General features: G+C 41.5%; 50 protein-coding genes and 3 pseudogenes (2 of these 53 cut by a window edge). 34 read left to right on the top strand and 19 right to left on the bottom strand.

Annotation, left to right across the window (positions count from 1 at the left end):
* Positions 1-121, bottom strand: the 5' portion of a protein-coding gene (locus LC608_RS08710; RefSeq protein ID WP_229553147.1) for a DUF937 domain-containing protein. Its footprint begins 404 nt before the window's first position; only the first 121 of its 525 coding nucleotides appear in the window; it begins with the start codon at positions 119-121; the stop codon falls past the left edge of the window.
* Positions 122-613: 492 nt separating this feature from the next.
* Between LC608_RS08710 and LC608_RS08705 the strand changes: the two genes are divergently transcribed.
* Entirely contained in the window at positions 614-2,167 is a 1,554-nt protein-coding gene (locus tag LC608_RS08705) for a YcjF family protein (protein ID WP_229553146.1), read from the top strand.
* A gap of 39 nt (positions 2,168-2,206) precedes the next feature.
* Here the strand turns inward: LC608_RS08705 and LC608_RS08700 are convergent.
* Positions 2,207-2,386 (bottom strand): annotated as a pseudogene (locus LC608_RS08700) (Uma2 family endonuclease); the annotation flags it as partial.
* A gap of 279 nt (positions 2,387-2,665) precedes the next feature.
* On the opposite strand from LC608_RS08700, the gene LC608_RS08695 reads away from it, so the two are divergent.
* The gene (locus tag LC608_RS08695; protein WP_229553145.1) at positions 2,666-4,423 is read left to right on the top strand and encodes a serine/threonine-protein kinase; all 1,758 of its coding nucleotides are present in this window, start codon (positions 2,666-2,668) and stop codon (positions 4,421-4,423) included.
* Positions 4,424-4,711: 288 nt separating this feature from the next.
* On the opposite strand, the gene LC608_RS08690 is transcribed toward LC608_RS08695, so the two are convergent.
* On the bottom strand, positions 4,712-6,847 hold the full coding sequence (locus LC608_RS08690) for a serine/threonine-protein kinase (protein ID WP_229553144.1): 2,136 nt from the start codon (positions 6,845-6,847) through the stop codon (positions 4,712-4,714).
* A 263-nt stretch (positions 6,848-7,110) separates the two neighbouring features.
* Here LC608_RS08690 and LC608_RS08685 point away from each other — a divergent pair, with 263 nt between their 5' ends.
* The 5 genes and pseudogenes from LC608_RS08685 to LC608_RS08665 all read left to right on the top strand — a co-directional run bounded on the left by LC608_RS08685 (position 7,111) and on the right by LC608_RS08665 (position 13,127).
* Positions 7,111-7,812, top strand: coding sequence for a rhomboid family intramembrane serine protease (locus LC608_RS08685; protein WP_229553143.1), 702 nt, complete (start codon positions 7,111-7,113; stop codon positions 7,810-7,812).
* A 289-nt stretch (positions 7,813-8,101) separates the two neighbouring features.
* Positions 8,102-10,750: a PAS domain S-box protein gene (locus LC608_RS08680; RefSeq protein ID WP_229553142.1), complete on the top strand. Its 2,649-nt coding sequence runs from the start codon at positions 8,102-8,104 to the stop codon at positions 10,748-10,750.
* Between the two features lie 90 nt (positions 10,751-10,840).
* A pseudogene (locus tag LC608_RS08675) lies at positions 10,841-11,050 on the top strand (addiction module protein).
* Between the two features lie 265 nt (positions 11,051-11,315).
* Positions 11,316-11,612 carry a hypothetical protein gene (locus LC608_RS08670; protein ID WP_229553141.1) on the top strand — a complete coding sequence of 99 codons (297 nt, stop codon included), beginning with the start codon at positions 11,316-11,318 and terminating at the stop codon, positions 11,610-11,612.
* A gap of 180 nt (positions 11,613-11,792) precedes the next feature.
* Positions 11,793-13,127: a GTPase family protein gene (locus tag LC608_RS08665; RefSeq protein WP_229553140.1), complete on the top strand. Its 1,335-nt coding sequence runs from the start codon at positions 11,793-11,795 to the stop codon at positions 13,125-13,127.
* Positions 13,128-13,499: 372 nt separating this feature from the next.
* On the opposite strand, the gene LC608_RS08660 is transcribed toward LC608_RS08665, so the two are convergent.
* Positions 13,500-14,732 (bottom strand): DUF4336 domain-containing protein, encoded by a 1,233-nt coding sequence (locus LC608_RS08660; RefSeq protein WP_229553139.1) that lies wholly within the window; start codon positions 14,730-14,732, stop codon positions 13,500-13,502.
* Between the two features lie 367 nt (positions 14,733-15,099).
* Between LC608_RS08660 and LC608_RS08655 the strand changes: the two genes are divergently transcribed.
* The 3 genes from LC608_RS08655 (at position 15,100) to LC608_RS08645 (ending at position 17,750) form a co-directional block, all read left to right on the top strand.
* Positions 15,100-16,317 carry a tetratricopeptide repeat protein gene (locus LC608_RS08655; protein ID WP_229553138.1) on the top strand — a complete coding sequence of 406 codons (1,218 nt, stop codon included), beginning with the start codon at positions 15,100-15,102 and terminating at the stop codon, positions 16,315-16,317.
* Positions 16,310-16,648 carry a type II toxin-antitoxin system PemK/MazF family toxin gene (locus LC608_RS08650; protein WP_229553137.1) on the top strand — a complete coding sequence of 113 codons (339 nt, stop codon included), beginning with the start codon at positions 16,310-16,312 and terminating at the stop codon, positions 16,646-16,648. Before LC608_RS08655 ends, LC608_RS08650 begins: the two co-directional genes overlap by 8 nt.
* Positions 16,649-16,784: 136 nt before the next feature.
* On the top strand, positions 16,785-17,750 hold the full coding sequence (locus LC608_RS08645) for an acetamidase/formamidase family protein (RefSeq protein ID WP_229553136.1): 966 nt from the start codon (positions 16,785-16,787) through the stop codon (positions 17,748-17,750).
* Positions 17,751-17,810: 60 nt separating this feature from the next.
* On the opposite strand, the gene LC608_RS08640 is transcribed toward LC608_RS08645, so the two are convergent.
* Together LC608_RS08640 and LC608_RS08630 are read right to left on the bottom strand one after the other, a co-directional pair.
* Complete coding sequence (locus LC608_RS08640) at positions 17,811-18,110, bottom strand: HigA family addiction module antitoxin (RefSeq protein WP_229553135.1); 300 nt, start codon at positions 18,108-18,110, stop codon at positions 17,811-17,813.
* A gap of 233 nt (positions 18,111-18,343) precedes the next feature.
* Positions 18,344-18,922 carry an NADPH-dependent FMN reductase gene (locus LC608_RS08630; protein ID WP_229553134.1) on the bottom strand — a complete coding sequence of 193 codons (579 nt, stop codon included), beginning with the start codon at positions 18,920-18,922 and terminating at the stop codon, positions 18,344-18,346.
* A gap of 108 nt (positions 18,923-19,030) precedes the next feature.
* On the opposite strand from LC608_RS08630, the gene LC608_RS08625 reads away from it, so the two are divergent.
* Entirely contained in the window at positions 19,031-19,519 is a 489-nt protein-coding gene (locus LC608_RS08625) for an NUDIX hydrolase (RefSeq protein WP_229553133.1), read from the top strand.
* Here LC608_RS08625 and LC608_RS08620 read toward each other — a convergent pair.
* The 4 genes from LC608_RS08620 to LC608_RS08605 all read right to left on the bottom strand — a co-directional run bounded on the left by LC608_RS08620 (position 19,516) and on the right by LC608_RS08605 (position 23,741).
* Complete coding sequence (locus LC608_RS08620) at positions 19,516-20,250, bottom strand: amino acid ABC transporter ATP-binding protein (protein ID WP_229553132.1); 735 nt, start codon at positions 20,248-20,250, stop codon at positions 19,516-19,518. The genes LC608_RS08625 and LC608_RS08620 overlap by 4 nt on opposite strands.
* Complete coding sequence (locus tag LC608_RS08615) at positions 20,243-21,727, bottom strand: ABC transporter permease subunit (RefSeq protein ID WP_229553131.1); 1,485 nt, start codon at positions 21,725-21,727, stop codon at positions 20,243-20,245. Before LC608_RS08615 ends, LC608_RS08620 begins: the two co-directional genes overlap by 8 nt.
* A gap of 134 nt (positions 21,728-21,861) precedes the next feature.
* Entirely contained in the window at positions 21,862-22,842 is a 981-nt protein-coding gene (locus tag LC608_RS08610) for a 2-dehydropantoate 2-reductase (RefSeq protein ID WP_229553130.1), read from the bottom strand.
* Between the two features lie 23 nt (positions 22,843-22,865).
* Complete coding sequence (locus tag LC608_RS08605) at positions 22,866-23,741, bottom strand: inositol monophosphatase family protein (protein WP_229553129.1); 876 nt, start codon at positions 23,739-23,741, stop codon at positions 22,866-22,868.
* A gap of 854 nt (positions 23,742-24,595) precedes the next feature.
* Between LC608_RS08605 and LC608_RS08595 the strand changes: the two genes are divergently transcribed.
* A complete protein-coding gene (locus LC608_RS08595; protein ID WP_308189845.1) occupies positions 24,596-27,571 on the top strand; it encodes a calcium-binding protein in 2,976 nt (991 codons plus the stop codon).
* 184 nt (positions 27,572-27,755) lie between these two features.
* Here LC608_RS08595 and LC608_RS08590 read toward each other — a convergent pair whose 3' ends face one another.
* On the bottom strand, positions 27,756-28,736 hold the full coding sequence (locus tag LC608_RS08590) for an aldo/keto reductase (RefSeq protein WP_229553128.1): 981 nt from the start codon (positions 28,734-28,736) through the stop codon (positions 27,756-27,758).
* A gap of 253 nt (positions 28,737-28,989) precedes the next feature.
* On the opposite strand from LC608_RS08590, the gene LC608_RS08585 reads away from it, so the two are divergent.
* From LC608_RS08585 to LC608_RS08575, 3 genes are all read left to right on the top strand, one after another.
* Positions 28,990-29,214: a hypothetical protein gene (locus tag LC608_RS08585; protein ID WP_229553127.1), complete on the top strand. Its 225-nt coding sequence runs from the start codon at positions 28,990-28,992 to the stop codon at positions 29,212-29,214.
* 387 nt (positions 29,215-29,601) lie between these two features.
* Positions 29,602-29,871 (top strand): DUF2171 domain-containing protein, encoded by a 270-nt coding sequence (locus LC608_RS08580; protein WP_229553126.1) that lies wholly within the window; start codon positions 29,602-29,604, stop codon positions 29,869-29,871.
* Positions 29,872-29,983: 112 nt separating this feature from the next.
* Complete coding sequence (locus LC608_RS08575) at positions 29,984-30,769, top strand: hypothetical protein (protein ID WP_229553125.1); 786 nt, start codon at positions 29,984-29,986, stop codon at positions 30,767-30,769.
* 199 nt (positions 30,770-30,968) lie between these two features.
* Here the strand turns inward: LC608_RS08575 and LC608_RS08570 are convergent, their stop codons facing one another.
* The 3 genes from LC608_RS08570 to LC608_RS08565 all read right to left on the bottom strand — a co-directional run bounded on the left by LC608_RS08570 (position 30,969) and on the right by LC608_RS08565 (position 32,565).
* Complete coding sequence (locus LC608_RS08570; RefSeq protein WP_229553124.1) at positions 30,969-31,373, bottom strand: response regulator; 405 nt, start codon at positions 31,371-31,373, stop codon at positions 30,969-30,971.
* Between the two features lie 426 nt (positions 31,374-31,799).
* Positions 31,800-31,934 carry a hypothetical protein gene (locus tag LC608_RS36820; RefSeq protein ID WP_267871014.1) on the bottom strand — a complete coding sequence of 45 codons (135 nt, stop codon included), beginning with the start codon at positions 31,932-31,934 and terminating at the stop codon, positions 31,800-31,802.
* Between the two features lie 478 nt (positions 31,935-32,412).
* Positions 32,413-32,565 carry a CopG family transcriptional regulator gene (locus LC608_RS08565; protein ID WP_229553123.1) on the bottom strand — a complete coding sequence of 51 codons (153 nt, stop codon included), beginning with the start codon at positions 32,563-32,565 and terminating at the stop codon, positions 32,413-32,415.
* Between the two features lie 778 nt (positions 32,566-33,343).
* On the opposite strand from LC608_RS08565, the gene LC608_RS08560 reads away from it, so the two are divergent.
* The 3 genes from LC608_RS08560 (at position 33,344) to LC608_RS08550 (ending at position 35,650) form a co-directional block, all read left to right on the top strand.
* Positions 33,344-33,631, top strand: a complete 288-nt coding sequence (locus tag LC608_RS08560; protein ID WP_229553247.1) for a hypothetical protein — start codon at positions 33,344-33,346, stop codon at positions 33,629-33,631.
* 698 nt (positions 33,632-34,329) lie between these two features.
* Positions 34,330-35,130: an RMD1 family protein gene (locus LC608_RS08555; protein ID WP_308189844.1), complete on the top strand. Its 801-nt coding sequence runs from the start codon at positions 34,330-34,332 to the stop codon at positions 35,128-35,130.
* 181 nt (positions 35,131-35,311) lie between these two features.
* A complete protein-coding gene (locus LC608_RS08550) occupies positions 35,312-35,650 on the top strand; it encodes a hypothetical protein (RefSeq protein ID WP_229553121.1) in 339 nt (112 codons plus the stop codon).
* Positions 35,651-36,343: 693 nt separating this feature from the next.
* Here the strand turns inward: LC608_RS08550 and LC608_RS08545 are convergent.
* Both LC608_RS08545 and thrS read right to left on the bottom strand, forming a co-directional pair.
* The gene (locus LC608_RS08545) at positions 36,344-36,823 is read right to left on the bottom strand and encodes a hypothetical protein (RefSeq protein WP_229553120.1); all 480 of its coding nucleotides are present in this window, start codon (positions 36,821-36,823) and stop codon (positions 36,344-36,346) included.
* Between the two features lie 459 nt (positions 36,824-37,282).
* Positions 37,283-39,133 carry a threonine--tRNA ligase gene (gene thrS, locus LC608_RS08540; RefSeq protein WP_229553246.1) on the bottom strand — a complete coding sequence of 617 codons (1,851 nt, stop codon included), beginning with the start codon at positions 39,131-39,133 and terminating at the stop codon, positions 37,283-37,285.
* Positions 39,134-39,547: 414 nt separating this feature from the next.
* Between thrS and LC608_RS08535 the strand changes: the two genes are divergently transcribed.
* The 6 genes and pseudogenes from LC608_RS08535 (at position 39,548) to LC608_RS08510 (ending at position 42,435) form a co-directional block, all read left to right on the top strand.
* On the top strand, positions 39,548-39,865 hold the full coding sequence (locus LC608_RS08535; protein ID WP_229553119.1) for a DUF2605 domain-containing protein: 318 nt from the start codon (positions 39,548-39,550) through the stop codon (positions 39,863-39,865).
* Positions 39,866-40,194: 329 nt separating this feature from the next.
* Entirely contained in the window at positions 40,195-40,524 is a 330-nt protein-coding gene (locus tag LC608_RS08530) for a DUF2973 domain-containing protein (protein WP_229469394.1), read from the top strand.
* A 373-nt stretch (positions 40,525-40,897) separates the two neighbouring features.
* Positions 40,898-41,083 (top strand): annotated as a pseudogene (locus LC608_RS08525) (BrnT family toxin); the annotation flags it as partial.
* Positions 41,073-41,369 (top strand): BrnA antitoxin family protein, encoded by a 297-nt coding sequence (locus tag LC608_RS08520; RefSeq protein WP_229553117.1) that lies wholly within the window; start codon positions 41,073-41,075, stop codon positions 41,367-41,369. The pseudogene LC608_RS08525 and the gene LC608_RS08520, both read left to right, overlap by 11 nt.
* A gap of 128 nt (positions 41,370-41,497) precedes the next feature.
* The gene (locus LC608_RS08515; protein WP_229553116.1) at positions 41,498-41,755 is read left to right on the top strand and encodes a RusA family crossover junction endodeoxyribonuclease; all 258 of its coding nucleotides are present in this window, start codon (positions 41,498-41,500) and stop codon (positions 41,753-41,755) included.
* Positions 41,755-42,435, top strand: a complete 681-nt coding sequence (locus tag LC608_RS08510) for a hypothetical protein (RefSeq protein WP_229553115.1) — start codon at positions 41,755-41,757, stop codon at positions 42,433-42,435. Before LC608_RS08515 ends, LC608_RS08510 begins: the two co-directional genes overlap by 1 nt.
* A gap of 109 nt (positions 42,436-42,544) precedes the next feature.
* Here LC608_RS08510 and LC608_RS08505 read toward each other — a convergent pair whose 3' ends face one another.
* On the bottom strand, positions 42,545-44,833 hold the full coding sequence (locus tag LC608_RS08505) for an amylo-alpha-1,6-glucosidase (protein ID WP_229553245.1): 2,289 nt from the start codon (positions 44,831-44,833) through the stop codon (positions 42,545-42,547).
* 794 nt (positions 44,834-45,627) lie between these two features.
* On the opposite strand from LC608_RS08505, the gene LC608_RS08500 reads away from it, so the two are divergent.
* From LC608_RS08500 to LC608_RS08480, 5 genes are all read left to right on the top strand, one after another.
* Positions 45,628-47,637 (top strand): DICT sensory domain-containing protein, encoded by a 2,010-nt coding sequence (locus tag LC608_RS08500; protein ID WP_229553114.1) that lies wholly within the window; start codon positions 45,628-45,630, stop codon positions 47,635-47,637.
* Between the two features lie 188 nt (positions 47,638-47,825).
* Positions 47,826-48,251: a photosystem I reaction center subunit II PsaD gene (locus tag LC608_RS08495; RefSeq protein WP_229553113.1), complete on the top strand. Its 426-nt coding sequence runs from the start codon at positions 47,826-47,828 to the stop codon at positions 48,249-48,251.
* A 94-nt stretch (positions 48,252-48,345) separates the two neighbouring features.
* On the top strand, positions 48,346-49,875 hold the full coding sequence (trpE, locus tag LC608_RS08490) for an anthranilate synthase component I (protein WP_229553112.1): 1,530 nt from the start codon (positions 48,346-48,348) through the stop codon (positions 49,873-49,875).
* Positions 49,876-50,159: 284 nt separating this feature from the next.
* Entirely contained in the window at positions 50,160-50,798 is a 639-nt protein-coding gene (locus LC608_RS08485) for a tRNA-(ms[2]io[6]A)-hydroxylase (protein ID WP_229553111.1), read from the top strand.
* An 18-nt stretch (positions 50,799-50,816) separates the two neighbouring features.
* Entirely contained in the window at positions 50,817-51,221 is a 405-nt protein-coding gene (locus tag LC608_RS08480; protein WP_229553110.1) for a VOC family protein, read from the top strand.
* Positions 51,222-51,486: 265 nt separating this feature from the next.
* Here LC608_RS08480 and LC608_RS08475 read toward each other — a convergent pair whose 3' ends face one another.
* Positions 51,487-52,191, bottom strand: coding sequence for a PEP-CTERM sorting domain-containing protein (locus LC608_RS08475; protein WP_229553109.1), 705 nt, complete (start codon positions 52,189-52,191; stop codon positions 51,487-51,489).
* A 571-nt stretch (positions 52,192-52,762) separates the two neighbouring features.
* Between LC608_RS08475 and LC608_RS08470 the strand changes: the two genes are divergently transcribed.
* From LC608_RS08470 to LC608_RS08455, 4 genes are all read left to right on the top strand, one after another.
* Positions 52,763-54,067, top strand: a complete 1,305-nt coding sequence (locus tag LC608_RS08470) for an alkaline phosphatase PhoX (protein WP_229553108.1) — start codon at positions 52,763-52,765, stop codon at positions 54,065-54,067.
* 440 nt (positions 54,068-54,507) lie between these two features.
* Entirely contained in the window at positions 54,508-54,996 is a 489-nt protein-coding gene (locus tag LC608_RS08465; protein ID WP_229553107.1) for a GNAT family N-acetyltransferase, read from the top strand.
* Positions 54,997-55,022: 26 nt separating this feature from the next.
* Positions 55,023-55,700: a ComF family protein gene (locus LC608_RS08460; RefSeq protein WP_229553106.1), complete on the top strand. Its 678-nt coding sequence runs from the start codon at positions 55,023-55,025 to the stop codon at positions 55,698-55,700.
* Between the two features lie 88 nt (positions 55,701-55,788).
* On the top strand, positions 55,789-56,244 hold the full coding sequence (locus LC608_RS08455; RefSeq protein WP_229553105.1) for a PPC domain-containing protein: 456 nt from the start codon (positions 55,789-55,791) through the stop codon (positions 56,242-56,244).
* Positions 56,245-56,307: 63 nt separating this feature from the next.
* Here the strand turns inward: LC608_RS08455 and cobS are convergent, their stop codons facing one another.
* A complete protein-coding gene (gene cobS / locus LC608_RS08450; protein WP_229553104.1) occupies positions 56,308-57,081 on the bottom strand; it encodes an adenosylcobinamide-GDP ribazoletransferase in 774 nt (257 codons plus the stop codon).
* 377 nt (positions 57,082-57,458) lie between these two features.
* Here cobS and LC608_RS08445 point away from each other — a divergent pair, with 377 nt between their 5' ends.
* Positions 57,459-57,671, top strand: partial view of a hypothetical protein gene (locus LC608_RS08445; RefSeq protein WP_229553103.1) — the 5' portion only. The gene runs 240 nt beyond the window's last position; the window shows 213 of its 453 coding nt (coding positions 1-213); it begins with the start codon at positions 57,459-57,461; its stop codon lies off the right edge, out of view.

Raw genomic sequence — 57,671 nt, 5'->3', positions numbered from 1 at the left:
GGTTTGTGCCAGTACGATCGCTCATTTGCTGTACACTGTTAACAATACTTCCCAATTGACCTAAGCTGCCTTGTTGATTGGGGTTAGCAACGGCACCAAGAATTTGATCGAAAAGTCCCATAAGTTTTCTCTCTTTGTTCTGAAAAAGCTTGCCAAAACTGGCGTAAGTCCACTAATAAATTAGAACACGCGAACTTTATAGTGAACGAATAAAATTTTAAAAGCTACTAGCTTAAGGATGATAAATCGATTAGGTTTATCAAAAAGGGCTTTTTCTACCCTGGTGAAAAATACTGAAACTATGAAGATTACAAGTATCTTTCTTCTGAACGACATTCCGCCCAGAACTGAAGTTCTGAGCTGATAGCGAAAGTCCACGCTTAGTGGACTAAACAAGCAATTCAGTCCACTAAGCGTGGACTTCAACTATGAGGCTCGGAATTCATTCCGAGGCGGGATAGAAACGCAGTGCGAGATTTAAAATTTTGTTAGTCAAGCAGATGAGCGTTCCTGGTTGAATCAAAAGCTGCTTCTGACTACTCTGGTAAAAAATACTGAAACTATTAAGATCAGAAGCATCTGTCTACTGAATATCCACTAATATTTCCCAGCCATGCCTCTGTCACGCATAGTAACGCTGATTGTTGGTCTGATCGTCATTTTGGGGCTAGCCCTATGGCTAATTGATTCCCTATCGCGCCTCTATTGGCAATTGTCCTATTCGCCGTTGCTAGGCAATTTGCTGCTGTTGCTGCTGATTGTCCTCATTGGAGCGTTGGTTGCCGCTTTTGTCTATTATGTATTGGTGATTCAATCTGGAGAAAAGCGATCGCGCCGCAACCCGAAGCGAGTAACTGCGGCGCAAATTCCTGCTGGCAAATCTGATGCTGCTTCTACAACTCTCCAAGCTGTACGCCAACAGGTAGGGCAAATTCAAGATGAAGTAGCACGCCAAGCTTTATTAAGTAAATCACGAGAGATTGAAGCAAACTTAGCACGGGGTGAGATTCAAGTAGTGGTATTTGGTACGGGGAGTGCTGGTAAAACTTCCCTAGTTAATGCGATTATGGGACGCATGGTGGGTCAAGTAGATGCACCGATGGGTACAACCCAGGTGGGAGAAACCTATTGTCTACGGTTGAAGGGATTAGAACGCAAGATTTTAATTACGGATACGCCAGGAATTTTAGAAGCAGGGGTGGCGGGAACGGAACGCGAACAAATGGCGCGAGAACTGGCTACAGAAGCCGATTTACTCTTGTTTGTGGTAGATAATGACTTACGACGCTCAGAATATGAACCACTGCGGGGATTAGCAGAAATTGGGAAGCGATCGCTCTTAGTTCTCAACAAAACTGATTTATATACAGATGAAGATAAAGAATCCATCCTTGCAAGGTTGCGTCAACGGGTACGGGGATTTATTGCTACTAATGATGTGGTGGCGATCGCTGCTAATCCGCAACCTGCACAATTAGAAACTGGCGAAACCTTCCAGCCGGAACCCGATATTGTTCCTTTGCTGCGGCGCACGGCTGCTGTTTTACGCGCCGAAGGTGAAGATTTGGTAGCAGATAACATTCTCTTGCAATCTCTGCGATTGGGAGACGAAGCCCGAAAGCTCATCGATGGCCAGCGTCGCCGTCAAGCTGACAAAATCGTAGAACGCTTTCAGTGGATTGGTGCTGGTGTGGTATCAGTCACGCCTATACCAGTCGTAGATTTACTGGCGACAGCTGCTGTTAATGCTCAAATGGTTGTGGAAATTGGCAGAGTTTACGGCTGTGAATTGAATATGGAACGGGGACGAGAGTTAGCCCTTTCTTTAGCGAAAACCATCGCTAGTTTAGGCATTGTTAAGGGAGCAATTCAATTATTATCTACAGCTTTGCAACTCAATGTTGCTACCTTTATTATTGGTAGAGCAATTCAAGGTGTGACAGCAGCTTATTTAACGCGAATTGCTGGTAAAAGTTTTATTGAATATTTTCGTCATGACCAAGATTGGGGTGATGGTGGAATGACAGAAGTTGTGCAGCGACAGTTTCAAATTAATCGCAGAGATGAGTTTATTAAGGCTTTTATTCAAGAAGCGATCGCGCGAGTGGTGAAGCCGTTACAAGATAAATCTGAAGTGATTGAACACGATGAAGAAATCAATAATTAAATAATTCAAAATTCAAATATTAGGCGGATAAAATTCAAAGTAATAAATTCCCATGTTGATGCCGAAAAACCAATCATCACGGTTTTGCCAGATTAAAGCTAAAGTAGCTAATAATAAATTAGGAACTAATATTTGCAGTTCGTTATCCGCAGGCGTATCATCAGAATCTGGTAATTCTACCGATGAAGGTAGACAGTCTAGCGGATTGTAGTTGAACATAAGCAGTCCTCAACCCCTAAAATCAAAATTTAAACTTATTTGCTCATAACTCAAAAGTAACTCAGGTTGCACATCAGACATTTTTGCTTGAATTTCATTGAAAATAGTCAATAAAAGATACGAACTTTAATAAAAAATTATATTTAATTACGCAAAAATACTTAAAAATTCAACTTGCATTCCAGTATCAAAACTTTAGTAATTTATTTCTAAAACATTCCGGAAACAGGAGGAAACGTCAGAAAAACTAATTAAAAAGACTTACTGAGTAACCAGGTCATGACCTACCACATAATCGGTAAATTACTACAAGAGCGTTACAAAATTATCCAAAGCCTGAGTGCAGGGGTGTTTGGACAAACATACATAGCTGTAGACGTAGATTATCCAGAGAATCCCAAATGCGTTGTTAAGCAGATTAAAGTTAGTAGTTCTGAATCCGGCTACTTGGAGATGCTGAGGTTACTGTTTCAGGCTGAAACCGAAACCCTCAAGCTTTTGGGAAGCCATCACCAAATTCCTGAATTTATCGACTGCTTTGAAGAAAACGAGCGATTTTATTTAGTCCAAGAGTGGATTGAAGGACATGCGTTGGCTGCGGAATTACCCATCGATCAACAATGGGGGTGTCTGTGGAGTGAAATGGAAGTTGTAGAATTCCTGATAGATGTTTTAGGTATTCTGGAATTTGTTCACTCTCAAGGCGTTATCCATTGCGATATCAAACCAGAAAACTTGATCAGACGTAATAGCGATGGCAAGTTAGTTTTGATTGACTTTGGCTCAATCCAGTCTATCGATTTTGGCATAGGTGCGGAATTGCCCATTTATAGAATTCCTGTCACTTCATTAGGGTATATACCACCAGAGCAATTTATTGGAGAAACACAGCCCAACAGTGATATTTATGCTTTGGGTATGATTGCCATCCAGGCTTTAACTGGCTTAGAACCACTAAAATTAAAAGCTGATCCTTATACTAATGAAATTGTTTGGCGTTCTGAAAACACGCCAGTTAACGATTATCTAGCTGCTATTCTCAGCCAAATGATCCGCTACAATTACCAAAACCGCTTTCAGTCTGCGAGTGAGGTGCTGCGGGTACTCAAACAAATAATATGGGAACAGCCACCAGAAATATTAGAAGCAGATGATGAATTTCCTATAGAAGCGGCGATTGAAAATGATAATCCTACATCTAGAAATTCATCTCCGTTATTAACAGGAATGAAAGTAGGACTGGCGGCTAATTCTTTAGTGATGGGATTTGGTGTATATTCTTTAATTAATGCTGCGCCTGCATACTCAGAAACAGAAACTTTATCTAAAGCCACACAAGAATATCAAGCAGGAGATTTAGAAGAAGCGATCGCACTTGCTAAATCAATTCCCTCTCACAGCAATGTTTATCCAGAAGCGCAAGCCACAATTGAAGAATGGCAAGAGCAATGGCAAGTAGCTGCACAGCAATACCAAATAGCTCAAACAGCTTTCCATGAGAGCAAATGGTCAGATGTTATACATGCGGTTGCGAAAATTCCAAATATTTCATATTGGCAATCTAAAACAGATAAATTAGTTCAGCAAGCATACGTCAACATTGAAGCACAGACGCAATATTTATTAACAAAAGCTTACGATAGTGCCGAGACAAAAGATTTTTCTGCTGCTTTACAATATCTGCGGCAAATTCCTAAAGAAAGTCGTGCAGGTGCTTTAGTTCAAGACAAGTTAGCTGAGTACAATCGAAAGCGCCAGATTAGAGCAGCTTACTTTTTACAGAAAGCTTATAAACAAGCACTTGTTGGTGATTTTAATCGAGCTATAAAATTTCTCCGAAATATTCCCAACGATACTCTAGTTTATGCTCAAGCTCAAGTCAAATTGAATGAGTATACTCAAAAGCAACGCTTGCGAACTGATTACCAAAAGGTCGCTTCTGGAAAAAGAAAAAGTTTATTTTTCTCTAAAAACTCAAACACTAATATTGAATATGTTCAAGGAGTAAATTACCTGCAAGAGGTTAATATTCGCTAGTTACAGCAATTATTTGATTCACAGACTGGTTACAATACGGTTCGGTTAAGGTGCATAGGTCTTAAAGATCCCCCTTAGTTCCCCTTAAAAAGGGGGAAATAGAGCCATTTTTAGCTCCCCTTAAAAAAGGGGGTTGGGGGGATCGAGTCTTATGCGAACCGTATTGAGACTGGTTACATATAATTGTTAATCTACTAGTACCGCAAGGCGGAAGTCAAAAGTCAAAAAGCTTTAATTTTGGGCTTTCTGGCTGTAATGAAATCGTAGCTTTATTGACGCCGTGCTGTACTAGGGTGTTGTCTGCGGTGACTTAGTAGCATTAGGAAATGGCAGAACTGGCACAATTACAGGTTTAGGCTTTGATATTTCGCCTTGTAGTTGAATTTGGGCTTGATTGCGCCCGTCTATTGCTTGTTGATAATTAGGCTTGTATTTTATTGCTTGATCGTAAGACGCGATCGCATCTTTAAACTGTTTCAAATTTAATAGCGCATTGCCTCTGCTATACCAGCTTTCTGAATGGTCTGGTTTATAACGAACTGCCTTATTATAAGATGCGATCGCATCTTTGTATTTTTGTAAAATGTATTGTGAATTCCCCAAATTGTACCATAGTTGATAGTCTCTTTGCTTAAGTGTTGCTGCTTTTTTATAAGATTTTATTGCTTCTTCATAGCGTTGGGTTTGATGCAGCGACCAACCCAGATTATACCATGCTTGATAATTACTGGGATTATATTTTATTACTTGATTAAAAGATTCAATTGCTTCTGGATAACGTTGTAAATTCAGCAGTACATTACCTCTCGATAACCAGGCTTGATAATAATTTGGCTTGTATTGTACAGCTTTATCATAAGCTGTAAATGCGTCTCGGTAGCGTCGCAAATTGACTAAGGAATTTCCCCAATTATACCAGGCTTGCTCGTAGTCTGGTTTTAAATCCACGACTTTTTCATAAGCTGCGATCGCTTCTTCGTATCGGTTAGAATTTTGTAAGGCTAATCCTTTTTTATACCAAGCTTCGTAATTATCTGGTTTAAATGCAATCGCTTTTTCATAAGCTTTAATTGCTTGGTCATATTGATTTAAATTACTAAAAGCTTCACCCTTAGCATTCCAGACTTCCGAGCTTTCATTATTTAATTGTAAGGCTTTATCAAAAGAGGCGATCGCTTCTTGATATCGCTGTAAATTTCCTAATACAAAGCCTCGTCCATTCCAAGCTTCAAAATTATCTGGCTGAATTTGAATTGCTTTATCATACGCCGCTAGCGCATCTTTGTATTTTTTTAATTTAGACAGCGTTTTACCTTGGCCATTCCAGGCTTGAGCATAATCTGGTCTAATATTAACGGCTTTTTCATATACTTCTAATGCGTCTTGATAGCGTTGCAAATCAAAAAGAGTATTTCCTTGTTTGGATAATTCTATGGCGTTATTTGAATTAATGTTATTTAAAATTAATATTGATGCTATTGTGCTAACCCCAATTAAAAATATTGCTAGTAAAATTTTACCCAAAATACCTTTTTTAGGTTGAGGTTTGTTTATATTTTTTGGTTGAGAAATAGGAGTTAATGCAATTGTCTGGGCGGGTGGTTGTGTTAACTCTTTTAGTGCTTGTAATGCCACCGTTGCCGAAGCATAGCGTTGTCGAAAGTCGTAGCACACCATCTTATCTAAGAATTGAGCAAATTCTGGCGTTACCGTGGCTTGATTCTGCCAGATAATTTCATTAGTATCGGGATCTTTTACTATTTCCTCTGGTGATAATCCAGTGAGACCTTGAATAGCAATTATTCCCGTAGCGTAGATATCACTGCTTAATTTTGGCGTACCATGAGCTTGTTCTCCAGGGATATATCCAGGCGTACCTATAGCAACAGTACCTTTAATTGAGCTTTCGGGAAGAATCACCTGGGTAGTAATTTGTTTAACTGCACCAAAATCAATTAAGATTAATTTGCCATCTGGGTGGCGTCTGAGGATATTTCGCGGATTGACATCACGGTGAATTACATTTTGTTGATGGACAAATTCTAAGATTGTCAAAAGTTCTTGTAAAAGTGAAATTACTTGCTCTTGACTCCAGGTTTTACCTGGGATTAATTCTAGACTCAAGTTATGTCCTTCGATCAATTCCTGTACGAGATAAAATTCGGCGTTCTCCTCAAAGTAAGCTAAAAGTTGGGGTATGCGATCGTGAGTTCCTAATTTATACAGAACTTGTGCTTCTGTATCAAATAAACGCCTAGCTGTCTCCAAGGTTACGGGATCGCTTGCTTGGGGTTTAAGTTTCTTAACGACACATGGAGGTGAACCGGGTAATTGGGTATCGCTTGCCACAAAAGTTTCACCAAAACCCCCACCTCCCAAGTTACTAATAATCTGGTATCTTCCTACAAGTGTGTTTCCCAGCATCTCGTTTGCCTAGTTAAGTGCGATGCGATCTGATTTCAATCTTGCCACACGTTAAGGGAGAGTAGGGGAGGCAGGGGGAGCAGGGGAGGCAGGGGAGGCAGAGGAGGCAGAGGAGGCAGGGGGAGAATAAGTAATAATACCAATTCTGTATGAAGATGCACATAATCAGTCCCCCCAACACATCGGGGGGACGGCGTAGCCGGGGGGTAAATATATGCAGCTTCACAAAGAAACGTATAACTAATAACTAATGACTAATTTATATGATTCCTATTGGTGATAATATTCGTTGTCGGAATAAACCGATTATTAATTACTGGCTGATTGGCATTAATGTTGCCGTATTTTTATGGGAGCTTCAACTAGAATTTAGTGGTGGATTAGGTTATTTTATCAATATTTGGGGTGTAGTTCCAGCCCAGATTAGTGGGGCAATTACAAATGCATTCGTTTACAATATCTCTCCTGCTTGGATAATTGTAATTTGGCGAACATTTTCACTATTTGTTGCAATATTCCTACATGGCAGTTTTAGTCAAATATTGGGAAATCTATTATTCTTATGGGTTTTTGGTAAGACTGTCGAAAATATTCTGGGGCATAGACGCTATCTCGGATTGTATCTGGCTGCTGGCGCGATCGCTTCTTGTGTGCAAATTCTGGCTGAACCAAGTTTGACAGTACCACTGATTGGGAGCAATGGCGCGATCGCATCTGTTTTAGGAGCATATATTATCAAGTTTCCTAAAGCTAAAATTGACACAATTTTGCCGCTAATAATCTTGTATATTCCAATTCAACTTCCAGCTTTTTTCTATCTATTTTGGTGGTTTATGCAACAATTATTTTATGGCATCGGCAGTTTAAATATTCCCCCTGTTGGCGTAAACCAATCGGGTGGTGTCTTTTGGGGACAGGTTGTGGCAATATTGATTGGTGCGGGTTTTATGCGTTTGAAGAGATAATTCATTATTGGATGCAAAGTGTCTTGTCGTTAGAGAAAGCTCTTAACTTCAGAAGGTGTATTTCGGTTAAAATCTTATGCGTCTTTTGACGGATTACATTTTTTAGCTTAAAAATCGATACTGTTAAAGCTAGTACAGTAAGGCGTAAATAAACCACCCATTCCAAATCGCCAAAAAGTCTGCCCTATATAGCTTTTTGACTTTTGACTTTTGACTTTTGACTTGCGCCATGCGGTACTAGGGGATGCCTACTCTTCAAATCGGTATTTAGTTATAAACGGTGTGCAAGATGCCAAATGTTGATAAAATTAACTTTAAAGTCACTGATGAATTAGTAGCTCTGCGGCAGCGTGTAGCTGAGTTAGAGCAATCAGAAATATTTTATCAGCAAAGGCAAGCAGCCCTTGAGGAGCAAGTAATAGAGCTAGAAAAAAAACTGGCGCTTGCACTAGAATATCCCCATATTCAAGCTGTTGAATATGAGATCAAGCAGCATTTTGAACAAAAGACATCCACAGCCTTGAATGTGCCAATAGATGTGGCAGTAACTTTAGAACAACTCCAACAAGAAATTGCAGGACGACAGCAGGTAGAAGCGTTGCTGAGGGAGAGTGAAGAACGGCTCAGGCTAGCTCTAGAGGTTTCCCAGATGGGCTTGTGGGATTGGAATGTTGTTACCAATAAAGTAATTTGGTCTGAAAATTATGAATTGCTTTTTGGTGTGCTTCCAGGTAGTTTTGATGGTCCTTACGAAACGTTTCAGAAGTGCGTTTATCCTGAAGATAGGCAATCTGTAATGCAAGGGATCGCCCACGCTTTAGAACAAAAGTCTGACTACAACGATGAATTTCGCATAGTGCGATCAGACCAAAGTGTACATTGGATTTCTGCTAAGGGAAAATTTATCTACGACGATCGCGGACAAGCGGTGCGAATGATCGGCGTTTGTATGGAAACTACTGTCTGCAAGCAAGCAGTAGAAAGTAGTCGTGAACTCACAACCCAAGTGCAAGAACAGGCAAATATTTTAAATGCTATTCTCACCGCCTCAGTCGATCACATTTACATCTTTGATGGCAAAGGTTGCTATCAGTATGTCAGTCATGATGCAGCTACGGTATTAGGCTTTAAGCCCCAGGATCTTGTCGGAAAAACTTTGCAAGACCTGGATGTACCCGCAAACCTTATAGAACAGGTAGATAATCAACGACAAGCTGTAATGAAAACTGGGCAGCCAATCAAGGATGAGTCTAAATATGTTACTGCTGATGGTGTGCATTATTATGAATACATCCTCACACCATTACGGAATTCCCACCAAAATATTGAAGGCGTAATTACAGTTTCTCGTGATATTACCGAACACAAACGGGCAGAAAAATCATTACGCGAAAGTGAAGCCAGATTTCGGCGTTTGTTTGAATCCAACCTAATCGGGGTTGCTTTTTGGAATGTGGATGGCTTTATTATTGATGCCAATGATGCCTTTCTCCAGTCAGTTGGCTACACTCGTGATGAGTTTGCCAGTTTGGGTAAAATTAATTGGAGAGAACTTACTCCTATTGAATATAAAGATTTAGACGATCGCGCCCTTTTGGAAGTGCAAACCACTGGAGTTTCCAGAATTTATGAGAAAGAATATCTCCAGCGGGACGGGAAACGAGTCCCAATTGTTTTGGGGGTAGCTTTGCTAAATGACTCCAAGGATAATGGTGTTGCTTTTGTACTGGATATTACCGATCGCAAATCAGTTGAGAAAGAATGCGATCACCTCCTCGAACGAGAAATGAAAGCACGCAAAGAAGCAGAAATTGCCAACACACTCAAAGATGAATTTCTGGCGGTTCTCTCCCATGAACTGCGAACCCCACTCAACTCTGTTCTGGGGTGGTCGAAAATGTTGCGAACTCGTAATTTCGATGAAAAAACCACTAAGCATGCCTTGGAAACCATTGAACGCAACGCCAAGTTACAAACCCAGCTAATTGAAGATTTGTTGGATGTGTCTACCATTCTCCAAGGAAAATTAAACTTGAATGTCTGTCCAGTGAACTTGGTAATGGTAGTTGAAACCGCACTAGAGACAGTACAACTCGCAGCACAAGCTAAGTCGATTCAAATTCAGACGATATTTGATCCCACTTTGGGACAAGTCATGGGCGACCCAAATCGGCTTGTGCAAGTTGTGTGGAATCTACTTTCCAATGCGGTAAAATTTACACCAGCAGGGGGAAGGGTAGAAATTCGGCTCATGGAAGTTGGCAACCAAGCTCAAATTCAGGTCAGCGATACAGGTAAGGGAATTAGCCCAGAGTTTTTGCCTTATGTGTTCGATTACTTTCGCCAAGCTGATAGCACAACTACGCGGGCCTTTGGTGGATTAGGTTTAGGATTAGCGATCGTGCGTAAGGTTGTAGAGATGCATGGGGGAAAAGTTCAAGCCGAAAGTCCTGGAGAAGGATTGGGTACTACTTTCACTGTTGAACTACCGCTTTTAGTTAGAAGTGAACAGATGACGCGTCAAGAGAATGAGTCTTTAGATTGTGAACCTGAATCCCCGCTCCTTTCCAATACTCAAGTTTTGGTTGTGGACGATGAACCAGATATCCGCGACTTAATTACCTTTATTTTGCAAGACTACGGTGTACAAGTAACCGCCGTATCTTCAGCACAGGAAGCATTAGAAGCGCTGTTTGAGTCAGTACCAGATATTTTAATTAGCGATATTGGAATGCCAAAGACAGACGGTTATATGCTGATGCGTGAAGTGCGATCGCGATCGCCCCAACAAGGGGGAAACGTACCAGCGATCGCTCTGACGGCTTATGCAGGCGAAATGAATCAGCAGCAAGCATTAGCAGCAGGATTCCAAATGCATATTTCTAAACCAGTAGATCCAGATGTATTGCTGAAGGCGATCGTTGATTTGATAGATTAGTCATTGGTCATTGGTCATTTGTCATTTGTCATTGTTTTTTGGTACATACGGTGTGTTTCGTTGGAGAAAAAAACTTCTGTTGAGCAAGTCATGAAAGAAGCCTTAGCTTTGCCCAGTGCAGTGAGAGCATTGTTGGCAGAAAAGCTGGTTGAAAGTCTTGAATTTGATGTAGACGAAACACTTTAAACACTGTGGACAAATGAAGCCAAGAAGCGTAGAAATGAAGTTCGCAGTGGTGCAATTGAACCCATTCCTGGAGAGGAAGCCTTAGCTAGGGTGAGACAAATTTTGGAGCAATGAAATACGTCTTTCATCCAGCAGCATTAATTGAATACGGTGAAGCAGTCAAGTTTTACGCAGAGCGTCGAGTTGAATTAGCACAGGGTTTTACCCCACCCTAACCCTCCCCTTGTAAAGGGGAGGGAACTGGATTTCTGTTTCCCCCTTTTCTAAGGGGGAGGGAACTAGATTTCTTTTTCCCCCCTTAGAAAGGGGGGATTAAGGGGGGTAATTTGATTTGTGTATACACCGTAGGCTTGCGGGGAGGGGCTGGGGGTGGCGTGCAATGACTGTGGAAATCATAACTAATTATTCGGACATGGTATCAGCCAAAACAATGGCATTGTCAGCCGTCACAATCGCATTGTCAGCCGAAACAATGGCATTGTCGGTCGAAACAATCGCATTGTCAGCCGTCACAATCGCATTGTCAGCCAAAACAATGGCATTGTCAGCCGATACAATCGCATTGTCAGCCGAAACAATAAATTTGCCTTGGGGACATCCAAGAATTAAATTACTTAATTCCTACATCCAACGTCACTATCCAATTTTTTCTCCCCCTCCCTTCCAAAACGATTGATTATTTTTTTAGTTGGAAGTCCCTTGCTACGTTTTTCTATGGCGACGGTTCCTTTAGGATTGTGAGACACCGCTACCTCCAAAACGCGCTCGCCCAAGTTGATACACTACTAACGATACTGGTTATCCCTTTGAGAATCGCTATAAGATGAGTAAAAGGGTCTTCTACGTTTAGATGGAAATGACTGAGCAACGTGATGCTGACTCACCGTCAACTGATTCTCAGCAATTGACTGAACCGACTGATGGAGCAACTACCAAGCCGGTCGATAATTCGTGGACAAACCGTATTGGTGGTGTCTGGAACAAAGCAACAACACATCTAACGCAACTCTTACCCGTAGAACAAGTGGCACAGACGCTTGTTGGATGGTTTAGTGTGAGCGAAACTCAGGTTGCAGAGATTTTAGAGAAAGTTCGAGCCGAACTGCCAACCACAGAAGCCCTCCTAATTGGTAAACCCCAAGCTGGAAAAAGTTCAATTGTCCGGGGATTGACGGGAGTTTCTGCCGAAATTGTCGGTCAAGGATTTCGTCCTCACACCCAACATACAGAGCGCTATGCTTATCCTTCCAATGACCTGCCGTTACTAATTTTTACTGATACGGTGGGACTTGGTGATGTTAAACAAGATACTCAATTAATCATTCAGGAGTTAGTTGGCGATTTAAAAAAAGAAACTCGTTCTGCTAGAATCCTCCTTCTCACCGTCAAAATTAATGATTTTGCAACTGACACGCTACGACAAATTGCTAAACAGTTGCGCCAGCAGTATCCAAATATTCCCTGTTTGCTAGTAGTTACTTGCTTGCATGAGGTTTATCCTCTCGATACCGTCGATCATCCTGTTTATCCACCAGATTATCAGGAAGTTAACCGCGCATTTACCGCAATCCAGCAAGCCTTTGCAGGAATAAGCGATCGCTCTGTACTCATTGACTTTACCCTAGAAGAAGATGGCTATAATCCGGTATTTTATGGCTTAGAAGCACTGCGAGATTCCTTAGCAGAACTACTCCCAGAAGCAGAAGCGCAGGCGATTTATCAACTATTAGATCAAGAAGAAGCTGGGAAGCAACTTGGTAATCTTTACCGAGATGCTGCACGCCGTTATATTTTGCCATTTTCGATTATGTCTGCCACTCTTGCGGCTGTACCTTTGCCATTTGCTACAATGCCAGTACTCACTGCCTTGCAAGTATCAATGGTGGGATTGTTGGGTAAATTATATGGGCAGACAGTTACTCCATCTCAGGCGGGAGGTGTTGTGAGTGCGATCGCAGGTGGTTTTTTAGCACAGGCAATTGCACGGGAATTAATTAAATTTATACCAGGTTTTGGTAGTGCGATCGCAGCCTCTTGGGCAGCCGCCTACACCTGGGCACTAGGGGAAGCAGCCTGCGTTTACTTTGGTGATTTAATGGGAGGTAAGAAACCCGATCCCCAGAAAATTCAATTGGTGATGCAAGAAGCGTTTCAGGCGGCGCAAGAACGTTTTAAGGGAATTAAACGTTAAGACTCAAGAATCCGTTTCAGCAAACACTCAGTGGATTTTCCACATAGCGCCCATAGGCTGCTATGGGTTGATACTCGCAGATTTATATAACCGAATCGCAGGTGGTTTCAATAGACATCTCCAGAAATTAATTATGCGTTACCTGAAACCCTTGTAGAGACGTTGTAATGCAACGTCTCTACATTGATTTTCGGAGATGTTTAATATGAGATTATCTGTGTTTGCAGTTGAGTCTAATACAGACCTAACCCGCAACCCCTTCCCTTCTAGCGTTGGGGAGTAAGACTCAAAGCCTCTCTCCTAAAAGGAGAGAGGAATGGAAGTGAGGTCAAAACTATACTGCATCCAAAAAAGAACGCGATATTGCTTCTCCTACACTTTCTCCTTTGCTGCTGGCACAATGCCAAACTTATTTAAACCTGTATCGATTTCTTTAAGTAGTTTAAAATCCTCCTCTGGCAAGGGATAGCTACTACTGCTAAACAAACCCGCACTGACAGCAGGCTGCTTTTCTAAAAAAGAGAAAGCTTGGCGAAACTGATGCGGCTCGGCTTTAATCGGTGAATCAAAGTGGCAAGGAATAATCCACTCGAAGTCCCAACTAGCAACTTTATCAGCCCAGTCAATGGTTTCTTTCGGTGCGCGGTTGAGAATCAGCGTCTGTAAAATTGGGGCGACAAACAAACGCCCATCACCTCGCAAAGCATCAAACGATCGCTGCCAATCTGGATGCCATTTAAAGGGATATAATCCAAAATAAGCTTTCTTTGAGCGTTCTGTTGCTTTCAAGGCATCTTGCAACACCTGACTCCATTGACGTATACCTAGTGCCTTCGGTTGAAAGTACAAAGCAAACAACGAGATACGCCCCCATCCCTTACGCCGATTTACCTGAATATCTGCAACAATATCAGTAGCATCATCCTTAGCATGGAATAGTAAGGGATATGGATCTAAAAGTGCGATCGCAGGTGGATCTTCTGAGATAGAAAGTACAGAATCTGTTACTAAAAGAGTATGCGATCGCTTGTGGAAAAAAGCAACTTCTGCAAACCTACCAGGGCCAAGCTCAATGGGGCCCAGCATTGCATAATCAAACTCGTCAGCAAAGGGTGTTTTGCTACTATCTTCTGGAAGTACTTGAGTTCGTTTCGGTGGTAAACCAAGCCAGCTAAGGGGGAGATTTAGCGGGAAACTCCACTGATGGGGAGCCACAAACACCTGTGCAGTCGGAAAGTATCTGGCGAAAGGCCCGACGAATACCTTATGTTCTATGCCGGAGATAGTCGGCAGAATAATGTACTTAACATTACCGTGTTCCGCCACCAACTCATTTACAAGCCGGATGCACTCTGGGGTTGGTGCAACAGGCGCATAGATGAGAAGACCCCCGGCTTCGAGCTTAACAACAGTCATGCGAATCGGTACAACAACGTAGAAAATGCCCTGAATCTGGTCAAAATTCCAAACTGTGTCCTTTACTACTTCTTTGCGGATTGTCTGCCGCCTGCCATAAGGGTAGAGTGGCACAACAGGCCATAATCTCCACGAGAAGTCTTTTGGATTTATCTGTTGTGCATTGACTATGCGTTCATCATCAGCCACTCTGCAACCCCTCCAAATTCCCTGCTCAAATTGTTTTTATTTGCTATTCCTAAAGTTGGAGTTTAGCAAATTATTGAGATAATAACCTAGCTTTTAACAAAACTGTTGATACACGCATTTCGGGCGCACAGATGTCCACCCCTACTAACGATCTTCATTGGTTCATTTACAAGTCACACTTATACCAATTCGCTAAATTTTTGATGGTATTTTAACTTGAAACCTATTTTAGCTATTAATTGAGGACGAAAATAATTAATTATTAAGAGAAGGTAGAACAGGAGAAGCTAAAATCTGAGTAAGAGTGCGATCGTATTAACACCCACAAGACTAATTTTGTCAAACTTGAATGGAATAGATATGCATAATGGATAGCCTCCTTTTAGAACGCCCAAGCCCAGCGAACACTGGTTACGAAAAACCCTTAGAGATCAATCTTGACTTTTTAGCAGGCTCCTACAAAAGCACAACAGTGCTAGCGAACTTAGAAGTTATTGATGAAGATATAGTTGCTAACTTAGACAAATTACTGGAAATTAAACCAGATTTGTACGAAGCCTGGTACAACCGGAGTATTGCGCTAGTAAATTTAGGTAGCTTAGAAGAGGCGATCGCTAACTTAGACAAAGCTCTGGCAATTAAACCAGATTTGTATGAAGCCTGGTTCAATCGGGGCATTATAGTAGGATGTTTGGAACAGTCAGAAGAGGCACTTGCCAGTTATGATAAAGCCTTGGAGATTAGACCCAACAAATACGAAGCATGGTTTAACCGAGGGATTACGCTGTATGACTTAGGACGTCTAGAAGATGCTGTTGCTAGTTTTAACAAAGCCATTCAACTCAAATTTAACGATTATTGGAGTTGGTACAATTTAGGTATTGTGCTCTATGACTTGGGACAATTTGAAGAAGCAAACAATAGTTTTGATAAAAGTATAAAATTGAACCCCAATATCTCCAAGGGCTGGTATTGTCGAGGTATTACACTTGGGGAATTAAAACGTTTGCAAGAAGCAATTATTAGCTTTGATAAAGCCTTAGAATTGAAACCGGATTGGTACGAAGCTTGGAAGTATCGAGGTATCACACTGAGAAAGTTAGAACGCTTTCCAGAAGCAATTGCTAGTTTTAACAAGGCTATTACAATTAAGTCTGATGACTACGGAGACTGGAATAACCAAGGCTATATGTTGTTGAAGGTGAGACACTTTGAAGAGGCTATTGCTAGCTTTGACAAAGCTTTGGAATTAAAACCTGATTATGCAGATGCTTTTTACAATAAGGCATCTTGTTATGCGTTGCAGGGAGATATTGAACCAGCAATTGAGAATTTGCAAAAAGCTATCAATCTGAGTCATGTCCAATATTTAAATATGGCAATAAATGACTCAGCTTTTAATGTGGTTCGGGAAAATGAGCGGTTTCAGGCTTTGATTCAGACAAAAAATGATTGGGAAGATGAAGAAGAAATAGATGAACAAGAATGGCTTAAAGCAGCAGCGAGTAATCCAGTCTTTGATTTTTTAAAAGATCGTGAAGAAGATATTTACACCTTAGCTGATGGGAAGCCATTCAATGACTAAGGGTAAAATTGTTCTCGTACCTTTCCCATTCGATGATTTATCAGCTACTAAATTGCGTCCAGCCATTTGCTTGACTAATCCAGTGGGATCTTACAAACATGTTATCCTTGCTTTCATCACCAGTAAGATTCCATCTGATTTGATGGAAACTGACATTGTATTAGATACCAATCATCCTGATTTTGCTGCCAGTAGATTAAATAAACCATCGACTATTAGGCTGGATCATTTGATGACAGTTCGTAAATCGCTGATTAAGCGTGAACTGGGTACATTGTCATCGGATATGCAAGATTTGATTGCTAAAATACTGTGCAAGTTATTAACATAGCGGTTCTCTCTTTGATGCAACACGCATTAGGGAATATTGCTGTACCTCTACCAATAGTACGCCAGTTTGCTCAAGTCTTTTAACCCGCTCATGCGACTTGCTCCTACTATTGCACGCAACTAAAAATACAACAGCGATGACTCATTACATTTTAAAAGCTACTAAAGAAACTGTGCATCTGGGTGGTTTCTCCCATCTGCTAGAACCAGCGCTCATTATTAATTCAGGTGATACGGTTGATGTGGAAACTTATACTGGTTACTACGTTTATGACAAAGCACCACCTGAGTTTCTCACACCAGAATTTCTCGACATCTGCCAAAATCTTCTACCAGAACGCAAAATTGCTGGGGGACCGCATTTACTCACAGGGCCGATTTATGTACGCGATGCCAAACCAGGGGATGTTTTAGAAGTACAATTAGATGCGATCGCACCTCTTTTACCCATCGGCTTCAATGCCATTCGTACAGGTTGGGGAGCTTTACCACATCAGTTTCCTCAACCTGCGTTGAGATTCATTCCTCTAGATTTAGCAAACAACATCGCTGAATTTCCGGCGGGTGCTGGCATAAAAATTCCCCTCAAACCGTTTTTTGGGATTCTTGGTGTCGCTACTCCAGAAACTTCTCGAACTTCTGTCCCGCCAGGTTCTTACGGTGGTAATATCGACAATCGAGAATTACAAGCTGGTTCTCGTTTATTTTTGCCAATTTTCGTACCAGGTGCATTATTTTCTATTGGTGATGGGCATTCCGCACAGGGAGATGGTGAAGTTAATGTCACCGCCATTGAAACTTCCATGAACGGCAGAATTACCCTCAAGCTTCGCAAGGATTTACAACTGACAACACCAATTGCTGAAACTCCAACTCATATCATTACAATGGGGTTTGCCCAAACCTTAGATGAAGCCTTAGAACTGGCTTTAAAAAACATGATTGATTTTCTGGAACGCTTTGCGAATTTGTCGCCAGAAGATGCTTATGTATTGTGTAGTTTAGCTGTGAATTTTCATATCACTCAAGTTGTGAACAGTCCCCACAAAGGTGTGCATGGAATGCTACCTAAATCAATTTTGTCTAAAAATATTAAGTTATAATTTGTGAAAATTGACATGCTCAGATTACCGATTGATTTAAGAAGTCGGAAATCTTGTTGATCAGGAAGCTTGTAAATTTATAGGTGCTATATCTTTCCAAGACTCTGATTCATTAGCAGCGCACCAAAGATCATATTTTTGTTGGAGATTTAACCAAACTTCAGGAGTAGTTTGCAAGGCGGTAGCCAAACGAAGCGCCATATTCGGCGTAACGCTTCCTTGCTCGTTAACTATCTCAGATACAGTTTTACGAGATACATTAAGAATATCACCAAAGTCAGTAATTGTGATATTTAGCCGTTCCAGATACTGACGCTTGATTAATCCGCCAGGATGTCTAGGCTTTCTTTTTGCGATCATCCTTAACTCCTAATGATAGTCTTTGTAATTTACGTCGTAAGCATCTCCGTCTTGAAAAGTAAAAGTTATCCGCCAATTTTTTGTAACAGCAACAGACGTAAGATCCTGACATAGAAACTGGTACTACCACCAGGTCGAGGTTGAAGGTAACAGGAGGTAGTAGCCACGCTTTCATACCCCAAAATCTGTATTTTAATGATAAGTGTTCGCTATTTACTGAACACCTGAACAATTTAGTTGAGCTTCAGTAATATCTTTGTTAAGCCAGCGCCTAACTGCTCAATAGATTCTTGCTGTTTAGCATCTTTTAGTGTGCCATCACCATTAAAGGCTTCATAAGCTTTGGGTACTGCTATTTGATCGGGAAGTACTAAAACTTTGATGTTTCCCAAAATAGAGCGCAAGTGAACCAATCCCCGCAAACCACCAAGAGCGCCTGGGGAAGCGCTCATAATAGTAGCAACCTTACCTGCAAAAGCAGCTAATGGTGCTTCATTTGGGGCTGGACGGGATGCCCAGTCAATGGCATTCTTCAAAACTGCTGTAAGTGAACTGTTATATTCCGGCGAAGCAATCAGCAATCCTTGATGAGAAATCAGCAAATCCTTGAAAGTGCGGGCGTTGGCAGGTAGTCCTTCTTGAGCTTCCAAATCTTCATCATACAGAGGTAGAGGCAAATCGCGGAGGTCTATATAAGTCACTTCTGCGCCTGCTGCCTGAGCGCCAGCCGCCGCGATTTTTACCAATTTTTTGTTGTAAGACTCAATCCGGGTGCTGCCTGCAAAGGCAAGGATTTTAGGTGTAGATGCCATAATTCTAGGTTGAATAGGAATAATTAACCTGTTCAACTGCATTATCCTGTTTTCAGGCGATCGCTATTTGCTACCTTTAGATTTTCTTTATAAATTTTCTCTAAAATTATGGCGAATTGGTCAGATTCTTATCTCGGCAAGTTACGACAAGTTGTAGGCGATCGCCTACTTCTATTATTTGGCGCACGCGTGATTATCGAGGATAATTTGGGACGGGTTTTGTTGCAAAAGCGAAGTGATTTCAAACTTTGGGGGCTACCTGGTGGCTGTCCAGAAGTAGGTGACTCTGCCGAAGAGTGTTCAGCACGAGAGGTTTTTGAAGAAACTGGTTTAACGGTTAAGCGTTTTGAAGCTGTAGGGTTTTCTTCCAACCCAGCCTTTGAAACTGTAACTTATCCCAATGGCGATCGCGTGCAAAACTTCATTTTAATTTTGCGAGCTGTTGAATGGGAGGGCAGTCTCGCTTGCATAGATGGAGAATCGCTGGCGCTGGAATTTTTTGATTTGGCAAACTTACCTACGTTAATGCCAAACGATCGCCCTGTTTTAGAAAAGTTTCAAGAATACAAAAAAAGCGGCAAATTCCTGATGTTCTAAAGCATTTTTTCCAAAAACTGTTTAGCGCGATCGCACTGAGGATTTTGGAAAAACTCGCCAGGAGTAGCATCTTCTGCTAAAATACCCTGGTCGAGGAACATAATCCGATTGGCAACTTCTCTTGCAAACCCCATTTCATGGGTAACGATCGCCATTGTCATTCCAGATAGCGCTAAAGCTTTCATCACTTCCAGCACATCCTTAACCATTTCTGGATCTAATGCAGAGGTGGGTTCATCAAACAAAATCATCTCTGGTTCCATTGCTAATGCCCGAGCGATCGCTACTCGCTGTTTTTGTCCCCCAGATAGTTTAGATGGGTACACAGACACTTTTGACTCTAAACCTACCTTAGCAAGCAATTCTAAGCCATGTTCTTGTGCTTTTTGCTTGTTAATCCCTTTCACCTTGATGGGTGCATAGGTGACATTTTGCAGCACATTCATGTGAGGAAACAAATTAAAATGCTGAAATACCATCACCAACTGCTGGCGCACCTTAGCGATGTTTGCCTTGGGCTTGGTAATTTCTTGATTGTGAAAATAGATTCTTCCTTTGGTGGGTTGTTCTAGCAAGTTTATGCATCGCAGAAAGGTAGACTTACCTGAACCAGAAGGGCCTAGTATAGCAACCACTTCCCCCTGATAAAATTCAGTGGAAATATCTTTGAGTACGTCGAGTTTACCAAAGGATTTACATAAGAATTCCGTGCGAATTACTACATTATTCACTTTCCCGTAATCTCCTTTCTAAAGCAGATGCACCCAAGGTCATACCCATTACTAAAACATAGTAGATTAACCCTGCAAATAGCAGTGGTTCAAAATAAATATACTTATTTGCACCAACAATTTGGGCGCTGCGTAATATTTCCACCACCCCAATGGTTGACACCAGCGCGGAATCTTTGAGCAATCCGATAGTTTCATTTACCAATGCTGGGAGAATATTCTTCAATGCTTGCGGTAAAATCACATCCCACATCATCAACCAATAGGGAACACCCATAGACATCGCCGCTTCACTTTGCCCTTTATCCACCGCTTGAATCCCACCTCTGATGGTTTCCGACATATAAGCGCCAGAATTCAGGGTAAAAGTTAGCACCCCAGCCTGCAATGCTGAAATATCATAGCCTGTAAGCTGGGGTGTTGCGTAGTAAACCAACGCCAACTGTAATAACAAAGGTGTACCTCGAAAAACAGAAGTGTAGGCGTTAGCAACCCAGGTAAGCGGTTTGATGCCGAGAATTTTTAATAGAGACAGTATTGTTCCCCAGATTAACCCCAAAGATACGGATAATAGCGTAAACAACAGAGTTAAAGGGATTCCCCGAAGGATAAAAGGAATATCTGGAAGAATTCTGGTGAAGTCGAGATTCAATCCGCCTTTGGCAAGAGTTGAAGATGCAGAATTAGCGGTAATATTCTGTGAAAACCATTTGGCTACAAGTTTATTCAATGTGCCATTGTCCTTCATTTGTTGAAGAACTGTGTTAAACGGTTCTACAAAAGAAGAACCTTTGGGAAAAGCGATCGCTGATCCACTTTGCTCCTCTGAGGGAATAGTATTAAATTCTAAATCTGGGTTAGCTTGGGCAAATCCTTTAGCGACAGTATCCTCAACAATTGCTGCATCAATTCGCCCAGATTTGATTTCCTGAACTACTTCCGGCACTCTGTTGAGTTGCTTTAGCTGAATACCCGCAAATTTTTTAGCAATTTTCTGGGCATTTTGTTCTTGGATGGTTCCTAGTTGTACCCCAACTTTTTTTCCTAATAAGTCTTGAGGCTGCTTTAGGTTGCTATCTTTAGGAGCGACAATGGTATCTTTGGCTTCGTAATAAATAATTGAAAAGTCAATATTTTTCTGACGTTCTGGAGTCGGAGTCATCCCAGCCATTACAAAGTCAGCCCGATTTGCTTGGAGTGCAGGGATTAATCCATTAAAATCGGATTCCATTATTTGAAGCTTAAACCCTAGTTTTTCAGCAAGGGTTTTGGCAATATCTATATCAAAGCCAACAATTTGGCGATCGCCTCCTTTCGTATCATAAAACTCATAAGGAGGATAATCTGGGGAAGTAATCATCGTCAGCGTGTCTTTACCTAAAGATGAGACAGCTTTTAGAGAATTACTATGTCCGATAATGCTGATTACTAATGCTACTACTAGTATGGTTGATAGCCATATTTTCTTTTTCTTCATGAACTTGATAATTATATAATTTCAATTCTGCACCTGAAACGCGTAAAATCGTGGGGAATTGAGGGTTAAAATTTAAACGCAGAGGTACGCAGAGAATTTGTTATGAATTAATGAAATCTTGTAATTAATGATTGTCAAATTCTTATTTTGGTCGTCTCCAACAATTTGACGCTGGCATAAATAGCATCAATATGAGGTGTGGGAATTTGAGTAAGTTTTCCCAATTCTGCGACTGCACCAACAATAGCATCTATCTCGGTGGGGCGTCCGGCTTCAATATCTTGTAGCATTGAGGTTTTATGGGCACCGACATTTTCTGCGCCATTAATTCGCTGTTCTAAAGTGATGCCAAACTTTATACCTAAATTTTCTGCGATCGCTTGAGTTTCTGTCATCATTTGCCGCGCTAGTTCACGCGTGAGGGGATAACGACAAATATCTTCTAGAGTAGCACCAGTTAAAGCACTGATGGGATTAAACGCCACATTTCCCCACAACTTGATCCAAATTTCCGTGCGAATTTGATTGCGGATTGGTGCTTTGAATCCTGCCTGTTTTAAAGTCTGCGCTAATAATTGAATGCGTTCTGTTTTAGTGCCGTCGATTTCACCGAGAGTAAAGCGATCGCCTTCAATATGCTTAATTACACCTGGTTCAATTATCTCAGTTGCCGGGTAAACAACACAACCAATAGCACGTTCAGCACCGATACTAGCTTCAATAATCCCATCTGGATCGACAGATTGAATCCGCGTACCTTCATACTCACCGCCATACTTGCAAAAGTACCACCAAGGAACGCCATTTTGGGCTGTCACCACCATTGTGTGAGGATTGTATAGTGCAGGGAGAAAAGGTGCGATCGCAGGTACACTGTGAGCCTTCACAGTTAAAATTACTATATCTTGTGGCCCCGCTTCTTGAATATCGCTAGTTGCCAAAGCCGGAGTAGCAATTTGGCCAGAACCGTCTGCCATAAGTAACTTCAGCCCATTTTTTTTAATTGCCTCCAAATGAGAACCACGAGCGATTAGCGTTACCTCTTCACCTGCTAGTGCTAGCTTTGCCCCTAAATATCCACCAATCGCACCCGCGCCAACAATACAGATTTTCATTTTGTCAAATTACTCATTATTTCTTACTCAGCACTTTTGAAGCTTTGCATCGCTTTCAGTAAGTCTTGATGAACAGATTTTGAGGCAGCTATTATCAATCCAGGCATACTATAGTTTTCACAAGTATGCAGTGGTGGTAAAGTTGAACCATCCAGAGTAGTTACAATCCAGCCAGCCTCTTTCGCAATAAAAGCGAGTCCAGCACTATCAAGAAATTTACCCGATTTGATGACTGCTCCACTTAAATCGCCACTAAGAATACCATTGAGACTGGGAATTTCAATATCACTAGAGTAATCAGTCGCTATATCGATGACTTTATATCGATCTTTTAGTAAATCTGCGATCGCATTCATTCCCCATCCCAACAAAATAGCAGGTTTGGCGGATGTTATGTGTAACGGGGCACAAGCTTCTAAGCTCATCTCCAGCGTCCCTTTAAAAGCACCTTCACCTCGGAGAGCGTAAAAATAAATGTTTTGGGCAGGGGAAATAGCAATTACTCCTTCAAAGTCATCCGAATTTAGAATACTGAGAATAATTTGGTAATTAGAATGTCCATCCATGTAAAATTTCGTACCATCAATGGGGTCGAGCGTGACTAAATAATCACCTTCTGAACCGAGATCGGTAGCACGAAAATACTTAGTATTGTTAGAACTTTCATACTCTTCACCATAAAAGCGAATATCTGGGAAAGTGCCCAGTAGTACTACTTCTACCAGATTTTGAATAGCCACATCTGCATCAGTAAGTGCAGCACTAAAAAAGTTGTTTCCTTGTTCTTTGGCAGGAAGTGCAGCAATTTTTGGTTGAAGGAAATTGGCATAGGCTGCTGCTACTTTCAGATGGGGAAGTAAAGTCTCTAAAATCAGTCGAGTAGTAGGCGTTGTGGACATTGCAGCAAACTCCTTTCAGAAATAATCTACCGTTGGCAGGGCGATAGAATTCTATATCTAGACAAAATTACGGGATCATTTTGATGCAATGATACCACCGTTGCTATATTACTCTAATATGTATGTCTGGTTAAGCTGCACAATTTTTAAAAGTTTAGTTTCCACATTGAAAGACTTTGGCTGTTGTTGATTTCAGGTTAGCGATCGCCTAAAAAAGCGTAACCCAGCAATACATAAACAAAAGTACTTATACTTACATAGAACAGTGAATAATATGAAGAATATGCAAAGATGTGTCTTTAAGTAAAGATATTTCAATAAATTCGGTAGTATGTAGGTAGTATATAGTTAATACAAAGTGATTTCGATGTTCTCTATTTTCAGGCTAGACACTCACGGGCAATAGCCCACAACGAGGGTATAAAAATATTTTTACCTATCAAGAGTGAACTCTTCCCTATTTTCACAGTAGTAGGAATTACCGATTGAGAAAAAAACAAATTATGAAGTGTGAATTTTAGACATTCAATCTTCATTTTTCGAGCTTTTTTCAGCTTTCATGGTTGATTAAAGATGAGTGAAAAAAGCCTGAAACTATTTGTTTGACAAAATGCACGCGCTCATGAATTTGTATAGCGGTTAAAACTGTTGTTCTGCTTTGATAGTTAGATAAGTGCGATCAAAAAACCTTTTCATAAGGTGAGTTTTTGATGAATATTACTGTTCTTCACTCTTGAGGTATAAAGTATGCCGAAAACATCAAATTTCGCCGAGTCTTTTGTACACGAAAATAGCAAAAACAGCAGATTGAGAACTTAAGTTACTGAAAAAATTGATTTAGGTAGTTAAAGATTATGACAAATATCATTGGAACCAAGGGTAATGATACGCTAGTAGGCAGCGACTTAGCCGACACGATTAAGGGTCTTGCAGGCAACGATATCATTACAGGTAAGGGGGGCGACGATACCCTGACTGGTGGCGGTGGTAAGGATCAGTTTGTTTACACCCAAAACGTGTTGCGCCCTGTCAGCGAGGGCGGCACTGATACTATCACTGATTTCGGTGGCGTCGGTAAAGGAATAAACCCGGCAGCAGCAGTAATTGCCGAAGTCGACACCCTAAAATTCGACTCCAATGACTTGTTCAGCGCCCGAAATCTGCTGCTTACCCAAAACGGCAGCAATCTGGAAATCACCTTTGAAGCATTTGAAGGCTTTGAAAATTCTGATCGATTTCTTGCTCTAGATGCACGTGGTGCCAAAGTCATCCTGCAAAACTTCAAATTAGAAAACTTGCAGAACCTGAAAGCAACTGGTGCAAGACCAGCTATCGGCAATATTTTGTTTAGCGGGCAAACTAGCATTACTGATAGCTTTAATGTCCTAGATGCCAACTTCACAGATACTAGCCTCGGCATCAAGAATACAGTCACCTTCCTTAATGACCTTGATAACAACATTAGGGGTTTAGATGATTCAGATGATGTGGTTAATGGTCAGGGCGGTAATGACTACCTCGATGGCAAAACTGGCAACGACTTACTCAGAGGTGGTGTGGGCAAAGACACGCTCATTGGTGGTGTAGGGAATGACACGCTCATTGGTGCTGTGGGGAATGACTCCCTCGTTGACGGTACTGGGGATGATAATTTGAATGTTAACTATTCACAAAGCAATAATTTACTGTGTGGTGGCGATGGAAATGATTATCTCTTTGCCTATGGTGACTACACCGAGTCCCCTGAAGGCTTAATTGATTTTCGCAATCCGATTTCTGGCAGTAACACCCTCAACGGTGGCATTGGTGATGATCGCTTAAATGCTAGTTTTTCAACAGGCAATAATCTGCTCTCTGGTGGCACTGGTGAGGATATTTTGATTGCTTATTATTCAACAGGCAATAATCTGCTCTCTGGTGGCACTGGTAATGATTCTCTCTCCGTTTCTGGCTTCTACAGCTTTTTCAGGGATGCTGGAATACTTTATGCCTCTGGTAGTAACACCCTCAACGGTAACGCTGGTGATGATCGCTTAGATGCTAGTTTTTCAACAGGCAATAACACTCTCAACGGTGGTACTGGTAACGATACCTTAAATGCTGAGACTTCATTCGGCAATAACCTACTCAATGGTGGCGATGGCAATGACTCTTTCTATGTAAGAACCCCAAATAATTCCCCCTTGGTAAGCGGCCGATATCCAGCCCTCTCTTCTTTAGTGACTCAAACAGTAGATGGAGGTATTGGTGATGATTTGTTGTCCGCTTATTACACGTATGATCCCAAAAGAATTACCTCAACTTTCAATGCGACTACTAACAGTGGCTCAATTACCGGGGACATGTATCGAGTTAGTTACAAGAATATCGAACGATTAAATATCAGTGGTACACAATACAATGACTTGATTGTGGGGAGCAATGGCAACGATACGCTCTCTGGGGGCTTTGGTGGCAATGATACCATAGATGGGGGTAAGGGTCACGATTTGTTGTCCGTCAATTACTTGTCCGACGATTACAATTACAGTTATGCTACTGGAGGAATTACAACTACATTCAATCCCACTACTAACAGTGGCTCAATTACGGCGGGCACGAAGAATCGAATTAGTTACAAGAATATCGAACAATTAAATATCATTGGTACACAGTACGATGACTTGATTGTGGGGAACAATGGCAACGATACGCTCTCTGTGGGCTATGGTGGCAATGATACCATAGATGGGGGTAAGGGTAACGATGTGTTGTCCGTCGATTACAGAGATTCTGCTGCTGGAGGAATCACAACTACATTCAATGCCACTACTAATATTGGCTCAATTACGGCGGGCACGAATGGAGTTAGTTACAAGAATATTGAACAATTAAATATCATTGGTACAGAATACGATGACTTAATTTTAGGGAGCAATGGCAACGATACGCTCTCTGGGGGCTTTGGTGGCAATGATACCATAGATGGGGGTAAGGGTAACGATACGCTCTTTGCGGGCTATGGTGGCAATGATAGGATAGATGGGGGTAAGGGTGACGATGTGTTGTCCGTTTCTTACAGTTCTGATGAAGGAATCACAACTACATTCAATCCTACTACTAACATTGGCTCAATTACGGCGGGCACGAATCGAGTTAGTTACAAGAATATCGAACGATTAGATATCTCAGGTACACAACAAAATGACTTGATTGTAGGGAACAATGGCAACGATACCTTGTCGGGCTATGGTGGCAATGATACGATAGATGGCGGTAAGGGTGACGATGTGTTGTCCGTCTCTTACAGTAATGCTGAAGAAAAGATCACTTCGACATTCAATGCTATTACTAACATTGGCTTAATTACGGCTGGTACTGCTCGAATTAGCTATAAGAATATCGAACAATTAGATATCACAGGTACACAGTACGATGACTTGATTGTGGGGAGCAATGGCAATGATACCCTCAAGGGTTATTCTGGCAATGATACCCTCACAGGTGGCAAAGGTAATGATAGCCTAATTGGAGAAGTTGGTATTGACACCTTTGCTTTCAATAGTTTCAATGAAGGCATTGATAGTATTGATGAGTTCTACGCGACAAATGAACTGATTCAGGTATCGGCTGCTGGTTTTGGTGGCGGATTATCATCAGGTACACTTGAGACAAATAAGTTTACTATCGGAACATCTGCAACCACTAACACTCAGCGATTTATCTATAATCTCGCTACAGGTGGATTGTTCTTTGACCAAGATGGCAGTGCATCTAGCTTTACTCAGGTACAATTTGCACAATTATCTGCCGGAATGACACTAACCGAAAAGAATTTTGTGGTTGTTTAATCGGAATTAGCACTTTTTTATCACTAAGTGGTACGGTTTGCGAGGTGCTATTTTTAGCATCTCGCATTTGATTTCTACAAGCCGCATACTCGTGGCTTATAGTCATGAGTATGCCTCAAGGGCGAAAGCGCCAAAATATCGGGGTACTTGAAACGGAAGAAAGCTTTGATTTTTTGGATCTTTCTCAGCGATTAACAGTACTCATATCAGGATAGCGATCGCCTGCGGTAATTCCTTTTGGTGCTATTGCTTCAATCCGACTAAGGTCATCTGTAGTTAGAACAATCTCAGTTGCTGCGATGTTTTCTTCTAAATAAGTGCGCCGCTTTGTACCAGGAATCGGCACAATATCTTCACCTTGAGCCAGTAGCCATGCCAAAGCAAGTTGGCCAGGTGTGACTTGCTTTTCATCAGCGATTTCCTTGACTTTTTCAACTAATTGCAGGTTTTTATAGAAATTATCGCCCTGAAACCGGGGATTATTTCTCCGGTAATCATCTGCTGCCAGGTCTTCAGGACGGGTGATGGCTCCCGATAAAAACCCACGACCAAGAGGACTGTAAGGAACAAAACCAATTCCTAGTTCTCGTATAGTAGGTAAAATTTCATCTTCTGGGTCACGGCTCCACAAAGAATACTCTGTTTGTAGCGCGGTAATTGGGTGAACTGCCGCGGCCCGTCGAATTGTCGCCGGGGCAGCTTCCGACAGCCCTAAATAGCGCACTTTACCAGCCTGTACTAATTGAGCCATTGCTCCTACAGTATCTTCGATTGGCACGTTTGGATCAACTCGATGTTGATAGTATAGGTCAATCACTTCTACTCCCAAGCGTTTAAGTGAAGCATCACAAGCTGTTTGGACATATTCGGGGCTGCCATTAACTCCTTTCCAACCACCTTCTTCGGTACGAACATTGCCAAACTTGGTTGCTAATACTACTTGCTCTCGACGATCCTTAATTGCTCTACCTACTAATTGTTCATTAATGAAAGGTCCATACATATCAGCAGTATCGAGAAAATTCACTCCAAGATCCAAAGCCCGATGGATAGTGGCGATCGCTTCAGATTCATCACGACCACTGTAAAACTCAGACATTCCCATGCAACCAAGTCCCAGTTCTGAAACTTCCAGTCCCTGTTTGCCTAACTTTCTAGTTTTCATTGAAAATTTCCCAGCTATTAAGTCTTATATGAACATCAGTATTAAAACAAATAACGACATGTTACCTAAAATTACAGGAATCTGTCTTAGCTCTTTAGTAGTATTTTGAGCATTTTAGCTACTGTTGGTTTTCTTTATAATTTCATTTGTATCTAAAAATGCAGTAATTGTTCACAGAAGTTCAAACCATTGGATAGAAACAATTGCATAAAGATTACTTCTTTTTTAGTAGGCAGAAACCAGGCTTTTAAGATTGAATCGAATAAAGGAAATTGAGGAAAATAAAATAGCTTTAATTGGTTGGGAACTCTTTAGAGAAGTAGAAATTATGCAACTGCAAATAAATAGACTATTCGATCAAATGCTGTCACCTCAAGAGAGCGATCGCCTACGAGGGGATGTAGTCCATCATGGCATCTGGCATTTACACCCCCTGCCGAAATCCACGAGACTACCGATGCCTTTAAGCTACGTATAGATAGAATTTCCTGGCTTAAAACCAGATGATTTAGATGTGAAAGTGTCCCCAGAGGCAGTTTAGATCAGAGGGGAACGCAGATTTGAAACCACTACTGAAGAAAAAGGCATTCGTCGCTCTGAGTTTCGCTATGGTAGCTTTGGCCAGATAATCCAATAGCTTTGCAAAGCGGTTTGATTTTCACTTAAAGCATTAGCCCTTAAAAGCTTTTTACCCAAATTAAATTACTGATTTCGGTACAATACCATCTGTCTGTAGAATGAAGCACATCATCAAGAATAGAGCGTATCCTCTAGTGTAATTGAATAAAAACCTATCTGCTTACAAACAAAACTACTCAGTAGGATTTAGGTTTAACTTTTTACCAATTCAATCAAGAGGTACAAAATGGACGTATCACAAATTAAAGAAAATTTGCCAGTTTATGCAGAAGGCCCTGGCGGTTTATCAGGGGCATCTGACACACATATTGGGAATATCGACTCTGTGGAGGGAGGCAAGTACATCAAATTGATAAAGAATAATGCTCCCGATGGACAACACCACTGGTTTCCTATTGACTGGGTAAGGGCAGTAGATGAACGAGCCGTTTATCTGAAAAAGACGGTGGATGAAGTGATACAAGAATTGCTCAATGAGCAGCCCGCTAGTGTTTAAAATTGTTAGTTGTTGAGTGGATAGCGCTGCACATCTTCTACAAAGGCAGCGCTTGCCTATCCACCATCCAGAATCAGTATCTTCTGTCCCCTATTCCACCAGCGAAACCCAAATGGCTAATAAAGAGCTAGAAACGCTCAAAAAACTAGCTTTTAACCAATCTGAGCGCAGTTCAGAACAGCCCTTGTCACTACCAGACTCCAACGCTAGCTTACCTAAAGAAAAGCCTAAGCGAAATATGAACTGGTGGTTTCTAAAGATAGCATCTATTACAGGATTATTGTATTTACTCTTTATCGTACTTACTCCTACCCCAACTCCTCAAGAAAACCGTAGAATTGGAAATACGGAAGTTATTATATTTAGTTTGATTTTGCTGTTTAACTCAGGTTTGCTAGATAACATAGATGATATCTCAATTTCAGGTACGGGAATTGCGCTAAAGAGGTTCAAGCAAGAAGTTAGAGATGATATCAATAAGTTGCAAGATGAGCAAATCGCCGAACTCAATACACAACAAAAGGGGATTGACTTGCTTCAGGAGCAACAATCAGCAACATTGCAATTTTTAGTTAGATATCTGATTGATGGCAATGAACTTAAGCATCTAATTAAGCTTAATTCTCAAGAAGAATTTAACTTTAAATTTGACGATGATTTAGCAATAGAACTGAAGCATCTTCGAGCTATGGGGTTTATTAATAATTTTCTGGGCAAAGGAATTGAAAAAGTTCAACAAGATGGAGAAGGCGATTTAAAAAACTATTTTCACATTACGGAAGAAGGTAAATCGTATTTAGCTTTGAGAAAAACTTTAGGCATCAATGAAATTCCTGGGCTGGGTGAAGATGGACGATGGCATCGAGACATTAGGGATTCAGCAAAAATATTGAACTAGAGAACTTTTAAAAAATAGCAAATTAAATATAGCCCTTCTCGTTTATGTGAGGTATATCGGTAAGGATATGGCAGTGCTGTGCCTCTACACCTGGCAATATAATGTTGTATGCGAACCGCTATATTTGCCTTAAAATGGCGTTCTTGCATGAATCGCGAAAAATGTTAATAGAAAGTAATTGAACAGTAGCGCTTCATGATTACCAATTACAAGAACCAACTAAGCTAGCCACTATCTCAACTAGTTCTTCAGGATCAATGGGTTTAGATAGATGAGTGTTAAAGCCACCTTCTAAGGCACGGATACGATGCTCACTATCAGCAAAGGCTGTTAAAGCAATAGCCGGGACTCGTCCACCATTCATTGGTTTGAGCGCACGAATTTTGCGGATGAGAGTGTAGCCATCCTCCCCAGGTAAACCAATATCAGAAATTAAAACATCGGGTTGCAATTCAGATAAAACTTTGCGTGCCGCATCTGCTGATATCACTGCTATAACTTTTGCTCCATCCATTTGCAACACAGTAGTGATGAAGAAGCGAGTATCATCATCATCCTCAACTACCAGAATATTTAAACCAGCAAGAGTTTCAGAAGGTTCCATAAATGTCATTTTATTATAACTTTCTGTGACTTTTACCTGCTAATGATAAAATCAGCGCTTGAGAAACCCTCAAAATGACCTTTTTCATATGTGGTGAAAAGTCAGAGGTATATAATCAACGGTAAAAAGGGGCAGGGGAGCAGGGGCCGGGGGGCAGGGGGAAAAACTGAATATGGTTGAATTACGTAAAAGATTTATTAAGTATATAAATTAAAGCTTTTCCTTGTAAAGCAGTCTCTATCTATGGATTACTTGCCAAAGAAAAAATTGGGATAAAATTCGTTTTATACTTGCTAATCAAACTATTAGTGATGATTTGAATATAGTAGTTCCCATTCAGATGCTATACAACATTATATCATGAGGTGTAGGGTGTACCTCACGTAAACGAGAAGCGCTATAAATGCGATCGCAGTACTTTGTGATCTACAAGTTCATAAACACACGGCTCTCGATATTCTTGAGAGGTTCGATGGTTGAGCGATTGACTACGATATTGGGCCAGAGGGCGCGATCGCATTGCGATCGCTCTCTAACTCCAAAACGCAAATAATGCTTCATTATCGAAGAAATCTGCAAGTCCTATGTAGTTTTTATGTCATTTCTAGCCAGTTGTAGAGCGGTAACTGAACTCTTTTGAGTACTGTATCACTAATGTAGAGGCGTTCAACAGCACTCACACAACAACTGGCATAGAGCGGGAGAAGTGATGCAGGGTTAAAGCTGTGTTTCAAACTACAACTTCTTCACTGTCTAACGCTGTTGATATCTCTATTAAAGCTCCAACAGCACAACATCAGTTGCCAATTTGCCGAAATCTGTGGCCTTTATAGATAGGGGAGCCGGGAGTAATAAGCAGGGAGAAAAGGGGAAACTTTCTCCCCAGCAAAGCGCAACCTGCCCTAATTCCTCTTTTACTTTCCCCTGGAAGAACTGTCTCTTGCTGACAAGTCTTGTCTAGCATCAAGTTCATTGAAACTTTTATTCCCTCTCTTGGTTAAGTTTTTATCCAGTGTGTTTTCCTTTTCTTTTAGGTTTTTTACTCTTCATTTTGAATTGGAAGAGAGCGAATTAATTCCCGAATTACATCGGTTGCTGGTCTGCCAGTGTTTGAGCAATATTTTTCCAATTTCTCAGCCTCACCTGATGTGAGATTGATTGTAAGTCGTTTAACAACCCATTTCTTATTCATAATATTAGACAAGTTCAATTTTTCAACTACTTCTCTAATATCAATCACTTAATCTGTTACTACCTGGGTATTATCAAGGAATTATAATTCAAGAAATGATGAAGCAAACTAATATGTTTTTCTAAAAAATAGTCAAGATGTAAAGTCTATTTTAGAATATAAAGTTTAACTCCCTTAAAAGTAGTAACTATAAAGCAAGTACCAAGAGAGTAGAAAATATTTTATAAAGACTAAGTAATTTGCTCAAATATACACTAGCCCACATCAGAAGCCCAACCTACAGGACCACATTGGAGATACTAGGGCAATTGAGGAAGCGATGCCTACGGCGCACTGCGCCTACGCAATTAAACTAGACAACTCCATTTTGGCTCATTTACTCACCCTTTTGCCTTTGAGTAAAGAACAGTAGCATTGTCATAACAGGCTATTTGCTGTGGCGTGACCCTCTTTTAGATAAAGGATAAAACTACGGATTTTGAGGCAGTTCTTGCTGGTGGTCGCCGAGCGCAGTCGAGGTGAGCCAGAAGATAAAAGCTGTCACAATCGCTGCAAAATGCAAAAAACTCCCGACAGATATTTTGGCAGATATAGCGTGAGTATGCCTCTTAATATAGTCATATAGGAATATGCTTTACCGCTCTCATCTCAGCAATTAGATAGTTTAAAAGACCGTTTTTAATGATTTAATATCATTACTGGATTTGTATTTAATTGCAAATCTATTCTCACGAGAGTACCTAGTCCTTTTTGTAAGTCTAACTAGCAATTAAAAATGATGCAAAATACATTGGTTGATAAAACCTTCCGCGACAACGAAGGTAACATTGTTATAGCTCAGATGCCAAATTTACCGCTTATTGTTGGGATAGTAACTAGTTTACTAACTGTAGTTTTTACAAGCGGCAAAATCAATACATTGTTAGACCTAGTAGCTTATGGCTCTTTGTTTACCTGGGCGTGGCTGGAATTATTTCAAGGCGTTAATTATTTTCGGAGAGCGCTAGGTCTTGTTGTACTTGTTGGCCTTATCGTTTTCAAACTTCAGTATTTCAGTATTAATTAAGACTAAATAATTAAGCCAAATTATTTAGATATTTTTGACGAGAACTCCCATGCTTGATTCCCATTGAGCGGAAGCGGTAGATAACATCGAAACGCAGCTAAAGTCTGTCAATTTTTCTGGTGTATAAGTTTGCTAGGTAGCTACCCTGAAAGCTCCTAGCCAGCAGAATCAATTTTATCTCAAATAAGCTTGACGTAGAGATTTAGACAAGATACAGCTATGTCAACATGATTTAGAATTCCTAATTTAAAGAGCGTCTGAGATGCTGAACTCTCCACGCTCTTTAAAAATGAGCTTATGAACTGCTGTATCATTGTAACATTTATAAATTATGAATTATTTGTCAAACACCTTACCAGGCGGTGGTTTGCGGTCTTATAGCCAGAAAGCGATCGCTTGATAAATAATAGATTGTAGCAACTGGCAAAAAAATTTTGATTAGAAGCGACATCATTAGATCCTCTTAGCATGAAAAGGCAGCTAAGAATTGGGGAATAAAATTATTTAAATGATAGGCATAGCTAAAAAACCGGATCTTCAAGAGTACTGTAACCCTTACCAAGGTCATGCTGGATAGATTTATTGGTAAGCTGAGATGGTAGCGATCTCCAATAACAGGCATGAATTGCGTAGGCGTAGCCCGTCGTAGACATCGCTACTTGAGCAGTTCAGCAAGCAGAATCTAGCATAGGGCGACAATGCAAAAACTCCTTTTTAATGACAGAGATAGATTTAGAGCGCAGGCCCTATTCCTTGGTAAAAATATTAACTTACAGAACTTGGAAAATTACGTTTGCTTGGCGACTATGCCAGTAATAGTTTCAGTCGGTGAACACGGCTGTGCGGTACTGCTGAACTATGGTGCAGTTGTCTTGTTTAACCTTGAGCCTGTGGAAAAGGTAGCCTTCTTGACCAAACTATCCTCTCAAGTTAGTGGCTCTTTTGCCAACCCAGAAACAGAAGAGGTAGAAATTCATCTCAACGTAGCAGAGAGTGAGCGAGTTAAGGAAGGAAAAATTTTCCTGCATGAATTTAGTGTAGAACGCTTGCAGATAGTGGCTGATATTCTTGCCAAGAGTGTTGTGCTGTCTCACTATGAAACCAGCCTAGCGGCTGTATTTGATCAAATTGAACCTTTTGCAGCTAGTCTCCAGCGTGAAAACAGGAGTAGACGCCAGAGCCGGGAATTACTGCGTCAACTTGGGACTACCCTATTAGTTCAACATAAGATTGTCGGTCAAGTAGAGATTATCGATAAGCCGGAGTTACTCTGGGAATCCCCACAGTTAGAAAACTTATATCTGCGCTTGGAGGATGAATACGAAATCCGTGAGCGTCACCATGCCCTAGAACGCAAACTAGATTTAATTGCCCAAACTGCACAAACGGTGCTGGAGTTCATGCAGCATAGCAGTAGCCAGCGAGTAGAGTGGTATGTGGTGATTTTGATTGTAGTAGAGATTCTTCTGTCACTATACGACATCATTTTCAAAAGCTAACGCTAAATTTGGAGAGCGTAAACCTATTGGACTAACTGAAAACTGCTATATTCTATCAGACGATTTATAATCATCTGGGCTAGGTGCAAAATGTTAATTAAAAACATTCTTCCCTACGAACGTGATAGAAAATACTTGTATGATTTATGATTTTTGACTCATAGTGTAAGGATTACAGATAATGCACGTTCTCAAAAGATCCATCAAACCAGCCACTTATATATCGTTCCTCCACATTTACCAAACTACTTGGGGAACTGCTGGTGATATTTGTTTAATCCGTGAATCTGTAGCTAATGAAAGTACAGCAAAGTTTATCGGTCACAAAATCCAACTAGCAATTCCAAGAGGATTGGAGCGCGATCGCATCGCTAACTGTCCGATAATCAAAGTTGCAGGTAATGTCGGTGAGGGACATCCTAAAGAGCATCCGTTGGAATGGGAGACTTATGAAGGTGTAGATCCAGAAATAGCTCTAGCGGCTCTCAAACCTTGGGGCTTCAAGTTAATTGAACTTTAGGGAGTTGACAAGCTCAACTCCCTTTCATTATTCTGCTAAAGTTACTTTTTCCAAAATCGCCCAATTTTCTTTTCTCCCCCAGTGTTATCAGACATTGGCTCAAATGGGAAAATTTATCTCAGGCAAACTTTCCCATTTTTGCCGTAATATCAAGCCAATTGTTTTACTCTAACCGGATATTCTTAAATTATTGTAGTATTTATACCGTTTCTTTGTGAAGCTGCATATATTTACCCCCCGGCTACGCCGTCCCCCCTTGTGAAGGGGGGACTGATTATGTGCATCTTCATAGAGAATTGGTATTAGGACTTACGCACTGTATAAATACATCGTGATGTGAATTAACGATCTTGAGCTTGTTTCAGGCTTTTCTTAATTATCTTGTGATGCCTACGGCGGTAAACTACGTAAATAGGTAATGCTATGCCCCTACAAAAAATGTGGTTCTTAACTTCCGCATATTTGCAATTTATATATCGATGCAAAAGTCCTAAGCCCAATCAAACCTCACCTTGTTTTTGCTATGCAAAACCTTTCCTTCTCTTTATCAAGCAGAGGGATGTCCGTCAGGACAGGGTGAGGTTTTAAAGGACTATGACTTAAGGCGAAAGGCTCTGAAGTACGATATACAAAGATGTCGCACCTGTCACTCAAGGGTTTTCAGCTAGCCACTCGTATAAATAGGCAAAGGGATTAACCACGGTCCCAGTCGCGATCGCGCTCATAGCGAAGGTTATTATTACGAATGTTGCGAAGGTTATTATCGCGCTCATAGCGGTGATTACGATCGCGTTCATAGCGGTGATTATTATCGCGCTCATAGCGATAGTTATTGTCGCGTTCATCACGACGGTTATTGTCACGCTCATAACGGTGATTACGATCGCGCTCATAGCGGTGATTATTATCTCGCTCATAACGGTGATTACGATCGCGCTTATAGCGATCGTTATTGTCACGAATGTTGCGAAGATCATTCTGGCGGTCATAATCACCATTTCTGTGGTGACGACTATGACGTTCGTAGTTCCGATCATCGTTGCGTTGATAGCCGTAGCTATCTAACTCAGCAAGATAAGACGCTGGTGTATTAGCATCAGCTTTTGGAGAAATCGCCAAAGCTGATGCAGATGCTATCAAGCCAGCCAGCAAAATAGAGGTAAAGCGGTTCATAATGTTAGTCAAAAATTATTGACATTAATTTATGCAAGTCCAGTCTGTTTAGGAAGAGCAGATTCCACAAGTCTTTAAATCTATGCTATCAGTCTTGAATAAATCAGAAAGTTTTCTTGGGTGCGGTGATTGAAAAAACTTTTGTTGTCTGTGATACTTTCTGACCTTTCAAATCCCATAAAAAGTTAAAATTAAAATGAGTGTTTGAACTGGATTGAATCCACCTCTGAACTCCGTCAACGAGTCTTTGATACTCGTAAATGAGGCTTTGAACTCCATTAATGAGTCTTTAATATTAAATACGTTACGTAAGCGTACCCTTCGGGAAGCAAGCTACGCGTCAGCGTCCCGCAGGGAATGTAGAGAAGCTCGTCGTAGACATCTACCAGCTAGCCAATAATCTAATCTACTAGACAAAACGCACACCAATTATAATTAGTGTGCGTCTGCGGTTAGATTTTAGAAATTCTCGAACTTAGCGATCGCATCTTTCATTTTATCCACCACCTCATCTACAGGGATAACTCCCAATTCTCCAGAAGCGCGGGTACGGATACTTAAGGTGTTGGTTTCCACTTCCTTAGCTCCCACCACAGCCATCACGGGTATTTTTTCTTTCTCTGCATTGCGAATCTGTTTACCTAAGCGATCGCCACTAGTATCAACTTCTGCACGGATGCCCAATGCACGCATCTTCGCCACCACATCTTTAGCAAAGTCTAGCTGTGTATCACCTACTGGCAGTAATCTAGCTTGCACTGGCGCTAACCACAAAGGAAAATCGCCCGCATATTCTTCAATTAAGATCCCAATTAGTCGTTCCAGTGAACCAAAAGGCGCACGGTGAATCATCACTGGACGTTTGCGAACACCATCTTCGGCAACGTATTCCAAATCAAAGCGTTCTGGCAAGTTGTAATCTACCTGCACAGTTCCTAATTGCCACTCCCGTTCTAGGGCATCACTAAAGATAAAATCGAGTTTGGGGCCATAAAATGCCGCTTCTCCAATACCTTCAAAGTGATCCATCCCCAAAGTTTCAACTGCACGGCGAATTGCACCTTCGGCTTTGTCCCAAACTTCATCTGAACCGATGTACTTATCACTAGCTGGATCGCGGAAACTGAGTCTAGCTTTAAAGTTCTTCAGTTGCAGACTATTGAACACCGACAAAATCAAATCCACCACACTGAGGAATTCACTATCTAGCTGTTCTGGGGTGACGAACAGGTGAGAATCATCCACAGTAAAACCGCGCACCCGTGTTAAACCGCCCAATTCCCCTGATTGTTCGTAGCGGTAAACAGTGCCAAATTCCGCCAACCGCATGGGTAGTTCTCGATAAGAGCGTAACTCACTCTTATATATTTGGATGTGGAAGGGGCAGTTCATCGGCTTCATGACGAAGCCCTGTTCCTGTGTAGCAGCTTCTTCATTATCTGCCATCAAAGGGAACATATCTTCTTTATATTTCTGCCAATGTCCAGAGGTTTTAAATAAGTCTACTCTGGCAATGTGAGGCGTTACTACGGATAAATAACCCCGTTTTAACTGTTCTTGCTTGAGGAAATCTTCTAAAGTACTCCGCAACAGAGTACCTTTGGGTGTCCACAAAGGTAAACCCGGCCCCACTAAATCAGAAAATATAAATAATCCCAGTTCCTTACCCAGTTTCCGGTGATCTCGCCGCAGGGCTTCTTCTTTACGTCGCTTATATTCAGCGAGTTGTTCTGAACTTTCCCAAGCGGTGGCGTAGATACGTTGTAATTGGGCTTTAGTTTCATCCCCACGCCAATAAGCACCAGCAACGCTTTCTAGTTCAATTGCCTTGGGGTTTAATTCACTGGTATTTTCCAGATGAGGCCCCGCACACAAATCCCACCATTCATTCCCCAGGTGGTAAATCGTGATTGGTTCCTCTTTGATATCTGCCAGGATTTCTAGCTTGTAAGGTTCGTTAATTCCCTGAATCCGGCGTTCGGCTTCTTCGCGGCTGACTTCTTCTCGAGTAACCGCCAACTTGCGATTAATAATCTTCGCCATCTCTTTCTTGATGGCTTTGAGATCATTTTCGCTAAATGGTTCTGGATTGTCGAAGTCGTAGTAAAAACCGTTTTCAATCCAAGGGCCGATTGTAACTTGCGCCTTGGGAAACAGCTTTTGTACTGCCATTGCCATAACATGGGAAGCAGTGTGGCGAATCTTCTTTAAGTTCTCCGATTCGCTGGTACGCGGTAAATAAATTTTTTCAACTTGTTCTGACTGTTCGGACTGATTTGATGAATTTGGCGACATTGGCTGCTGAACCATTGGCGAAGTGATTACAAAAGGTGATTTGTCTGAATCTGTAGGCTTATTCAACTATAACGACTTTGATTTTTGCTTTTTTCACCTTTATCTTCTAACTACTGGCTTAATTTGTGATAGGGGATAAAGATAAATTTTTCATCGGTTCGCTGAGTATCAAATTCAGGATTCCCCGCGTAGGCGTAGCCCGTCGTAGACATCGCTAAATTATCTTATCAATTGCAACTTGCTGTCAGCTATACCTCTAGATGCCTCTCCAAAGGAACTGTACAAACCCATTAGCAAGACTATATAATGATTTATGTGTTCTTTGTTACAAAGTTTTACATGCTTGAATTATGAGAGAATGGAAAAAAATGTTAAGAAACGTAAATAACGTTAATATTAGTAAGAAAGTTTGAAATATCCTTCTCATTTATGTCAGACTCAAATTTACCAGGGACTGATTTGCTAGAAACGGTTTTAGAACCCCTGCTGGAAGATTTTCAGCATTGGTTTACGCGATCGCGTCATTTACTCGAAACCGAGCAACTATCATTTATGAGTCACCAAGAGCAATCTGACTTGCTTTTGCGGGTTAAGCAAGCGCAGGATGAACTAAATACGGCGAAGATGCTGTTTACAGCTACTGATAAACAAGTCGGAATTGATATGGCAACATTAATGCCTTGGCATCAATTAGTAACAGAATGTTGGAATGTTGCAATGCGCTTTCGCCAAGGGCGTGAAGTCTAAGCAACAGATGGGAGGATTTGCTAAATTTTGGCAGACTACTTAACGATGTCTCAAGGCTTGCCTCTTTGCGTCTACACAAGACGGTAAATCAGCCGTCAAATAAATAGTAAATCTCTCTTAACACTTTCTTAACATTTCTTGGATAAACAAAGTAATGTATCCTATGCTACCGTAAGTGAAATAACGGTTGACAAATAGCTCCATATAAATGTAACTGCACAAAAAGTGCGTCAAATATTCGTCTTAACTGTGAGTCACAGTGTTGGCGAAACAAAGCGTTACAAAATCAAAATAAAGTTTTAAAAATTGCTGTCCTGGAGGAAAATTCAATGTTACACCTGCTTTACATTCTTGCTTTTACAATCCTTGCATTTATAGCTGTTGGCAACTTAATTCGTAACTTGATCATGTTCAGTTTTGATCGGGAGCGAACTTACCCGACGAATTCCTCGCCAATGAATAATCAAGGCAATTATGGTTATTATTCATCAAAAAAACAATTTGTACCCCATCCAGAGTTATTAGATAGCGCTGGCAAATTAATTAAAGAGCCACTTTTGGTAATGCGTTCGATTAATGTTGAAGATGCGCGTCAACATCTCGATGCACTTTACGAAGCATCCCCAGGACATAAAAGAGATAATTCTGAGGAAGCATAAGAATTAGGAAGTAGGAGTTAGGAATTTGGGTGTAAATTATTGTTGTTTTTACATCCTTAACCCTTCCCGTACCAGAAATTTATTACCATCCTTGAACTTGAGGCGATCGCTTCGTAGGCTGGTAAGTTAATATTGTGTGGGAATTCCAGTTGAGCAGATAATCGATGCCTGGACTAGCAAGTAATTATCTCACCAAAAGCACTTAGAAATTTACAAAAAAGCGTATTGACAACGTAAATACATCTTGCCTAGACTATGAGGTATGGATGTGTTTTTCGTGCTTAATGGTGTCACCTTCCTTTGGAACGAGGAGAAACCTCGGATTAATCCCAGCAATCATAACGGCATAACATTTCAGTAAGCCGTAGAAGCTTTCTTCGATCCGTTTCTAGTGGTGGTTGATGCAAGCCGCAATGATGAGCAGCGGGATGCTGTGATTGGCTTGGACAGACGATGGAATCTTCTGTACGTCGTCTACATTGAGCGTGAAAACGACATGATTAGGATCATTTCGGCTCGGAAAGCGACGCGCAAGGAACGTGAATACTATGAAAGCTGAAGTTTTAAAAAAGCGACTCGATAAAAATCGTCCAATGACAACAATTACAATTCGCATTCCCGAAGATGTGATTGAGGATTTGAAGCGGGTAGCACCATTGTTAGGGTTTTCTGGTTATCAGCCATTAGTTCGTGCTTACATGGGACAAGGACTTAGAGCAGATATTGAGCAACTTGAGGGTGATACTGTTTCTACATTGATTGCCAGCTTGAAACGGCATGGTGTGAGTGATGAGATAATTGGTGAAGCACTCAGCGAAGCTACTGAGCGAGGCAGAAACAGTTAGTAACGGCAGTATTCCTCTTTCATGAGTAGCGGGAATTATCCGCTTGTGTTCGAGGTTACTAGCATAAAATAACCTGTGATCTATTATTTAAAAGTGCATTGACCAGATTTGAGTTCATAGTATTGGTTATGCTCCAGATAACCTATTTCTATGATTCCGATCAAATGGATGTAGACAATATAGTGAAGCCTATTCAAGATGCACTTAAAGAATTAGCATACTACGACGATCGTCAAGTAAGCGATCTCGTAGTTAGAAAGAGGAATTTGTCAGGTAACTTTAGAATAGAAAATATGACCTCGACATTGGCGGAAGGCTTTGCGCGTGGCAATGAGTTCTTACATATTGTCGTAATTGATGCTCCTAACCAGGAGGTAATTATTTGATGGAAACTCCAACTGCAAACTTAGAAAGAGAGCGATTGCTGAAACTAGCAGAGGAGTATCGTGAAAAGGGGTACGAAGTTTTTTTTCATCCAAATCCAGAAGACTTGCCAGACTTCCTTAATCATTATCGCCCTGACATGATAGTACGTCGGGGAGAAGAAAATGTAGTTATTGAAGTGAAGTCACGCTCCTCACTGAACTCTTCTTCTAATCAAGACTTACGTAATTTAGCTCAAGCGGTAGAAAAACATCCTGCTTGGAGATTTGAATTAGTAATGACCAACCCAGAGGATATAATGTATTCTCTGAAAGCAGAGGGTTCTCTTCAAGAACATGAAATAGAATCGCAGTTGCAAGTAGCAAGGCAACTGATAACGCAACATCCAGAATCAGCTATCTTATATTCTTGGTCTTTGGTAGAAGCAACTTTGAGACTTATAGCCCAAAAGGAGGAGCTAAGTTTACAAAAATTTGATCCACTCTATTTGGTGAAGCAATTAGCAATTGAAGGTGTAATTTCAAAATCTGAGTATCAGTTACTAATGAATTCACTCTTATTACGTAATTCTATTGCTCATGGCTTCAAAACTACACAAATTACGCAAAATTCTGTATATGAATTGATTGAGCTTACAGAGCAGCTTTTAAGAAGTCTACACACTGGCGATAAAGCAGACTAACACTGCGTTGGTTGGAGTACATAGTAGGACTGTCGGTGCTGAATTCCAGGTTATATTACCAAGCATAAAATAGGGAGTAGTGATTCCCTATTCCCTACCGCTTCTTTTCTTATGCTTCAATAACTACCCGCAAATTACCGCGTTTTTTCGCAACGCGACAAGCAGTCGTAGTCCCAGAACGCTCGAATTCTAAATCGAGGATAGTGGGGCCGACTCGCAAATTATGAAATGACAGACGATTAATCGATTCTGGCAAAGCGGGGTCGATTATTCGCAAGCAGTTGTTTTGAGCATCAGGCACCAAGTTAACCATCATTTGCAGTAGTTGGAAGACACTCCCAGTAGCCCAAGCTTGGGGAGTGCAGGCAACTGGATACTGTACAGGGGCATTATCACCGTTCCGTTCGTAGCCGCAGAAGAGTTCTGGAGGACGTTGATAAGGCTGCTGACTAGTCATGTCGAATAAACCTTGGAAAATTTCCAGGGCTTGATCGATAAGACCGAGCGATCGCAATCCCATTGCAATCAAAGCGTTATCATGGGGCCAAACCGAACCAATGTGATAGCCCATTGGATTGTAAGCGGGTGACAAACTACTCAGAGTCCGAATGCCCCAACCATTAAACATATCTGGTGCTCGCAACCGTTCTGCGACACTATAGGCTCTTTCGTGGGTGAAAAGGCCCAATTGCAGACAATGACCAGGATTTGAGGTAATACTGTCTACTGGCTTGCCATCTCCATCCAAAGCTAAAGCGCAAAAATCCTGGTTTTCTACCCAAAAATCTCGATTAAAACGAACCTTAAGATTTCTAGCCTCTTCTTGCCAACGATCTGCCAAATCAAGCCGCTTTTTCATCCTAGCTATCTCTGCTAGGCGTATTTTTGCAGCATAGACATAAGCTTGCACCTCACAGAGGGCAATTGGGCCATTGGCTAATTCTCCCTTATGGTTTACGATACAGTCGTCAGAATCTTTCCAACCTTGGTTAACAAGACCGCGTTTGGATTTACAGAAGTAGCTGAGGTAACTGGTTTCTTTCGTATTGCGATCAATCCAGTCCATTGCTGCTAGAGCATTTGGCCAAAGTTGCTCTAGAAGTTCGTGATCGTGAGTCCAAGCATAATGTTCGGCATAGAGCATCAGCCACAGGGGAGTCGCATCAACTGTACCGTAGTAAGGTGTATGAGGAATTTCTTGACAACGAGCCATTTCTCCCAAACGTAACTCGTGTAAAATCTTTCCCGGTTCTTCTTCGCGCCATTCGTCGTCGATTTTACCTTGGTATGCCGCAAGCAATATCAGGGTTTCTTTGGCGAGTTGCGAGTTTAACATCAGCGCTTGAGAAGCTGTAATCAGCGAATCCCGACCAAATAGTGTCGAAAACCACGGCACTCCAGCCGAAACTGTCTTATGCTTACCAAAAGACTGACGCAACAAATACATATCTTGCTCGGCCCGTTCAATCACTCGATTGAAAATGCTCTTATCTGAGCTAATGCGTGTAATTTGCTGTACCCAGTTTTGCTCCTCCATCAACTCAGCAGCTTTCGCCTGTCCTAAAGTGAAGGCGGCGCTCACGGTTGAACTAGACTGGTTGTTTTTCAACATGCTCACCCGGTAGCCCAACTTTTGAGTTTCGTGAGAAGCCAACTCTAGCTGCCAAACCGCAGTGTAACCCTTAAAATAGTCTGGTTGGCGATGCTGGAATAAAATACGGGATTCCATTACTGAGCCATCTAGACCTTGATAGGCAAGTGTTAAGGATTCTTCCCTAAAAGTTGGTGGCTCTTTGGGTATAGGGGAAACACCATCGGCTAGAGAAATTCCTTCTTCAGCCGTCGGTTCTACTAGACGTAAAAGCTTACCTCGTTTTTCTCTGTCATAGCCCCGGACTTCAAATAAATCAACAAAATCCGCATCAAAGCTAATGGTTAGTTCAAAATTGACAGTGGTTGTGCTGTAGTTAGATACTTCTATTTCTTCAAATAGTGCCCCATTCAGCACCATTTCCCGGCGAATTCCCACAGTTTCGGCTCTAAGGCGTTCGTCGATTCTGGGGTTGGTACACAAAGCTGAGAGTGAAAACCCTTTTTCGGCAGTACTACTCAGAAGTACAGGCGATCGCCCTTCAATTTGCAACTCCAAACGATTGAGAAATCTCGTATCACAGCAAAACAATCCCATGCTGGGATTGCCATCATTAAGGGAACAGCCAGAAATGTTCCCAATAGTATCTGTCACAAAAAATAAATCATCATCTTTAACCGTCAGTGTCGGTTGTGGTCTTTTACTCACAACACAAGGCCACTCCGGGATAGGTAATTGTTCGGCAGGAATAAAAGTTTTTCCATCCAGGAAAATTTTCTCCGGGGTCATTAGCGTATCCGGTGTCATTAGCCAAAGTTCCGTGTACAGGTCTATATTTTTGTGGTCTTCTGAGTAGAGGTTGCTGACCCTCGCAACTTTCAAAAAAAAGACACTTTCTAAAACTTGCTTGAGCCATTGGAGCCAAAATAACACTTGACTACTGCTGATAACATAGCAGCGCTCAAACCCGTATAAGCAAATATTTATAAACTTATTTATAACTCTAAATTGACACTCTCCGCACTTATAGGGCGGAAATTATTTATTTTTTACTATTATACGATTTTGTTTTAAAAATCTATGGTACTTGATTAGACTAATTTATGATAATTCATTAATTGATTAATTTTAATCAATAATTATTGACTAAATTATGTGAATGTAGCAGTAATGATTTTTGGATAAGAGAATTTATTTAGTAGGCATAAATCAACGTAGGCAAAGTAGGCAATGTCTACAACGGGCTACTTTGCCTATATGTGGACTATCAATAAAAAATCAGTGGTTATCAATGAATAAAACACTTGAAAATATACAAAAATTACTAGGTTTGTACTTAGTACAGAAAGATTTTGGTTGTGCAAGCATATTTCAAACTTGGTCGAGAATGTATATTGGGCATAGTAGGTTGCCAATCAACAAATCAAGTTGTATGCACTCCTCCTAATTGGTAACAAAGTGTTGCGCCTGCTTTGGCAGAAAGTGCTTAAACGCGTTCTTTACATATTGCAACTCTCTATTTAACTTGAGAGTCCCTTGGAATTTGTACAATGCAGCTGTGACTTTTGATCTTGTCGAGGTTGAGCGTTTAACAATAATTCATGAGCATTTCTACTTCTGTGCTAAGTGATTTGCTAAAGTCCCTAGCATACTTGCGGCCCCAGCTATATTTTAAGGCTTCACTAACGGCGCTCTCCCATGCGATGGAAGATCAAGTTTTGGCTGCGACTTTAGCACAACCCCTTGTAATTGCTAGTTTCCAGCGAGAGCGATTCTACCGCCAAGAAGCTCATCGCTACCAGCGACTTGCCTTGCGGAGTAACCAAATATACGTATTAGCTGCTCCTGAAACGGATTTCGTCAACAGTTCAGAATACTACGAAAAGATCGCTTTTGAGCCAACGGATGGCTTAAGCCATGAATGGCATTTGGTAGTGATTGGTGACAATTATGCAACTTGTCTAGTTTGCCGGGAAAGCCTTGGTTCTATTGCCAAAAACAAGCAACTACCAGAACTAAGCCCTAATTTGGATATAGACGCAGCGCGAAGATTTGAGGGAGTTTGGACATCCGAAAGGGGAGTTAGTCTCAAAGCAGCTGAATTGCTGTTAGACAGGATTTTGGTTTACAGACCAGAACTGGCAAGTAAAATTGAGGAGGCACGTCAGAGGTTTGGTATAGGAGAACCGAGAAGCCACTCTGGAGCAGAAAAGATCAATGAATATGCTTGTGACATCGATACAGATCCCTTTGTGCAGCGCTTAGTAACTTATTTGCAAGCTAGTCAGTACAAATTGCACAAAGCCTACCGTTCTATTGCTGCCCAAGCACGAAAAGAACGATTAGTCAACTCGATTAGCACAGCCATTAGGCGATCGCTCGATCCTCACGAAGTTCTCCAGGTGGCGGCACAAGAATTAGGGCAACACCTAGAAGCTTGTCGCTGTCTAATTTACCGCGCTCAAGCCACAGATAGCAAAGCCATAATTGAACACGAGTTTTTGAATCCCGGCATTTTATCGCTTCGTGGGCAAACCTGGGAGTTAGAGAAAAATTCTCTATTTCTGGACATAGTGCAACAAGGTGAAGGGGTTTGTATTAGCGATACACTAAATGACCCTCGTGTTAACAATTCGCCAGCTCTCTCCTTGATCGCCAAAAAGTTTGCCATTCGTTCTTGGCTAATGGAACCAGTATTCTATCAGGGGCGATTATTGGGCATCGTGGAGTTGCACTATTGCCGAATGCCACCGCACGAGTGCCAACCTGGAGAATTGGATTTGGTAGAAGCGATCGCCACCCAAGTGGGAGCAGCTCTCATCCAAGCGGAAGCTTATGCCAACCTAGAAGAACTTAACCAGCAGCTAGAAGCCCTAGACCGCACCCGCAGCAACCTCATAGCCATCACCGGGCATGAACTGCGTACCCCCCTATCCACCATTCAAGTGTGCCTGGAAAGCCTTGCTAGTGAGCCTGATATGCCTTTAGAGTTGCAGCAAATCATGCTCAACACTGCTCTTTCCGACTCAGAACGGATGCGAAAACTGGTACAAGATTTCCTCACACTTTCCAACTTGGAAAGCGGCCGGGTGGAATGGCATCCAGAATCCCTCACTTTACAAGAGTGTATAGATTTATCACTCAGCCGCAATCGCACCCGTTCCTCAACGGAAAAGCCGCCGAAAATCAAGACTGAAATTGCCGAAAACCTACCTTTGGTGAGAGCTGACGGTGATTGGCTAGTAGAGGTACTGGCAAAACTCATGGACAATGCTTTTAAATTTACGCCACCCCAAGGAGAAATCACCATTAAAGCCATTTACAACAGCCATCAAATGGTCGAGGTGACTGTAGCAGATACTGGACGCGGCATTGAACCAAATCGTTTAGAAGTAGTTTTTGACCGCTTCTATCAAGAAGAGGGAGCGCTGCGCCGCACCACCGGCGGAACTGGACTTGGTTTAGCAATTTGCCGTCAAATTGTTAATGGCTGGGGTGGGGAAATTTGGGCAGAGTCAAGAGGTAAAGACCAGGGTAGTCAGTTTCACTTCACCATACCGATTGTTCAGAGTAGCCAAGAGGAAAAGCGTGCAAAAGTCAAGAGTAAATAGGGATTGGGCAGGGGAGGCAGGGAGCAGGGTGCAGGGGGCAGGGGGCAGGGGGTAAGAGAGAATGACTAATGACTAATGACCAATGACTAACGACTAATCACTAAAAACTGTTACAGTCTATAACGCGATCGCAATATGATCGTGGTTGCGGTGTTAGGATTCCCTAAAAACGTTGAGAGAATCATCTTATGGCAGAAACACTCTCTGGACAAACCCCGCTATACGGTGGCAGCACCGGTGGCTTGCTCACAAAAGCAGCATTAGAAGAAAAGTACGCTATTACTTGGACTAGCCCGAAAGAGCAAGTTTTTGAATTGCCTACAGGTGGTGCTGCTACTATGCGGCAAGGTCAAAACCTGCTGTACATAGCTCGTAAAGAATATGGAATCTTTTTGGGCGGTCAGCAACTCCGGAAACTCAAAATTACAGACTACAAAGTTTACCGGATTTTACCCAACGGAGAAACCACTTTAGTTCACCCAGCTGATGGTGTATTCCCTGAAAAGGTTAACCCAGGTCGTGACAAAGTACGTTATGTAGACCGTCGTATCGGACAAAACCCCAGTCCCTCTAAAGTTAAATTTAGCGGTGGTACTACCTACGACGCTCCGTAACTAGCTGTTAGTAGCTAATGGGTAATTAGTAATGGGTAATTGGTAACTAAAAACCCATTACCCATTACCAATTACCAATTACTTTTAAAAAATAATGATGTTTCCGGATTTCTCCCAGTTTTGCACCCTAGCGCAACAAGGCAACTTCGTCCCAGTATATCAAGAATGGGTAGCGGACTTAGATACGCCCGTATCTGCTTGGTATAAAGTCTGTGCAGGTCAACCCTATAGCTTTTTGCTGGAATCGATCGAAGGTGGGGAAAAACTAGGACGCTATAGTTTAGTGGGTTGCGATCCTCTGTGGGTTTTGGAAGCAAGGGGCGATCGCACAACCCAGAAAAACCGTGATGGTTCACAGGTCGTTTTTCCAGGCGACCCCTTTACAGCTTTAGCTGAATGTTTAGCACCTTTTCACCCAGTCAAGTTACCACAGCTACCGCCAGGAATTGGCGGTTTGTTTGGGTTTTGGGGCTATGAATTAATTCGCTGGATTGAGCCGCGTGTGCCAATTCACCCACCAGATGAGCGAAATATCCCTGATGGGTTGTGGATGCAGGTAGACCACCTATTGATTTTTGACCAGGTGAAGCGGAAAATTTGGGCGATCGCTTATGCTGATTTACGTGACCCGAAAGTAGATTTCAAAGCAGCATATCAACAAGCGTGCGATCGCGTCACCCAAATGCTTGAAAAGCTATCTCTGCCTCTATCGCCAGAAAAAACTCGATTGGAATGGAAACCGCCAGGGAGCAGGGGAGCAGAGGAGCAAAGTAGCAAAGGAGCAGAGGAGTACAATAGTAATTTCACCCGCCCAGATTTTTGTGCTAGCGTCCAAAAGGCCAAAGACTACATCAAAGCAGGCGATATCTTCCAAGTAGTAATTTCCCAGCGACTATCAACAGCATACACAGGCGACCCCTTTGCCCTTTATCGCTCCCTACGTCAGATAAATCCTTCGCCTTACATGGCTTACTTTAACTTCCAAAACTGGCAAATCATCGGTTCCAGTCCTGAAGTTATGGTGAAAGCCGAAACCGATTCAGATGCTGGAGTCATAGCAACAGTACGCCCCATTGCCGGGACACGTCCACGAGGTAAAACTACCCAGGAAGATGCAGCTTTTGCTAAGGATTTACTTGAAGATCCCAAAGAAGTTGCCGAACACGTAATGCTTGTAGATTTAGGGCGGAATGATTTGGGGCGTGTTTGTCAAAATGGTAGCGTCAAAGTTGATGAATTAATGGTAGTTGAGCGCTACTCCCATGTGATGCACATAGTCAGCAATGTTGTGGGTAAATTAGCACTTGGTAAAACAGCATGGGATTTATTGAAAGCTTGTTTTCCAGCAGGTACGGTAAGCGGCGCACCCAAGATTCGGGCAATGGAAATTATCCACGAATTAGAGTCTAGTCGTCGGGGTGTTTATTCCGGTGTATATGGATATTACGATTTTGAAGGACAATTAAATACTGCGATCGCAATTCGCACAATGGTAGTACATGATAATACGGTAAGCGTGCAAGCCGGTGCAGGTTTGGTAGCTGATTCTGAGCCAGAAAAAGAATACGAAGAGACGCTGAATAAAGCTAGAGGTCTATTAGAGGCAATTCGTTGTTTGTCTTGAACTGGCGCTTGGGGACTAGTACCGCAAGGCGGAAGTCAAAAGTTAAAAGTCAAAAGTCACGCATAATTGTATTCCGAGCTTCTTGCGCCATTTGAAATGGTGAACCAGCGCTGCGGGAGGGAAACCCTCCCGTAGGCGACTGGTGAACCCGTTCGCGTAGCGTCTCCGATAGGAGAAGGGTATGTTTATTTCCGCGCCCACTGTACTAGTACCCCAATTCAGTAATTCTGGAAGAACCTCTCCCCCAACCTTGTAGGGTTGGGGACTGGAGACTAGTTTAAACTATGGAAAAATCCAAAATCCAAAATCCAAAATTGATTGACTCTGTGCTTACTCAGTTACCAACTATCAACGCCCTGAAACAACCCACTAGCTCTGCTTGGGTTGAACAAGCGATCGCTAATTTAGATATCATCTTACTCGACCACTCGCACTGTGAACGCAAAGCAGCAGGCGTAGCCTTGAACATGATGTTTCGCTACCCTTCTAATACTAAAATGGTTCGGGAACTAACTGCGATCGCCCGTGAAGAACTAGAACACTTTGAGCTAGTTAACCAATGGTTAGAACGCCGGAATATTCCCCTGGCTCCCCTACCACCACCACCCTACGGCGCAGGTTTGAAAGCTCAAGTCCGCCCCAAAGAACCTGAGCGATTCCTAGATTCTTTACTAGTCACTGGTTTAATAGAAGCTCGCTCTCACGAACGCCTGGGACTATTAGCTGCTCACTGTCCAGAGCCAGAATTAGCAAAATTTTATCGTGGGCTAATGGCATCCGAAGCGCGTCACTACGGTATATATTGGGTATTAGCTGCTACTTACTTCGACAAAGAAATTGTCATGCAACGGCTTGATGAATTGGCAATTGTCGAAAGTGAGTTACTGGCGACTTTGCACCCAGAACCTAGAATTCACAGTTAGTAGACTAACCCAACAGATATGAAGCTTCAGCTAACACACCTGAGACTGCTTGTCTCCAACTACAAAGATTCTTTTCTGTTCTACCGGGATCTGCTGAAATTTGATGTCGATTGGGGCGATGAAGATAGCGGATATGCTGAGTTTAATGCCGGATATCTCAAGCTCGGTTTGTTCAAGAAAGAATTAATGGCTGAAGTAGTTCCAAGAATCGAACAGCCTTCTTATGTTGCCAATCGAGATAAAATTGTCTTGATTTTCGCAGTCGATAATGTGGATGAGGTCTATGAGCAAGTAAAAGATCAGAATGCGATCGTTGTGACTCCACCACAAGATCGCCCAGACTGGGGAATCCGCACAGCTCATTTCCGCGATCCTGATGGCAATCTCATCGAAATCTACAACAATTTAGGAATTGTCATTTAAAAGTTCACTGTTAGCTTGATTTGTATAGGACTCATATTTGATTTTTGAAAAAATTCAGTCTAACTCAAAGAGGCTTATTGCCTATTGCCTATTTCCTTCCTACGCAAATAATTTCAGAAATCAAATCGGATCGCTATATTACTTATTGCACTATAAATAGGGGACATATTTGCAATACGTCCCCCTACAATTTTATGCATTTCTAGCCTTCCAAATTCCTTGGTTATTAAAGCTAGAATAATGTTTAATTACAGTTCTAATCAGGCTAGCTTCCACATTCAGATTCGCTGTCTATGTAAGATGCTGGCTTTTTCTTCAGCACTCTATTCATAAAACCAATAACCAACAGACCAAAAATTGCACCAGGTTCAGGAATAGTAGTTGCTGTCAACTTACCCCCAAGATCCAACCTACAGTTTGGATATGTATCGCATACTTCTGGTGAAAGGTCATCCTTCAAGAATATCTTAGCCGTTGGCAATCCTTGATCAGGATTCAGGTAAGTATAAAAATCTAACCCTGCCACATCTGTTGCAAAGTCAATTCCCAAATCAAAACCATTAGGTGTGTCAAAATTATCGGCTTGTAGAACAGTCTTTGTGACTGGATCAAAGTTGAAATTAAAACTACTATCCGATTGCGAAAAATCGTAGTTAAAATTCTGCAACAACGTTCCTTGTGGATTGAAGAAAGAAATAGCAAAATCAGTCAGTTGATCCCTGGTAACAATGCTTCCCAGGAAATTATCGTCATAGCTGAACTGCCCTTTAGCCGAATAACCTTTATCACCTAGCCAATCAAGCTCAAAAGAAGCAGCATTAGCGCTGGGAACTTGAATTAAAGTAGCCATAGAACTGAAAGCGGCAACAGCTACAGTAGCTTTGATTTTGTTACAAATGCTTTTCATTTTCTTAATAGCAGCAATAGATTTTGATGTTGTTGTAGTTGTCAATAGAGTTTTTATCAGCATTGTAATACCATTTCTTTGTGATAATGCGCCAAACCTGCTTTATAAAAAAGCTTACACTATAGATAAAATGAGGCTTTTACGTTGGCACATTTTCATATTGAATTGGTTGAATAAATACTGATATTCCTTCAAAACGTGAGAGCTAGAAAGTGAATTTCTTTGCCTAATTAGGCACAAAAAAAGGAAATATAGCCTATATTCATATACTTAGTTCCTCCTTTTGATAGATGCCTTAAACTTTAAGCATGTACGATAAGAATTGCTCTTGTTTGACCTGATTTAAAGTCTAAAACATAAAACACCTTTGGGCAGATTGTATCATTCGATTTGCTCGAATCCTTACAGTTTATGGTTATTTTTTTAGGAACATTATATTTTCTTAATTAAAGACTTTTTTAACTTCTCTTAACCATACATTGTTTCACTACCACCATATAATCATTTATTTTTTTTTTACATTAATAAATAGGGAGCGGTAGAAATAATAATCTTAAATTAAATCAAGCATTACTTAAACTTAATCAAAATAGAGTATTTTTTCATAAGCATTTGACGTAACCAAACCATCTTCATGACATTCTCAAGACGCAAATTCTTTGCAATAGCAGGTACGACCGCTGCTGGCACCTTGCTAGCATCTCCTTTGGAAGGTCTTCTTGCCAGACAAGCCAATGGTCAACCTGTATTTGGTCGAGGTTACGGGCCGCTTGTACCAGATCCCAATGGCTTGTTAGATTTACCAGCCGGATTTCAGTATCGAACTTTGTCTCTAACAGGCGAACTCATGAACGATGGCACTTTAGTGCCGGGTGGTCATGATGGTATGGCAGCTTTCCCCGGCCCCAGAAACACAGTAATTTTAGTTCGCAACCACGAACTTAGCCCTGATTCAGATACACAAGTCCAAGGGCCACATCCCTACGATCCATTTTGTAAAGGTGGTACAACAAACTTAGTTGTTGGGCCTAATCGTCAGTTAATCAAACACTTTACTTCCCTAAGTGGAACCTATCGTAACTGTGCAGGTGGACTAACTCCTTGGGGTTCATGGATTACCTGTGAAGAAAACACCTCCACTCCGACTTCATCTCCGGTAGGCGATCCAGATTATGTCTCGAAGTTCCACGGTTATAATTTTGAGGTTCCAGCTAGCGCCACTTCTCCCGTACAGCCTGAGCCTCTAATAGCTATGGGACGCTTTAACCATGAAGCTGTTGCTGTAGACCCCAAAACTGGAATTGTCTATGAAACTGAAGATACGGGGGATAGTCTCTTCTACCGTTTTATCCCGAAAGTACGTGGCAAGTTAAAGGAAGGAGGCACTCTCCAAGCTTTAAAATTCAAAGATATCTTTCAAGCACAAACCTTTGCGGATTTCCCTAAGCGCAAGCCCATGAAAGTAGAATGGGTGACGATTACTGAGCCAAATCCCCCTGAAGATACTGTACGAGTAGAAGGTTTCGCAAAAGGAGCGGCCCAGTTTGCTCGTGGGGAAGGTATCTGGTACGGTAACGGTGAGTTTTACTTTTGCTGCACAAGTGGTGGTGCTTTAGGGCTTGGGCAAGTATGGCGTTATATTCCGGCTAAAGAGACAATTGAACTGTTTGTAGAGTCTACGTCTGTTGCCGAACTGGAAAATCCAGATAACATAGTTGTTTCACCTTACGGCGATCTCATTCTTTGTGAAGATGGAGATGATCAGCAGTTCTTAGTAGGTGTTACTCCCAAAGGAGAACTTTATCAATTCGCGCGTAATGCTCTGAATACAAGCGAGTTCGCTGGTGCTTGCTTCTCACCTGATGGTAAAACTTTGTTTGTCAACATCCAAACTCCTGGTATTACTTTCGCAATTTGGGGCCCTTGGCGCAGGTCATAGAGACTGAATCAAAAACTTTTATTCTTTTATCCCTGTTGTAATGACTTAGAATGCTTTTTAATAATGCTAATCGGCGTAGAGAGTAAGGCAAGCATCGCTTGCCTTACTCTCTTTTTACTTGTTAGATAATTATTATCTTTATCAAGATTTATTTAAGTAGATTAACGTATTGACAAAAATTACAACATTTTAAACTCTCACAAATGATGGGGAAGTAGAAGCGCAAAAACTCGATTCCTGACAAGAATAGACCTGACTCTGCGTTGATGATGTAGATGTAGAGCCAATTTATTTGTTATAGATGACTTTTTTCAGCACTGGTAGATTTTACGCCTTGAGAGTACTGCTTGAAATCGACTCTGCAAGAATTGCTATTTGCTGAGTAAATTGGGATATAGAACCAGAAAAATTTTCTGAGTAAACTTGACCAGCAAATGGTAATGAAAAACTATTATCAAGATTTTTTAATTCGTGATTGGGTGCAAAGCGATCGCACCAGAGCCGCCGAAGTCATCAGTTATGTATTATCAGAATACGGTCTGGGTTGGGAACCAAAGGGCGCTGACCGAGATGTGCTGCGAGTAGAGGAATATTATTTAGCTACTGGGGGAGAGTTTTGGGTAATTGAACACCAAAGCCAGCTAGTGGGTACTGGAGCATACTACCCCATACACCGAGGCAAAAAAGCTGTAGAAATCCGCAAAATGTATCTTTTGCCCAGCATTAGGGGTTTAGGATTAGGGAAATATTTGTTACAACAGCTAGAAGCAGCGATCGCAGAGCGTGGTTTTGAGCAAATTTGGATTGAAACCGCCAGCGTTTTGGTGGAAGCAGTCAAGCTGTATGAAAGCAACGGCTACACTCCAGCAACTGGAGTAGAAACAACAAGGTGCGATCGCGTGTATTTTAAGTCATTGGTCAAAGACTAATGACTAATGACAAAGGACTATTCTAAATGCACACTTGGATTAAAAATCTTACAGGCTTACTCAATCTTTTTCTCCAATCCCATTGTCCTCTGTGCCAACGTGCAACCTCGCAAGAATTCTGTCATAACTGCACCAGACAACTGCAAAAATGTCAACGTAAAGACCCGATTTCTCTGTGGCAAGAGCCAATACCAGTATTTGGCTGGGGAGAGTATGGTGGCCCGGTGAAACGAGCGATCGCAGCGATGAAATACGAAAATCAACCCCAAATAGCTCGTCCTTTGGGTCACTGGTTAGGAGAAGCATGGTTGTTAAATTCACCAAGCCGAGATAGCCAGCCTGTGGTAGTTCCCATCCCAATGCACCCTAGCAAGCAAAAGTTACGTAAATACAATCAAGCTGCACTGATAGCCCAAAGCTTCTGCGAAATAACTGGATTAAAATTGAAACTAAATGGTTTAGCAAGAGTGCGAGAAACTGAAGCGCAATTTGGTTTATCAGTATCTAAACGAGAAAAAAACTTGGTTAACGCTTTTGCTGTTGGCCAAGAATTTCGCCATCGTCCCCCAAATGTCCCAGTGCTGTTAGTGGACGATATTTATACTACTGGTGCTACTGCTAGGTCTGCTGTGGAAACACTTCGTCAGTATGGAATTGTGGTCTTAGGATTAGTAGCAGTAGCCACTGCCGTCAAAGATGGATAAATTAAGAATTAATGGGCAGGCTTTAGCAGATTAAGTACATAAATTGACCGCATTACCCTATTTCTGTAGAAAAAATTGCTTGAAATGTATGAATAAAGTTTTTGCGGCAGGTTTAAAACAACTCATCATTATTCCTGCTACATTGCTGGCAATAGGTATAAGTACAAGTGCAGCTTTTGGTCAAAATAAGTTGTATAGTCCAATTCCTTTATCTAACAGTACTGAATTTTCCGATAACCTCTCAAACAAAGACATTCCCACAGGTCAAGGTGGGTTTGCCCGCGATTACACAGTGAAGTTACAGAAGGGCGATAATTTAGCAGTTGACCTGTCATCCGAAAACTTTGACAGCATCATCACCCTGCTAGCACCTGATGGATCGACTTTGGCAGAAAATGATGATGGCCCTGATGGTAGTAGCAATTCCCTATTATTTACTCGCATTGTAGAGACAGGGAATTATGTGATTCGTGTCCGGTCTTTTGGGGAAACTGGGATTGGGGCTTTTAAACTCAAGGTGACAAAGCTGCAACCGATTAAATGAATTAGTCATTAATCATTAGTCATTAGTCATTGGGCATTAATTATTCTCCCTTGCCCCCTGATCTTAAAAAACGGTCAGTACACACAGAAACAAGGCTTCAGTCCACTCAACGACTGCGCCGTAGGTGTCTCCTGTGTGTCCGCCTAATTTGTGGTTGAACCACGCGCCAGTTAAAGTAGCGATCGCACTTCCAGCAATTATCATTGTCAGTGCGAGAAATAGCTGCTGTTTATCTATCAACCAAAGTAAACCGCTCAAACCAAGCTGTAACAACAATCCTGGTAACAAATCTTTGTAAGAACGAATGGCTTGTTTGTGAAGCGCACCTTTACCAGTTGGTTTTAGGTAAGGATATCGCGCGATCGCTACCTGTTGTCCCCAACGTCCCCAGCCACAAGCAGCCATCAGCAACAACCAACGGTTTTCTGGCATATCCGTCAAAGCTGCTATTTTCAGTATCACCAAGGCGATCGCTGCCATTGCTCCAAACGCACCTGTAGCACTATCTGTCATCACTTCCAGCCGCCGATTTGGATCGCCCACTGCCAAACCATCGGCAGTATCCATTGCCCCATCTAAGTGCAGTCCTCCAGTTATAGCAATCCAAACGCTGACTACTAAAGCACTACGAGTTAACACTGGCATACCCAGATAATCCATCCCCGTATCCAGTAACCCTAAAATTCCCCCAATCATTAACCCTACAACCGAAGCAAGACGTGCCACTCCCCGAAAGTCTAATCCCTCCAAATACGGTACTGGAATACTTGTATAAAATATAATACTAGCTGCCAGCTTTAACAGCAGCTTTTTCCACCACTGTTGCTGTTTCGTCATCTTAGTAACATTAATATATGGTTAATTGCTGGATAATAGACCTGGGTTCAGTAGAACCAACATGAGCATACTTTAAAAATTTAGATAAGATTTACTTCTATTAGAGATTCTTCTTGAAAATTTTGTTATGCTGTTCTAAGTGGTAAATAAATAATTAAAGTACTTTTTATACAAATTAACGAATGATTCAGGAAATTAAAATTCCATCAAGGAGCAAAATTTGTGTTTTGTATTCGTTAACTAAAAACTTACTCAAAATTATTTAGACGATTGCTCCACAAAATTGATATTTTTTTAAATGTAGGAAGTAAACAAGCTATTCAATTATGACAGTTTAGCTGTGTTGTCGCTCTCCTTAGCTCAATCGCTATTTTCCTATGAGTCACCATCTACCCGACATCAGGATACCAGCTCCGTGCATTATTAACACGGGCATCATTGTGAATAAGCTCGACATCCGACGATTACTGACAGACTTAGGTCGAGTCCACTACATCTACACCCAAGAAGATAAGGTACTGAGCGAGGGTGAAGGGGATGTGATGGAAGTTTTCGCCAATCCGCAAAGGTCTACCTTAGTGGCTAACCAC

Source organism: Nostoc sp. XA010, assembly GCF_020829625.1.
Taxonomy (GTDB): Bacteria; Cyanobacteriota; Cyanobacteriia; order Cyanobacteriales; family Nostocaceae; genus Nostoc.
This window is presented reverse-complemented; position numbering and strand designations above follow the sequence as displayed.

Excerpts from the sequence above, each read along its gene's own strand:
- LC608_RS08705 (WP_229553146.1), top strand. The coding sequence starts at position 614 with ATGCCTCTGTCACGCATAGTAACGCTGATTGTTGGTCTGATCGTCATT.
- LC608_RS08695 (WP_229553145.1), top strand. The coding sequence starts at position 2,666 with ATGACCTACCACATAATCGGTAAATTACTACAAGAGCGTTACAAAATT.
- LC608_RS08690 (WP_229553144.1), bottom strand. The coding sequence starts at position 6,847 with ATGCTGGGAAACACACTTGTAGGAAGATACCAGATTATTAGTAACTTG.
- LC608_RS08685 (WP_229553143.1), top strand. The coding sequence starts at position 7,111 with ATGATTCCTATTGGTGATAATATTCGTTGTCGGAATAAACCGATTATT.
- LC608_RS08680 (WP_229553142.1), top strand. The coding sequence starts at position 8,102 with ATGCCAAATGTTGATAAAATTAACTTTAAAGTCACTGATGAATTAGTA.
- LC608_RS08670 (WP_229553141.1), top strand. The coding sequence starts at position 11,316 with ATGACTGTGGAAATCATAACTAATTATTCGGACATGGTATCAGCCAAA.
- LC608_RS08665 (WP_229553140.1), top strand. The coding sequence starts at position 11,793 with ATGACTGAGCAACGTGATGCTGACTCACCGTCAACTGATTCTCAGCAA.
- LC608_RS08655 (WP_229553138.1), top strand. The coding sequence starts at position 15,100 with ATGGATAGCCTCCTTTTAGAACGCCCAAGCCCAGCGAACACTGGTTAC.
- LC608_RS08650 (WP_229553137.1), top strand. The coding sequence starts at position 16,310 with ATGACTAAGGGTAAAATTGTTCTCGTACCTTTCCCATTCGATGATTTA.
- LC608_RS08645 (WP_229553136.1), top strand. The coding sequence starts at position 16,785 with ATGACTCATTACATTTTAAAAGCTACTAAAGAAACTGTGCATCTGGGT.
- LC608_RS08640 (WP_229553135.1), bottom strand. The coding sequence starts at position 18,110 with ATGATCGCAAAAAGAAAGCCTAGACATCCTGGCGGATTAATCAAGCGT.
- LC608_RS08630 (WP_229553134.1), bottom strand. The coding sequence starts at position 18,922 with ATGGCATCTACACCTAAAATCCTTGCCTTTGCAGGCAGCACCCGGATT.
- LC608_RS08625 (WP_229553133.1), top strand. The coding sequence starts at position 19,031 with ATGGCGAATTGGTCAGATTCTTATCTCGGCAAGTTACGACAAGTTGTA.
- LC608_RS08615 (WP_229553131.1), bottom strand. The coding sequence starts at position 21,727 with ATGAAGAAAAAGAAAATATGGCTATCAACCATACTAGTAGTAGCATTA.
- LC608_RS08610 (WP_229553130.1), bottom strand. The coding sequence starts at position 22,842 with ATGAAAATCTGTATTGTTGGCGCGGGTGCGATTGGTGGATATTTAGGG.
- LC608_RS08605 (WP_229553129.1), bottom strand. The coding sequence starts at position 23,741 with ATGTCCACAACGCCTACTACTCGACTGATTTTAGAGACTTTACTTCCC.
- LC608_RS08595 (WP_308189845.1), top strand. The coding sequence starts at position 24,596 with ATGACAAATATCATTGGAACCAAGGGTAATGATACGCTAGTAGGCAGC.
- LC608_RS08590 (WP_229553128.1), bottom strand. The coding sequence starts at position 28,736 with ATGAAAACTAGAAAGTTAGGCAAACAGGGACTGGAAGTTTCAGAACTG.
- LC608_RS08580 (WP_229553126.1), top strand. The coding sequence starts at position 29,602 with ATGGACGTATCACAAATTAAAGAAAATTTGCCAGTTTATGCAGAAGGC.
- LC608_RS08575 (WP_229553125.1), top strand. The coding sequence starts at position 29,984 with ATGGCTAATAAAGAGCTAGAAACGCTCAAAAAACTAGCTTTTAACCAA.
- LC608_RS08570 (WP_229553124.1), bottom strand. The coding sequence starts at position 31,373 with ATGGAACCTTCTGAAACTCTTGCTGGTTTAAATATTCTGGTAGTTGAG.
- LC608_RS36820 (WP_267871014.1), bottom strand. The coding sequence starts at position 31,934 with ATGAAGCATTATTTGCGTTTTGGAGTTAGAGAGCGATCGCAATGCGAT.
- LC608_RS08565 (WP_229553123.1), bottom strand. The coding sequence starts at position 32,565 with ATGAATAAGAAATGGGTTGTTAAACGACTTACAATCAATCTCACATCA.
- LC608_RS08560 (WP_229553247.1), top strand. The coding sequence starts at position 33,344 with ATGCAAAATACATTGGTTGATAAAACCTTCCGCGACAACGAAGGTAAC.
- LC608_RS08555 (WP_308189844.1), top strand. The coding sequence starts at position 34,330 with ATGCAAAAACTCCTTTTTAATGACAGAGATAGATTTAGAGCGCAGGCC.
- LC608_RS08550 (WP_229553121.1), top strand. The coding sequence starts at position 35,312 with ATGCACGTTCTCAAAAGATCCATCAAACCAGCCACTTATATATCGTTC.
- LC608_RS08545 (WP_229553120.1), bottom strand. The coding sequence starts at position 36,823 with ATGAACCGCTTTACCTCTATTTTGCTGGCTGGCTTGATAGCATCTGCA.
- thrS (WP_229553246.1), bottom strand. The coding sequence starts at position 39,133 with ATGGTTCAGCAGCCAATGTCGCCAAATTCATCAAATCAGTCCGAACAG.
- LC608_RS08535 (WP_229553119.1), top strand. The coding sequence starts at position 39,548 with ATGTCAGACTCAAATTTACCAGGGACTGATTTGCTAGAAACGGTTTTA.
- LC608_RS08530 (WP_229469394.1), top strand. The coding sequence starts at position 40,195 with ATGTTACACCTGCTTTACATTCTTGCTTTTACAATCCTTGCATTTATA.
- LC608_RS08520 (WP_229553117.1), top strand. The coding sequence starts at position 41,073 with ATGAAAGCTGAAGTTTTAAAAAAGCGACTCGATAAAAATCGTCCAATG.
- LC608_RS08515 (WP_229553116.1), top strand. The coding sequence starts at position 41,498 with ATGCTCCAGATAACCTATTTCTATGATTCCGATCAAATGGATGTAGAC.
- LC608_RS08510 (WP_229553115.1), top strand. The coding sequence starts at position 41,755 with ATGGAAACTCCAACTGCAAACTTAGAAAGAGAGCGATTGCTGAAACTA.
- LC608_RS08505 (WP_229553245.1), bottom strand. The coding sequence starts at position 44,833 with ATGACACCGGATACGCTAATGACCCCGGAGAAAATTTTCCTGGATGGA.
- LC608_RS08500 (WP_229553114.1), top strand. The coding sequence starts at position 45,628 with ATGAGCATTTCTACTTCTGTGCTAAGTGATTTGCTAAAGTCCCTAGCA.
- LC608_RS08495 (WP_229553113.1), top strand. The coding sequence starts at position 47,826 with ATGGCAGAAACACTCTCTGGACAAACCCCGCTATACGGTGGCAGCACC.
- trpE (WP_229553112.1), top strand. The coding sequence starts at position 48,346 with ATGATGTTTCCGGATTTCTCCCAGTTTTGCACCCTAGCGCAACAAGGC.
- LC608_RS08485 (WP_229553111.1), top strand. The coding sequence starts at position 50,160 with ATGGAAAAATCCAAAATCCAAAATCCAAAATTGATTGACTCTGTGCTT.
- LC608_RS08480 (WP_229553110.1), top strand. The coding sequence starts at position 50,817 with ATGAAGCTTCAGCTAACACACCTGAGACTGCTTGTCTCCAACTACAAA.
- LC608_RS08475 (WP_229553109.1), bottom strand. The coding sequence starts at position 52,191 with ATGCTGATAAAAACTCTATTGACAACTACAACAACATCAAAATCTATT.
- LC608_RS08470 (WP_229553108.1), top strand. The coding sequence starts at position 52,763 with ATGACATTCTCAAGACGCAAATTCTTTGCAATAGCAGGTACGACCGCT.
- LC608_RS08465 (WP_229553107.1), top strand. The coding sequence starts at position 54,508 with ATGAAAAACTATTATCAAGATTTTTTAATTCGTGATTGGGTGCAAAGC.
- LC608_RS08460 (WP_229553106.1), top strand. The coding sequence starts at position 55,023 with ATGCACACTTGGATTAAAAATCTTACAGGCTTACTCAATCTTTTTCTC.
- LC608_RS08455 (WP_229553105.1), top strand. The coding sequence starts at position 55,789 with ATGAATAAAGTTTTTGCGGCAGGTTTAAAACAACTCATCATTATTCCT.
- cobS (WP_229553104.1), bottom strand. The coding sequence starts at position 57,081 with ATGACGAAACAGCAACAGTGGTGGAAAAAGCTGCTGTTAAAGCTGGCA.